Origin of the sequence: Lysobacter soli (assembly GCF_003382285.1) — a bacterium.
Taxonomy (GTDB): Bacteria; Pseudomonadota; Gammaproteobacteria; order Xanthomonadales; family Xanthomonadaceae; genus Lysobacter_J; species Lysobacter_J soli.
Map to the genome: position 1 here is coordinate 691,325 of NZ_QTJR01000001.1, position 56,867 is coordinate 748,191.

Consider the following 56,867-nt stretch of genomic DNA (forward strand, 5'->3'; position numbering starts at 1 on the left):
GTGGCGGCGAGCCGTCACGTCTACCCGGCTTTTCTGTTGCTGTTGCTGTTGCTGTTGCTGTTGCTGTAGCTGTAGCTGTAGCTGTAGCTGTAGCTGTAGCTGTAGCTGTAGCTGTAGCTGTTGCTGTTGCTGTTGCTGTTGCTGTTGCTGTTGCTGTTGCTGTCGATCTTGACCTCCCAGCGACTTAAAGCGAGCCGAGCACCGGAGCCGGAAAAGGGCGAAGAGTCGCCCGCTGTCTGAGCGGAGCGCAGCGTAGCGAGTTCGGGCGACGTCCCTTTTCCGGCGAGGAGCGCAGGGCACCGCCGCGCAGCGGCGGCTCGCGTCAGGAGCGAACGGTTTTGGTTACTTTTGCCAAGACAAAAGTGACCCGCTCGCTTGCGAGCGGAAGCTCTTGATCTTGCTTCCCATGAGGAAGCGATCTCCCAGATGCCGCATCGGTTGCACGCGGCGTCACACCCGCGTGCGCAACATCGTCAGCTATCACTCCGCCGCTTCTGCGGCGCCGCCTTCGACACGCTCTGCGCGCCGTCCTCGCCCTTCGGCGGCTCCAGCGTCGCGGTGTCGCGATCGAACTCGGACAGCGGGCTCTCGGAGGGACAGGTCTGGTCGGGGAAGCCGAAATCCGTGCGCAGCTTCAGGCCGCACGCGTTGAGCGCGTCCAGGTCGGTGTCCGGCGATTTGCAGCGTTTGTCGAATGCGCGCACGAACGAGTCGCGGCGACTCACGAAGTCCTCGCCGCACTTGCGCATCAGGCGCAGACGGTCGAGGTCGTCCTGCGCCGGGTTCACGCCGTCCAGGCCGTACAACTCGAGTTCTTCGGTCGTGAGCAGGCGCAGGCTGCGGTTGGGCACGGCCATCATCAGGTCGGCCACGGCGGTGGCCGCGCCGTTGCGCTCCAGGTAATCGCGCACGCGTTCGTACACAACGCGCAGCTCGGCGTTGAGCTGCGCGCGCGTGGTGGCGGTCGAACTCATGCGGATGATGCGGTGGATGCCGACCTGCCCGGCGATCATCCGCGTGTCGCCCGCGCTCAGGATGAAGACGCACGCGCTGTGGCAGATCGCGCCTTCGCGCACCCAGATCGTCCAGCGCGATTCGGCGATGTAGTCGCCGGCCTGGATCGCATCCTCGACCTGGCCGCCGGCCGAGTCGATGTCGAGCACGCGCTTGCCGATGTCCATCGAATCGGCGACTTCGGTGACGCGCTCGACCAGCGTGCCGAATTCCGCGGTGACCTTGCCCTTGTAACGCAGCCGCGCCACGCCGCCGGCTTCGCACGGTGCGAGCGCGGCCTTGAGGCCGTCGCGGTCGAACGTCGTCAGCACCTCGCCGTCGCCCTTCTCCACGTAATCGAGGTCGCAACTGATCGACGCCGCACCCGCCGTGAGTTCCAGCGGCGCCGCCCACGGCTTGTGCGGTTCGGGAGCGGGTTCGGGGCGCGCGATCTCGCGGATCGACGTGCGCGCCTGGCGCGTGCCTTCCGGTTTGACCGGAGCGACCTTTACCGGCGCGGTGCTGATCGCGCCGCCGTCCTGCGGCGCGGCGACCTCCTCGATCACCAGGCCCTGCGTCGTCTCCGCTTCGGGACGCTGGCAGGCGGCGATGACAAGGCAGGACAACAGCAGGGCGACGGCACGGATCGGCATGCGGCAACGGACTCGGGAGCGGACGCGCCCCTGAACGGGGCGCGCGGAAAACGTGAAGCCACAGCTTACGGCGTGGGGCCTGACTCTGCGCACAGCGCGCGGCACCGCGCCCGGTTCACGTTTCTTTCGCCGCTCCCGGCGCGATCAGCGTGCGGCCACGGCCGCCTGTTCCTCCGCGATCCACGCCTGCACGCGCTCGCGCAGGAACGCCAGCGGCACCACGCCGTCGCCCAGCACGCGCTGGTGGAACTGCTTCAGGTCGAAGCGATCGCCCAACGCAGCTTCGGCTTCGCGACGCAGCGCGACGATCTCCAGACCGCCGGAGTCGTACGCGGTGAGCTGGCCCGGCATCGCGGCGATGCGATCGACCATCTCGGCCGAGGTCTCCGGCGAGAACCGCCCGCTTTCGGCCATGAACTGCGCCGCCTGCTCGCGCGTCCAGCCGAACATGTGGATGCCCGGATCCACCACCATGCCGCGCGCCGGCCACAGCCGGCGGCTGATCTGCGCGTACGGCGTGGTGTAGATGCCCGCTTCCTCGCTCAGCGCTTCGGAATAGCGCGCCCAGCCTTCGACATAGGCCGAATTGAACGCCAGCGCCGACAGCGGATGGCGCTTGCCGACGCCGCGCGCGAGCGCGAGTTGCAGGTGATGGCCGGGCCAGGTTTCGTGCACGAGCGTGATTTCCGCCGCGCCGCGACGATCGGCCTCGGGATGGTCGAGGTTGATGCGATACACGCCCGGCTTGCGGTCGTCCGGATCGGGTTCGTAATGCGAACTCACGCCGGTGTTGCGCTGCTCCGGCTTCAGCGGTTCGACCACCGCCGGCTGCACAGGCATCGTGGCGAAATACGCCGAACTCTTCTCACGTGCCGACTCCAGCAGGCCGCGCGAGAACTGCAGCTGCTCGTCCGCTGACGCGAAGCGGTTGTCCTTGGCTTCGTCGACGCGCTTGACGATCGTCGCCAGATCCGTCGAGTCGAACATCGTCTTGCCGAGCGCCTGCACGGTTGCCAGGTTCGTCGCGACGGTGCGCTGGCCGAGGTCGTACACCGCCTTCGGCGTGCGGTCGAGCGTGGTGTAGGAGCGCAGCATCGCCTGGTAGCACTGCGCGCCATCGGGTAGCGCGGACAACGCGATCGTCTCGCGAGCCGCGCCCTGGTATTCGCTAACTAGGAAATCGCGATAACGGCGCAGCGCCGGCTGGACCTGCTGCGACACGACGCTTTCAAACTCCTTCGCGAACGCCGCGTCCTTCGACTTCTCGCCCGGCGCGAAGTACGGCGATTTGCGCGCTTCCAGATCGACCATGCCGTCGAGCTGCTTGATCACGCGCACCACCACCGGCTTCGGCGCGGTATAGCCGGCCTTGATACCCGCGCGCAGGTTTGCGATTTCGTTGTCGACGTACGCCGGCAGCGTGCGCCAGCGCGTGAGCGCCTGCATGCGCTCGTCCGCGGTGGCGACGGGCTGACGATCGGCAAGATCGGTGAACGCGGTGTGCCAGCCGAACATGTGGTTCACGTTCCACTGCTCGGCGTGGCACACGCGTAGCGCGCGATTGGTTTCGAGCATCTCGCGCAGCTGCGCATAGGCGAGCCGTGCGGCGGGATCCTTGTCGATCTTCGCGCGATCGAGCTTCTGCAGGCGCGACCACAACGCATCCTCGCGTGCGTCGAATCGCGCGTTGTCGGCGGCCGAATTGCGCGGCAGGTAATCGTGGCGCTTGAGCGGCAGGACTTCGTAGTACGCAGGCGTCGGATCGTATTCGAGCGAAAGCGCGACCATCTCGTCGGCGATCGCCATCACCTGCTTCGGTTCGCTTCCGCTGCCCGCCGCGGATGCCGGCGATGTCGTTATCGCCACGCCCAACACGATCGCACCACTCCAACCCACTGCACTTCGCATGACCCGGCTCCTGCCTTGTGTGGTCGTGCGATGGTAGTGGCTGGCGGCGGCACGCGGATGTGCCGCCGGTTCGGCTCCGCCCCTATCGATGGCCCATCAGGCTCTCGCGGATGAACTGGCGCACCAGTCGCGCCGATTCCTCCTTCGAGGTCGCGTCCTGCGGCAGCGGCTGCGGCGCAGCCAGCGCCGATGCGGAGAACGCGCCGCCCGTGCCCGGCACGGGTTCGATCACGAAGATCTCGCCGTCGAAATCGACGATGTAGACGTTGTTGGCGGTGTCGGTACCGAAAGCGACGATGTTGTTGATCGTGCCCGCCGTCGGCGTGAAGTCGGCATTGCGCAGCCGGAATCGCGAGGACGGGATCGTCGTGCCCTGCAGGATCACGCCCGTCTGGATCGACCACAGGTTCGGCTGCACGAAATCGCCGAACAGGTATTCGCCGCGCAGCGATTCCAGCGGCCCGCGATACACCACGCCGCCGGTCACGGAACTGCCTTCGCGCGCACCGCTGCCGTGGCTGTATTCGGCGATGGGCGGCGTCAGGCCGGGGGTGTTCGCCGGACCACGAAACACCTGTGTGCCTTCCATGATCGGCCAGCCGAAATTCAGCCCGGCTTCGTTGGGACGCGCGAGGTCGATCTCTTCCACCGCGCCCTGCCCCACATCGCCGATGTAGAGATTGCCGGTGAGCGGATCGAAGCTGTTGCGGAAAGGATTGCGCAGGCCATACGCCCACACTTCCGGCGCGTTGGGCGAGGTGAACGGATTGCCGGCGGGGATCGCGTAATCGCGGTCCGGATCGCTGGGGAAACCGTCGCTCGACGGATCGATGCGCAGGATCTTGCCCAGCAGCGTCGCGCGGTTCTGCCCGTTGTTGTCCGGGTCGCCGGTGCCGCCGCCATCGCCGACGGCAACGTACAGCATGCCGTCCGGACCGAAGCCGATCCAGCCGCCGTTGTGGTTGTTGCGCGGATGCGCGATGCGCAGGATCGCGTCGCCGCTGGCCGGGTCGGCCTGATCGCGGTTGTTCGCCAGCGTCTGGTAACGACGCAATTCGATCGTGCCGTCGGGCACGGTCAAAAAGACGTAGAAGCGGCCGCTGGTCGCGAAATCCGGCGCGGTCGCGAAACCGAGCAGGCCGCGCTCGCCATCGGTGGACACCTGCCCGCTCACGTCGAGGAATGCGGACGCCGCGATCGCACCGTTGGACGGTGAAAGCAGCCGGATGCGTCCAGCACGCTCGACCACGAACACACGACCGGTCGCATCGGGCACCGGCGCGAGGAAGATCGGGAAATTCATTCCGCTCACGACGCGCCGCACGCGCAGTGGCGCACCGGTGACGTCGGTGACGGTGACCGACAGCGGCAGCGTCGCGGTCTGCGTGCCGTCGCTGGCGGTGATCGACACCAGGTACACGTTGTCGGCGTTGGCGTCGGTCGGCGCCTCGAAATCCGGCGGCGTGATGAACTGCAGCGCGCCCGCGGCGCTGATCAGGAAGCGCGCCTGATCGGCGCCGCCCGACAGCGTGAAGGACACGGGCTTGCCTTCCGGATCGGTGGCGGTGGCGGTGTAGAACACGCCTGCAGTGCCTTCGGGCACGGTGGCGGCCGCGGCCGAGGTGAACGTCGGCGGCCGGTCGACCGGCGCGCCGGGAATCTGGGTGTTGTTGTCGCCGCCCCCACCGCCGCCGCAGGCCGCCAGCATCGCGGCCACCATGACGATCACTGCCAGTCGTGCCTGCTGCATGCGCTCGCTCCCGGGCCTTGAGCAGCGCGCCGGTGCGGCGCGCCTGCGGGCGGCCGCCAGCGTGTCAGAGGTCGCCGTGGCGATCCGTGAAGGCCGGCTCGCTTCACGTCGCGCGCATCGGCGCGGCGGCCCCGTCCGTCGGCGCCCGCTCACACGTTCCAGAGGCGACGCGCTTCCTCGGCAATCAGGTCGGGGAATTCCTCCGGGAAGAACAGCTTCGCGCCCTCGACCCGCCGCACGCCGCGCGAGTCGCCGAACGCACCGTCCAGATGGGCCGCGCCCGCTTCGGTGAAGATCGGATCGGCCGTGCCCCACACGATGCGCGTCGGCGCGCGCGCAGCCTTCAGCGCGGGGCCGATGCCGCCGAGCCAGTTGCGATCGAGCGCCACGGCGAACGCGTTCGTCCGCGACGCATCGCGCACCAGCGGGCCGAGGTAGACGTCGATGGCCTCGTCACTCGGGTTCGATGCATGGGTGAACGTCTGCCCGCCCAGTCCTTGCGGCGAGCGCGCCAGCGCCTTGTCGGCCAGCCACGGCGCGAGCCACTGCTGCGCGAACTGGTCCTGCTTCGCCAGCGCGATCACCGGCTGCAACGCCGGCGGCGGGCATTCGATTTCGGAGTCGCAATTGGTCAGCAGCAGCGTGCGGACGCGATGCGGGTACGTCGCCAGGAACAGCTGCGCGGCCTGCCCGCCGCTGTCGTTGGCGACGACGTCCACGCGATCCACGCCGAGCTTGTCGAGCAGTTCGGCGAGCATGCGCACCTGCGCATCGGGCGCCAGGCTCTGGCCCTTCGCGACGCGCGTGTAGCCCAATCCGAGAAAGTCCGGCGCGATGCAGCGCCGGTACGGCGACAACCGCGCGAGCGCGCCACGCCACTGGTAACCGTTGAGCGGGAAGCCGTGCAGGAACAACGCCGCCGCGCCACGCCCGCGTTCGACGTAGGCGATCTCCCCGGCGGACGTGGACACGAAGCGGCGCGCCTTGAGGAAAGCGGCGGCATCCTCGGCGTCGGTGGTACTCGCGACCGGGGATGCGGCGAATGCACTGCGGTCGAACATCGCGCCGGTCAGCGTGGCGGTAGCCAGCGTGCCGGCGGCGATTCCAAGGAAGTCCCTGCGCTGCATGATCGAGCTCCATGGCCGGAACGCTCCGGCGTCGACGGAATGATTCGCGTCGGAGGTCAACGGTTCAACGAAGCCGCAGGTCATGCCGCCATGACCTGGCAGGTCATGGTGCGGCCGCGCACCGCCCCGTATGCTCGCCGCGTGAACCGAGCCGCCACGCCACTCCGCGATGTCCGACTGGGCGCCCTGCTGCGCGAATGGCGCGCGGCCCGTCGCCTGAGCCAGATGGACCTCGCGCTGGACGCGGGCGTGTCGCCGCGCCACCTGAGCTGCGTGGAAACCGGCAAGGCGCAGCCCAGCCGCGAGATGGTCGCGCGCCTGGCCGACGCCCTCGACATGCCGCTACGCGAGCGCAATGCGCTGCTGGTCGCGGCCGGCTTCGCGCCGCGCTATCCCGAGACCGCGCTGGCGACGCCGGAACTGTCGCAGGTGCGGCGCGCGATCGAATTCATCCTCGCGCAGCAGGAACCGTATCCCGCGTTCGTGCTCAACCGCCACTGGGACGTGCTGATGGCCAACGACGCGGCGCTACGCGTCAACGCGTTCGTGATGAACGGGCGCGCGAGCGCGCACACGAACATGATCCGGCAGATCTTCGACCCGGCCGACCTGCGCGGCGCCGTGGACAACTGGGAGGAAGTGGCGGGCGACCTGATCCGCCACCTGCACGGCGAAGTCGCGGCCGCACCTTCCGACACCGCGGCGCGCGAACTGCTCGACGAAGTGCTGGCATACCCCGGCGTGCCGGCACGCTGGCGACTGCGCGACGTCGAATCGGCACCGACACCGCTGCTCACCACGGTGCTGCGCCGCGACGAACACCGCCTGCGGTTCTTCTCGACCATCACCACCTTCGGCACGCCGCACGACGTGACGCTGGAGGAATTGCGCATCGAATGCTGTTTCCCCGTGGACGACGCGACAGCGGCGCTATGCCGGCAGCTGGCGAGTCGCGCGAAGGGCGAAGGCTGACCATCAGGCAGCCGTCATCCCGGCGAAGGCCGGGACCCAGGCCGGTAACGCTCAGGCCTCTGCCGCAGCCGCCCGAAACGCGTATTCATCCCCGGCGCGCCTGCGCCGTGTCCTCCCCCGCCCGCACTTCCCGTATCCGGTTTTCACATCACCGGAGTGAAGGGCAATGCGGCGTCTATTGAAGTGGCTGGGCTGGAGCGTGGTCGTGGTGGCGGTGCTGGTGGCGGGCGTGCTCGGTGCCGCTTGGGCGATGAGCGAACGCGCGTTGTCGCGGACCTGGACGGTGGCCGATCCCCCGCTGGCCGATGCGATGGCCTCCGCGTCCCTGGACCACGGAAAGCACCTGTTCGCCACGCGCGGCTGCGCCGACTGCCATGGCGCCGACGGCGCAGGAAAACTGCTGGTCGATGCGCCGAATGTCATCCGCATCGTGCCGAGCAACCTCACCCGCACCGTGCGCGATGCGGCGTGGACCGACGACCGCCTCGCCGCGGCGATCCGCCACGGCGTGCGCCCCGACGGCACGGGGCTGGTGATCATGCCCACCGGCGACTACACCGACATGGACGATCACGACGTCGCGTCGATCGTGGCGTACCTGCGCACGCTGCCGATGGTCGATACCGACCCGGGCCGCACGCAGGTGCGCCCGCTCGCGCGCGTGCTGTACCTGTTCGGCAAGTTCCCGCTGGTGCCAGCCGAACGCGTCGACCACACGCCGCGCGAACGCGTCGCGCCGCCGGCGACGGTGAGCGTGGCGTACGGCAAGTACGTCGCGCAGGTGTGCACCGGCTGCCACGGTTCGAACTTCGCCGGCGGCTTCGTGCTCGAACCCGGCACGCCGCCGTCGGCCAACCTCACGCCGCACGCAAGCGGATTGCAGGCATGGAAGGAAAGCGACTTCCTGCACCTCATGCGCACTGGCCAGCGCCCCGACGGCCGCCAGCTGCATCGGATGATGCCGTGGAAGTCCTACAGTGCGATGCAGGACGTCGAACTGCGTGCTGTGTGGACGTACCTGCGTTCGCTGCCGCCGGTGGACGGAAAGACGCGGTCGTAGCCGCTCAATCGATGCGGTAGACGCGCGCCTTCGGCATGCCTTCGACGACCTGCAGGAACCAGCGGCCGGCCACGCCGGGAACGACGACGATTTCCGGCGCGTCGAGCTTCTTCGGCAGCTTCAGCGCGCCTTTGAGCACCTTCCACTGCTGGCCGTTCTCCAGCTCGAACACGGTGCCGGGTTCCCAGCCGCTGACCGGGCCCTTCAGGCGGCTCTGGATGGGCTTGTCGTTGAAACCGATCAGCGAACCTTCGTCGCGTCCGCGTTCGTCACGGTTCGCCGCAGGCGCATTGTTCGACACCGGCGGCGCGGCAGGCGCGGCCACCGCCACGTCGTGCCCGTCCTGCGCTTCACGCAGCATGCGATTGAGCGTGTCGAGTTGCTCGCGGCTCAAGCCCACCGACCGCAGCTGCTCCGGCGTGAGGCGCTGCTCGATGCTGACGTAAGGCGTCTGCGCGCCCGCATGCGAGGACAGCGTGGCCAGCGACAGCATCAGCGCGAGGGACAGGAACGAACATTTCATCGGCACGGCCTCGGACTTCGACCGTGCCACGATGCTGCAATTTAGTGACAGCCCGGTGACAGCGCCGCCTTCAACCCGTCCGGTGCAGCGAGAAGAACGGAATGTCGCGACGCACCGTGTAGCCGCTGCGCAGGTACAGGTCCTTCGCCCGCGCGTTCTCGTTCGCCACGTGCAGGTACGGCGTGCGGCCTTGCGCGAGCACGTCGTTGCTCAGCATCCCCAGCAGGTGGCGGGCGTAGCCGCGTCCGAGGAAATCCGGATGCGTGCACACCGCGCTGATTTCCTGCCACTCGTCCATGCCCATGCGCTCGCCGATGATCGCGGCCAGGCGCCCGTCCTGATAGATGCCGAAATAACGGCCCAGCTGCATTGTGTGCGGCCGGAAGTAATGCGGATACACCAGCGCGGTGAGCGCGAGCACGTCCTCGCGGTGCGCTTCGTCGAGCTGGATGATCTCCGGCCCGTCCGTTTCTTCCACCGGCTGCGTGCACACCATCTGCGCGAGCATCGCGAGCTTCCTGCCTTCGAAACCCGGCGGCACCTGCGGCATGCGATCGAGCAGCAGCGTCGTCTCGCCGGGCTCGATCAGCGCGGCCAATCCGTCGGCGACGTCCACGCCTTCGGACGGCACGCCGAGGAACGGCGCGATCTGCGCCGGATACCGCGCCACGTCGCCGCGTGCGAGCGCGATGTCGCGATGCCGGCTTTGCAGCGCTTCCCAGATGGGGTTGTCGAGTACGTGTCCAGTCATCTCACACCTTCATCGTCTTCCACTTGCCGCGCGAGAACAGCCACAGCGTGAACAGGCCCACCGACGTTTCGGAGACGAACACCGCCCAGAACACGCCCAGTTCCTGCCACCCCATCGATACCGCCAGCACGTACGCCAGCGGGATCTGGATCAGCCAGAAGAACACCACGTTGATCTTCGTCGGCGTCATCGTGTCGCCCGCGCCATTGAACGCCTGCACCGACACCATCCACCAGCCGTAGACGAAGTACGAATACGACAGGATCTGCAGCCATTGGCCGCCGACGTCGATCACCTTCGCGTCATTGGTGAACAGCGCGATCAGATCGTGGTGGAAGAAGAAGAACACCACCGAGATGGCCATCGTGAAGGCCATGTTGTACCAGCCGATGTGCCACACCGCCGCCTCGGCGCGTTCGGGTTGCTGCGCGCCGAGGTTCTGCCCGACCAGCGTCGCCGCCGCGTTCGACATGCCCCACGCCGGCATCAGCGTGAACATCATGATGCGGATGGCGATCGTCGCGCCGGCCACGGCTTCGCTGCCGATGCTGGACAGGATGCGCATCAGGAAGATCCACGAGGTCATCGACACGATCATCTGCCCGATGCCGCCGAGCGAGGTGCGCACGATGTTCCACAACACTGCGCCGTGCACGGCCAGCTGCGACCACGCCACTCGGATGTGCTTTCCGCCATGGAACAGCACGTACAGCTGCAGCGCGACGCCCGCGCCGCGGCCGATGTTGGTCGCGATCGCCGCGCCTTCGATGCCCAACGCCGGCACCGGCCCGAAGCCGAAGATCAGCAACGGGCAGAGCACGATGTTCAATCCATTGGCCAGCCACAGCACGCGCATCGCGATGGCCGCATCGCCGGCGCCGCGAAAGATCGCGTTGATCACGAACAGCAGCATGATGATCGCGTTTCCGCCGAGCATCCATTGCGTGTAGCGGTAACCGTGCTCGATGCTCCACGCATCGGCGCCCATCAGGCGCAGCAGGTCCTTCGCCCACACGATGCCGATGACCGCGAAAGGCACCGACACCAGCAGCGCGATGAAGATCGCCTGCACCGCGCTGATGGCCGCGTCCTCGCGCCGGTTCTCGCCGATGCGCCGCGCGACGACGGCCGTGACCGACATCGCCAGGCCCATCGCGATGGAATAGATCAGGAACAGATAGGTTTCCGTCAGTCCGACGGTGGCCACGGCCGACGGCCCGAGCTTGGCGACGAACCAGATGTCGACCACGGCGAAGGTCGATTCGAGCACCAGTTCCAGCACCATCGGCACCGCGAGCAGGAACACCGCCCGGCGCAAGGGGATCTTCGTGTAGTCGGCGTTGGTGCCGCGAATGGCGTCGCGGAGTTCGGACCAGAGGGAATGCGATGCGTCGGCGCCGGCCTGCGCCACGGGGGATTGCGGTTCGGTGCTCATCAGGGCGTCCGTTCGCTGTTTGCGGAAGATACTAAACGACGAACGGGGGCTTCCCGGATCGACATCCACTCGCGTGACGCGAAGCTCGTTTCGGCACATCCGTTGGGTCGCGGCCAAAAGCGAAACGGCCCGGTTTCCCGGGCCGTCTGGAGCTTCGAGCGAAGAGCCGTCGATCACACCATCGGCAGCTTCAGCCCCTGCTCCTTCGCGCACTGCTTCGCGATGTCGTAGCCCGCGTCGGCATGGCGCATGACGCCGGTGCCGGGGTCGTTCCACAACACGCGCGCGATGCGCCTGTCGGCTTCCTCGCTGCCGTCGCACACGATCACCACGCCCGAGTGCTGCGAGTAGCCCATGCCGACGCCGCCGCCGTGATGCAGCGACACCCACGTCGCGCCGCCGGCGACGTTGAGCATCGCGTTGAGCAGCGGCCAGTCGGAAACCGCGTCGGAACCGTCGCGCATCGCTTCGGTTTCGCGATTCGGCGAGGCGACGCTGCCGCTGTCGAGGTGATCGCGGCCGATCACGACCGGCGCCTTCAGTTCGCCATTGCGCACCATCTCGTTGAACGCCAGGCCCAGTTTGTGGCGCAGGCCCAGCCCGACCCAGCAGATGCGCGCGGGCAGTCCCTGGAAGCTGATGCGCTCGCGCGCCATGTCGAGCCAGCGGTGCAGGTGCGCGTCGTCCGGGATGAGTTCCTTCACCTTCGCGTCGGTCTTGTAGATGTCCTCCGGATCGCCGCTCAGCGCGACCCAGCGGAACGGGCCGACGCCGCGGCAGAACAGCGGGCGCACGTAGGCCGGCACGAAGCCCGGGAAGTCGAACGCGTTCTGGCAACCTTCGTCCTTCGCCATCTGGCGGATGTTGTTGCCGTAGTCGAACACGGGGATGCCCATGTCCTCGAAGGCGAGCATCGCCTCCACGTGCACGCGCATCGACTTCTTCGCCGCGTCGCGCACGCGCGCCGGGTCTTCGGACTGCATGCGCTGCCACTGCTCCACGTTCCAGCCGATCGGCAGGTAACCGTGCACCGGATCGTGCGCGGAGGTCTGGTCGGTCACCGCATCCGGGCGCACGCCGCGACGCACCAGTTCGGGCAGGATTTCCGCGGCGTTGCCGAGCAGCGCGATCGACTTCGCCTCGCCGGCCTGCGTGTACTTCTCGATGCGCGCGAGGGCGTCGTCGAGGTCTTTCGCCTGTTCGTCGACGTAGCGCGTGCGCAGGCGCATGTCGATGCGGCTCTGCTGGCATTCGATGTTGAGCGAGCACGCGCCCGCGAGCGACGCAGCCAGCGGCTGCGCGCCGCCCATGCCGCCCAGGCCCGCGGTGAGGATCCACTTGCCGGTGAGGCTGCCGCCGTAGTGCTGCCGGCCCATCTCGACGAAGGTCTCGTACGTGCCCTGCACGATGCCCTGCGAGCCGATGTAGATCCACGAACCGGCCGTCATCTGGCCGTACATCATCAGGCCCTTTTTATCGAGCTCGTTGAAGTGCTCCCACGTCGCCCAGTGCGGCACGAGGTTGGAGTTGGCCAGCAGCACGCGCGGCGCATCGGCGTGCGTGGGGAAGATGCCGACGGGCTTGCCGGACTGCACCAGCAGCGTTTCGTTGTCGTCCAGTTCGCGCAGCGACTTCAGGATCGCGTCGAAGCTTTCCCAATCGCGCGCGGCGCGGCCGATGCCGCCGTAGACGACCAGTTCGGTCGGGCTTTCGGCCACTTCGGCGTCGAGGTTGTTCTGGATCATCCGGTACGCGGCTTCGGTGAGCCACGACTTGCAGCTTTTCTCGGCGCCGCGCGGGGCACGGATGACGCGGGAAGGATCTTTGCGGGTCGACATCGGAAAGACTCCGTCGGCTGGGCGCCGCGATTGCGACGCGCGAAACAGGCATCGGGAATTATCGCGCTGCCCCGCGCGGGCGGACGCGTCGCCGACGCCGTCGCGGCGCCGGTTGGTGCGATTTCGCGCCCGCGGCGCGTCATTTGTATACGCTGTACACATGAGCCGCACCGAACCCCGCACGAACCGCACCGCCGACCGCATCCTGCGCGCGGCGCGGACGCTGTTCGAACGCGAGGGCGCGGCCGGCGTGAGCATGCGGCGCGTCGCGGCGGCGGTCGGCCTCACGCCGATGGCGATCTACCGGCATTTCCCCAATCGCGAGGCGTTGCTCAAGCGCATCGGCGACGACAGCTTCGATGCCATCGCCCGCCACTGGGACGCGCGCGGTCGCGGCGGCGACGTGCTCGAACGCCTGATCGCGGTGCAGCGCATCTACCTCGATTACGCCCTCGCTCATCCGCATCTGTTCGACCACGCGTTCTCGACCGCGCGTACCGATGCACGCCGATTTCCCGAGGATTTCCGCGCGCGCCGTTCGCCCACGCTCAACGTCGTGGCCGACGCGGTGGAGGATGCGATGCGCGCCGGCGTGCTGCGCGAGGACGACGTGTGGGACGTGGCGGTGACGCTGTGGGCGCACACGCACGGCCTGATCGCGCTGTATCGCGCGGGCCGGTTCAATTTCGACGAAGCCGCGTTCCGGCGCTACTACGACGCGTCGCTGCAGCGGTTGTTGCGGGGGTTGCTGGCCTAGCGGCGCGGCTGACCTAGCGGCGTGGCTCGATCGCCGGCTTCACTTCGTTCACTGGCGGAGGTGGCGGAAGGTCGATCGTTTCCAGGCGATGCACCTGCGCTTCCTTGCCGGCGCGCCAGGCTTCATGCGTCGCGCGGCGCGCTTCGAAATCCTGGCGAAGGCGTTCGGATTCGGCAGGCGTGGTGGCCGCGGCACGGCGTGCGTCGGTACGCGCGCGGTCGGCGTCCATCAGCCGGTCCTGCTGGTCGACCTGGCTGCGCAGCGTGTCGGCGGAAACGCGACGACTCGACGCGTCGAGCTGGCGATTGAGCGTCTGCAGCGAGTTGTCGCGCGAGGTGTCCACCCCGCGCGGCAACGACGGCTGCGACGCAGGCGAGATCGGCGCCACGCGCGGCGGCGGCGCCAGCGTGTTGGGCTGCTGCGCGAACGCCAGCGCCGGCTGCAAGGCCAGCGCCAGCGCGACGGGCCACATGCGCGTCACGACCTTCACCCGATCAGCGCACCGACGGGTCGAGTCGACGCAGCGCGTCGGCGAGGTCGGTCTGGCCGGTACGGTCGATCTGCTCGCGGCTGTAGCTGCGGCCCGGGCCGATGCACAGCGCCTTGCCGGTCTTCGGATCGCGCGGGCGGATGTTGGTGCCGGTGTCCTTGACGCATCCGACGTTCGAGGTGCGCTTCGCGTTTGCGGCATCGGTATTGGCCGCGACCTGCGCATCGGCGGCCACCGCCGCGTCCGCCTGCGTGGAAGCGACCTGCACCTGCACCTGCGCCTGCGCATCGGTCGTCGCCGTCTGCGCAAACGCGCCGAAGGACATGCCGAACACGACAACTGCGAACGCGGTAGCGAGACTGCGATTGCGATTGCGGGAATCCATGGCGTCACCTGGCGTGGGACGGCAACGTTGCCGTACCGCCACCATACGCCCCGGCGCTTTACCCGGCCGTGAGCGCAGCCGCCGCCTTCAGGCGGTCGTCAGGCTTGTGGACACGTGGCCTGCCGACCCTCTCGGAAGGCCGTGGCTTCGGCCTCCGTGGCCGGCCGCGGGTCGACGCCGTCGTCGAACAGCACCCGCCAGGTGCCGTCCGCCCCGCGGTGCCAGACCGAGTGAAACGCGCCGATCCGGTAACGCTGGGTCGATTTCGGGTCCAGGTCCTCGAACAGCGACGGCCCACTCGACCAGGCCACGTCCTTCGCGCTGCCCGGGCCGATCGTCGTCCGCGTCGGGTACCAGCTGAGCTTCAACCGCTTGCCCTCGACGATGCCGGCCCAGCGCCGGGCGATCTCCTCGCGACCGCGCGTCGGTTGCGGCTGGCTGGCGCCGAAGGCCGCGTCCGTATCGATGTGCGAGGCGAAGGCCTTCGCGTCGTGGTCGGCCACCGACTGCGCGAAGCTGAGCTCCCGTGCCCAGACCTCGCATTCGGCCGACGTCATGCGCGCCGGCTCCGGTTTCGGTGTCGCTTTCGGCGGGCTCTGCGCGTCCGCGACGGCGGAGATCCCCAGCAGGACAACGGCAGACAGACTCACGGCGATACGCATCACGGCGGCTCCGATGCCGGCGGGCGCCGCCGGGTGTGTGGCCACTATTGGCAAGGCTCCGCGATGCCGCCAGCGACTAAAGTCATGCCGCAACACACGCTCGTTATGATCGGCCGATGCCCCACTTTCGCCTCGCGGCACTTGCCGCCTGCCTCGTCCTGTCCGCCTGCAGCGCCCGCGCGCCCCGCCCCGCCGAACCGGCGGCCCGGACCGTGGTGCTGGTGTCCATCGATGCGTTCCGCGCCGATTACCTGTCCAACGACGCGACGCCCCATCTCGCCCGCATCGCCCGCGAAGGCACGCATGCGGCGTGGATGAACCCGTCGTACCCCTCGCTCACGTTCCCGAACCACTACACGCTCGCGACGGGGCTTCGTCCCGACCACCACGGCGTGATCCACAACCGCATGAGCGATTCCGGCATCGGCGACTTCGCCGTCGCCGACCGCAAGGCCGTGGACGATACGCGCTGGTGGGGCGGCGAACCGATCTGGGTCACCGCCGAAAAGCAGGGCGTGCGCAGCGCGAGCTGGGCATGGCCCGGCAGTAGCGCCGCGATCGGCGGCGTGCGTCCCAGCCGCTGGGTCGCCTACGACGAATCCGTGCCGCCCGCGCGCCGCATCGACGATGTGCTGTCCTGGCTGGACGCGCCGCAGGCGCAACGCCCGCGTCTGGTGGCGGTGTATTTCGAACAGCTCGACAAGGCGGGCCACGACCACGGCCCGGAATCGCCGCAGGTGCGCAGCACGCTGCGCGAACTCGACGCGGTGATCGGCCGCCTGCACGACGGGCTTGCCGCGCGCGGCATGCTGGATTCGACCGACCTGATCGTCGTATCGGACCACGGCATGGCGACGGTTCCGCCGAACCACACCATCAGCGTGGAGCAGATGATCGCGCCGTCGATCGCGACCGTGGTCTCCGACGGCCAGTCCATCGGCGTGCAACCGTTGCCCGGCTTCGAGCGCGAAGCCGAAACCCGCCTGCTCGGCCCGCATGCGCAGTACGACTGCTATCGGCGCGAGGATCTCCCGGCGCGCTGGCACTACGGCACCAACCCGCGCGTGCCGCCGATCGTGTGCCAGATGCACGAAGGCTGGGACGCGCTGTATCCGAAGAAACTGGCGACCAAGCCGAACGTCACGCGCGGCTCGCACGGGTTCGATCCCGCGCTGCCGTCGATGCGGGCGCTCTTCGTCGCGCGCGGCCCGTCGTTCGTGCCGGGCGCGACGCTGCCGGCGTTCGACAACGTCGACGTGTACCCGCTGCTGGCGCGGCTGCTCGGCATCGACGCCGCGCCGAACGACGGCGACATCGCGCCCCTGCTGCCGGCGCTGCGCGAGCCTGCTTCGATCGGGAACGCTGCGCCGGAGCACTGATCGCGCTCGTTCGTGCGGCCGGAGCGGCTCTCGGAAGCGCTCCACGTTCATGTCCGAATCCGGCCAGTCCTCGCGATCGCGCGGTGCTAGCCTGCGGCCATGTCCGAGCCCGCCCACGTCCACGCCGACACCCTGCCCGCCTTCCACGTGTGCGAACAGGCCCGTCGCACGCGCGATCCGCGCTTCGACGGCCTGTTCTTCACGGCGGTGCTCAGCACGCGCATCTATTGCCGCCCGGTGTGCCCGGCGGTGACGGCCAGGCGCGTGGTGTATTTCCGCCACGCCGCGGCGGCCGAAGCGGCGGGTTACCGGCCGTGCCTGCGCTGCCGGCCGGAGCTGTCGCCGGACGACGGCAGCTGGCGGCGCGGCGACGCGGCCATCGCGCGCGCGTTGAAGCTGATCGACGACGGCGCGCTGGCCGAGCAACCGCTGGCTGCGCTGGCCGAGCGCGTCGGCATCGGCGAACGCCAGCTGCGCCGCCTCTTCGTCGAACGCGTGGGCGTCGCGCCGATGGGCGTGCACGGCACGCGCCGGTTGCTGTTCGCCAAGCAGCTGCTGACCGAAACCGACCTGCCGATCACGCAGATCGCGCTCGCCTCGGGCTTCACCAGTCTTCGCCGTTTCAACGATGCATTCCGCACGGCGTATCGCATGGCGCCGCGCGATCTTCGCAAGGGTCGAAGCGAGGCGCGCGAGGCCGGCGACGTGCTCACGCTGCGACTGGGCTATCGCCCGCCGTACGACTTCGCGGCGATGCTCGATTTCCTGCGCGGCCGCGCCCTGCCCGGCGTCGAGTTCGTCGACGATGAAAGCTACGCGCGCGTGATCGGCCCCGTCGATCGCCCCGGCTGGTTGCGCGTCAGCGCATGGCCTAACGGCGGGAACGCAGGCGCGCATGCGCTTAAGCTCGAACTGCACGGCGCCGCCTCGTCGAACCTGCTGGACATCGTGCAGCGCCTGCGCCGCATGTTCGACCTGGACGCCGATCCGCAGGCGATTGCCGACACGTTGTCGAAAGACGCGCGCTTCAAGCCCCTGCTCGCGCAACGCCCGGGCCTGCGCCTGCCCAGCGGATGGGACGGCTTCGAGATCGCGGTGCGCGCGATCATCGGCCAGCAGGTCAGCGTCGCCGCTGCACGCACCCTCGCCTCGCGCCTCGCGCAGAAGTACGGACAGCCGCTGCCGCAGCCGTTCGCGGACGCGCGGGTCGCGGACGCGCTCGCGCATCTGTTTCCGACGCCTGAAAAACTCGTCGATGCGGACCTGGAATCCATCGGTCTGATCCGCTCGCGTGCGCAGACCGTACGTGGGGTCGCGCAGGCGCTGCTCGACGGCCGCGTCGATTTTCGGCCGGAACGCACGCTGGACGACTTCGTGTCGCGCTGGGTCGCGTTGCCCGGCATCGGGCCGTGGACGGCGCAGTACATCGCGCTGCGCGCGCTCGGGCATCCCGATGCGTTTCCCGTCGAAGATCTCGTGCTGCAGAAAGCGCTTCCCGCCGACGGCACGCGCATGGCGCCGAAAGCGCTCGCCGCGCGTGCCGAAGCATGGCGGCCGTGGCGCGGCTACGCGGTGATCCACCTGTGGCGCGATTCGGTGCCGGCGCCCGTCGCAAAGGCCGCGAAGCCGACGCGCTCCAGGCGCGGAATCGCGCGCACAACCGGCGCGGACGCCACCGCATGATCCGTTACGCCACCGTGCCCAGCCCCGTCGGGCCGCTGCTCATCGCCGCGAGCGACGACGGGCTGCACCTGATCGAATTCCAGAACCCGCGCCACCCCATGTCGCGGTGCGATGCGTGGGAAGCGCGCGAGTGCGAGTTCATCCGCATGACGGCGGCGCAGCTGGGCGAGTATTTCGACGGCGGACGACGCGACTTCGATCTTCCGCTCGCACCGCGCGGTACGGAGTTCCAGCTCGGTGTGTGGCACACGCTGGCGTCGATTCCGTACGGCGAGACGATCAGCTACGCGCAACTGGCGCAACGTGTCGGCAAGCCATCGGCGATGCGTGCGGTCGGCGCGGCGAACGGCCGCAATCCGCTACCCATCGTGTTGCCCTGCCATCGCGTGATCGGCAGCGACGGCAGCCTGACCGGCTTCGGCGGCGGCCTGCCGACGAAGGAATTCCTGCTGCGGATGGAAGGCGCGTTGCCGGCCGCGGTGGATCTGTTCGGCTGAGAATGACTGTGCGCTATTCGCGCATCAGCGCGACCATCGCCTCGCGATAACGCTGCGAGATCGCGGTGCGTTGCAGATGGTGGCCGTTCTCCACCACGCGCCGCCCGCCGACGTACACGTCGCGCACCAGCGGCCGGTTCCCGCTGAAGATCCAGCGATCGATCGCATCGTCTTGCGTCAGGCCGAACAGCGCCGGCGCATCCGTGTCGAGCACCACGGCATCGGCGTATTCGCCTGTCGCGAACGTGCCGATCGCGTGCCCGCTGGAGAAACGCGCGCTCTGCGAAACGTCGTGCAGCAGCGTTTCGCCGACGCTCGGCGAGTGCGGCCGCACGGCGATGTTGCGATGGCGCGTGAACAACCGCTGGCCGTATTCGAGCCAGCGCAGTTCCTCCACCGGCGACACGGAGATGTGCGAATCCGAACCGATGCCCCATCGACCGCCGGCATCGAGGTATTCGCGCAGCGGGAACAGGCCGTCGCCGAGGTTGGCTTCGGTCGTCGGACAGATCGCCACCGTCGCGCCGCTGCGCGCGATGCCCTGCGATTCAGCCGGCGTGAGGTGCGTGGCGTGCACCAGCGTCCAGCGCGCGTCGACATTCGCGTTGTCGAGCAGCCATTCCACCGGGCGCGCGTTGCGCAGCGCGAGGCTGTCCTGCACTTCGCCGACCTGCTCGGCGATGTGGATGTGCACCGGCATCGACGGCGGCAGCGCATCGAGCACGGCCCGCATCGCGTCCGGCGGCACGGCGCGCAGGCTGTGCAGCGCGCAGCCGACGTGCAGCATCGGATCGGCGTCCTCGCAGAGCGTGTCGATCAGGCGCAGGTAGGCATCGACGTCGTGGCCGAAGCGGCGCTGGCGTTCGCCCAGCGCGCGTCCGTCGAAACCGCCGGTCATGTACAGCACCGGTAGCAGCGTGAGGCGGATGCCGGCATCGCGCGCGGCGGCTATCAGCGCGCGCGACATCGCCGCCGGATCGTCGTACGGGCGGCCATCGGGCGCGTGGTGCAGGTAATGGAACTCGCACACCGTCGTGAAGCCGGCTTCGAGCATCTCCGCGTAGAGCTGCGTTGCCACCGCCCGCAGCAGGTCGGGCGTGAAGCGCGCGGCGAAGCGGTACATGGTTTCGCGCCAGGTCCAGAAGGAGTCCGACGGGTTGGTCTGGCGTTCCGCCAGCCCGGCCATGGCGCGCTGGAACGCATGCGAATGCAGGTTCGCCACGCCGGGCACGATCCAGCTGGCGCTGGCGGTCGGCTCGGCAACCGCCCGCGCGCGGATGCGCCCATGGTCGTCGATGTCGAAGCCGGCGTCGGAATGCCAGCCGTCGGGAGTCCAGAGCATCTCGGCGTCGAGGGTCTTCATGCCGGCATTGTCGCCCGCATGGACGGTCGTGGCGATGGCCCCGCAGGGACCGGACAGGCCGCTAGAATCGACCCCCATGACCTCCAACGCGCATACGGCCTGGGACGGACTGATCCTCGGCGCTTCGCTCGCCACGCTCGATGCGCCCGCCGGTTACGCGGACATCCTCGACGGCGCGCTGGCGTGGAAGGACGGAGCGCTGGCCTACGTCGGTCCACGCTCGGGCCTGCCCGACGCGCCCCAGCGCCTGGCGCGCGAAGTGATCGAGGCCAAGGGCTGGATCACGCCCGGCCTGGTCGACTGCCACACGCACCTGGTCTTCGCCGGCGATCGCGCGCGCGAGTTCGAGCTGCGCCTGCTCGGCGCGAGCTACGAGGACATCGCGCGTTCCGGCGGCGGCATCCTGTCGACCGTGCGCGCCACGCGCGCCGCGGACGAAGGCGAACTGCTGCGCCAGTCGCTGCCGCGCGCGCATGCGCTGATCAGCGACGGTGCGACCACGGTGGAGATCAAGTCCGGCTACGGGCTGGACTTCGACAACGAACGCAAGATGCTGCGCGTCGCGCGCCGGCTGGAACAGCTCGGCATCGGCGTGCGCACGACCTACCTCGCCGCGCACGCGCTGCCGCCGGAATACGCCGGCCGCGCCGACGACTACATCGACGCGGCGATCGAATGGTTGCCGAAGCTGCACGCCGAGGGGCTCGTCGATGCGGTCGACGCGTTCTGCGAAGGCATCGGCTTCACGCCGGAGCAGACGCGACGGATGTTCGAAGCCGCGCGTGCGCTCGGCCTTCCGGTGAAGCTGCACGCCGACCAGCTCAGCGACCTGGGTGGCGGCGCGCTCGCGGCGGCGTTCGACGGACTCTCAGCCGACCATGTCGAACACACCAGCGAGGACAGCGTGCGCGCGATGGCGCAGGCCGGCACCGTCGCGGTGCTGTTGCCGGGCGCTTTCCACGTGCTGCGCGAAACCGCGTTGCCGCCGCTGGAGGCGTTCCGCGCGCACGGCGTGCCGATGGCCGTGGCGACCGACTGCAATCCCGGCACGTCGCCGCTGCAATCGCTGCGCCATGCGATGCAGCTGGCGTGCACGCATTTCCGGCTCTCGCCCGAAGAGGCGCTGCGCGGCGCGACGGTGAACGCCGCACGCGCACTGGGCCTGCACGATCGCGGCGTGCTGCGCGTGGGCGCCCGCGCCGACTTCGTGCTGTGGAACATCCAGCATCCGGCCGAACTGTGTTACTGGCTGGGCGGTCGCCTCGCGCAGTCCGTGCACGCCGGCGGCCATCGCGTTACCTGATCCGATTCGACGAATACAACCGGGGAGAAAACATGCGCTTGCGTTACGCCGTTCTGGGCCTGTCGCTGTCGATGGCCGCCACCTCCGCATCCGCCGCGACCGACGCGGCGCGCAAACTCGCGCAGGACGCGATCGTCGTAGACACGCATATCGACGCGCCCAGCGAACTGCTGTCGCACTGGGACGACCTGGGTGTGTCCGCGCCGACGAAGGAGTTCGACTACCCGCGCGCGCGCGAAGGCGGCCTGGGCGTGGCGTTCATGTCGATCTACACCTCGCCCGAAGAGGACGCCGCCGGCACCGCGTGGCAGACGGCGAACACGCAGATCGACGCGGTCGAAGCGATGGTCGGCCGCCATCCGGACAAGTTCGCGATCCTGCGTTCGCCCGGCGACGTCGAGAAGCTGCGCAAGGGCGGCCGCGTGCTGCTGACGCCGGGCATGGAAAACGGCGCGCCGATCGGCGACGACCTGTCGAAGCTCGCGGGTTTCCACGCGCGCGGCGTGCGCTACATCACCCTCGCCCACAGCGCGAACAACCGCATCGCCGATTCGTCCTACGCGCAGAAGAAGAAGTGGGGCGGCCTGAGCCCGTTCGGCGAGCAGGTCGTCGCCGAAATGAACCGTCTGGGCATCATGGTCGACGTGTCGCATATTTCCGACGACGCCATCCGCGACGTGCTGCGCATCACCGACGTGCCGGTGATCGCCAGCCATTCGGGCATGCGCCATTTCACGCCGGGCTTCGAACGCAACATCAGCGACGAGCTGGCGCTGGCGGTGGCGAAGGAAGGCGGCGTGGTGCAGCTGGTGTTCGGCACGGGCTTCGTCAGCGCGAAGGCCGCGTCCGACATGCAGGCCTACTTCGCCGCGGAGGCCGCGCTCGAGGAGGAGAACGCGAAGCTCGCCGCCGCCGGCAAGCCGCAGAAGTCCAAGGACGAATTCGAGAAGGCGTGGAAGGACGCGCATCCGGTGCCGGTGGTGCACATCGACGCGGTGCTGGACCAGATCGACTACGCGGTAAAGCTGCTCGGCGTGGACCACGTCGGCATCGGGTCGGACTTCGATGGCGTGAGCGGCAACCTCCCGGTGGGGCTGCGCTCGGTCGCCGACTATCCGAACCTGGTCGAAGGCCTGCAGAAGCGGGGCCATTCGGACGCGGACATCCGCAAGATCCTGGGCGGCAACCTGCTGCGCGTCTGGGGCGAAGTGGAGAAGGCGGCCAGGCGCTGATCGCCCTTCTCATTTCGCAGAAAAACAAAAGCCCCGCCAAGGCGGGGCTTTCTGCTTTCGGACCCGAGGTCCGGAGCGGGCGCCGGGGCGCTTACTCCTTGGAAGCGGCCTTCTTCACCGCGACCTTCTTGGCGGCCGGGGCCTTGGCCACGGTCTTGGTCGCCTTCTTCGCGACCGGGGCAGCGGCAGTGCCGGCGGCCTTGGTCGTGGCCTTGCTGCGGGCGTTGCCGTAGCTGGAGTTGTAACGCTTGCCCTTGGCAGTCTTGCGGTCGCCCTTGCCCATGATGTGCTCCTGAAACTGTTCAGATCCGCACCGGGGTGCGGGGTTACGTAGATCGCGTTCGCGCGAGGTCGCGAAGTCTAGCACGGGCGCCGGGCCCTCTAGCCTTCTGGGCTCAAGCCCCCTTGGTAAGGGGGCGCCCGGCAGGGCGGAGATCGGAAGAGCGGATCGCCTCTGGCCCGCGAACTTGCGCAGCAAGTTTCGGGATCGATCGGATGCGCAGCATCCGATCGACGCGCTAATGCGCGCAGGAGGCGTCGTGCACGTGCAGATGGTTCAGCCGCAGGTTCGCCAGGTGCGCCAGGCCGACGAGCGTGCCGCCGAAGGTCATCGCGAGCGCATGCGGGATCACGCTCTGGTGCAGCGGCTGGTACAGCACGCCGAACCACAGGATGGCCAGGCCCGGAACCATCAGCGAAAGCGCCTGCACGGCGTGGTGGCGCCGGTAGCCCCGGGCCACGCTGAACAACCCGAGCGCGGTGGCGAACAACACGAAGCCCTCTTCGAAGCCCGAGCCCAGCCACGCGGCGACGCCCAGCGACGGCAGCACGGCGATCACCAGCGGAAGCAGCGCGCAGTGGATCGCGCACAGCAACGAGCCGGTGGCACCGATGCGATCGAGCAGGCTGCGGGGACGAATGGGGGGCATGACTTTCGGGAGGGTGGTCGATGCGACTTCGTTATAATATAACATTACGCAACTTCAGCCACCTACTTTACCCCCACCGATGTCAAAGCGCCTGCTGAATCGCCGCCTCCCGCTCGTCCTCGCCCTCGCCGCGGCCCTCCCCCTGGCCGCGCAGGCCGACGACCAGGGCCATGACCACCAGCCCAAGGACTTGAGCGGCGTCGAAGTGAAGGCGACCCCGCTGGTCGGCACCGCCGAGGACCTTGTCCGTCCGGTCGACGTCCTCGCCGGCGAGAAGCTCGATCGGGTCAAGTCGAACTCCCTGGGCGAGACCGTTGGGAAACTTCCCGGCGTGCAGTCGTCCTACTTCGGTCCCGGCGTCGGTCGGCCGATCGTCCGTGGTTTCGACGGCGCGCGCGTGCAGGTCCTGAGCGACGGCTTGGGTTCGGGCGACGTCTCCACCGTCAGCGTCGACCATGCGGTCAGCATCGAGCCGTTCCTGGCCGACCAGATCGAGGTGCTCAAGGGCCCGGCCACCCTGCTCTACGGCAGCGGCGCGATCGGCGGCGCGGTGAACGTCATCGACGGCCGCATCCCCGAAGCGGTCACCGACGAACCCCTGCAGGGCCGCGCCGAACTGCGCGGCAACACCGTCAACGACGAGCGCACCGGCATGTTCCGCATGGACGGCACGTCCGCGTCGGGCAACTTCGTCTTCCACGCCGACGCGCTGCATCGCGAGACCGGCGACTACGACATCCCCGGCTATTCCGAAAGCCGTCGCCTGATGGAAGAGGAAGGCGAAACGCCGGATCCGGCCACCAAAGGCACGCTGCCCAACAGCTTCGTTCGCACCGACAGCGGCGCACTGGGCGTGAGCTGGATCGGCGATCGCGGCTTCCTCGGCGTGGGCGCGAGCCTGTTCGACACGCGCTACGGCGTGCCCGCCGGCGCCCACGAGCACGGCGACGACCACGCGCATGAAGGCGAAGAGGAAGAAGCGCACGAAGAAGAAGGCCCCGTCACCATCGGCATGACGCAGCATCGCTACGAGGTGCGCGGCGGGCTCGACGATTTCGGCGCGTTCAAGTCGCTGCGTGCGAAGGTCGCGCGCACCGAATACACGCACACCGAATACGAGGGTGAGGAAACCGGCACCGTCTTCGACAACACCAGCACCGAGGCGCGCGTGGAACTCGTGCACAAGCCGCTGTTCGGCTGGGATGGCGCGGTCGGCGTGCAGTGGGGCAAGCGCGATTTCGAGGCGATCGGCGAGGAGGCCTTCGTGCCGGCGTCGAAGGGCAATGACGCCGGCCTGTTCTGGCTGGGGCAGCGCGACTTCGGCCCGGTGAAGACCGAAGTCGGCGCGCGCGTGGATCGCAACAAGATCGACGTCAACGAAGCCGAAGCGATTGGTCCCGATCGCGATTTCCACACCACCAGCCTGTCGGCGGCGTTCAAGTGGGACATCAACGAGGCCTACCACCTCTCCTTCGGCCTGGACCGCGCGCAGCGCGCGCCGACGGCGGAAGAGCTGTATTCCAACGGCGTGCACGTGGCGACCAGCAGCGTCGAACTCGGCTCGCCGCTGATGGACGAGGAAACCGCCAATCGTGCGGAAATCGGCCTGCACTGGCACGGCGGTCCGTTCAAGGCGAGCGCATCGATCTACCACGTGAAATACGACGACTTCATCTACCTGGCCGACACCGGCGTGGTCGAGGACGGAAATCCCGTGCGCCTGTGGACGCAGGACGACGCGCGCTTCAACGGCGCCGAGGCGGAAGTGAACTGGAACTTTGCCGACAACGACAGCGGCCTGTGGAACCTGCGCGTGTTCGGCGACATGGTGCGCGCCGAACTCACCGGCAGCGGTACGCGCGAAGTCGCCTTCGCGGTGCCGCATGGCGATCACTCGCACGACTACACGGCAGAACTCGCGCGCGGCGGCAACCTGCCGCGCATCGCGCCGCACCGCGTCGGTGGCGAAGTGAGCTGGGAACTCGGCAACTGGCGCGCCTCGCTCGGTGCGACGCGGTACGCGAAGCAGGACGATGTCGCCACGTACGAAACCCCGACTCCGGGCTACACGCTCGTCGACGGGCACGTCGCATGGCACCAGGACACGGCCCACGGCAACGCGTGGGAAGTGTTCCTCGACGGCAGCAACCTGCTGGACGAAGAAGCCCGGGTGCACACGTCCTTCCTAAAGGACGTCGCACCGCTGCCGGGCCGCGGCGTGGCCTTCGGGGTGCGCGCGTTCTTCTGACACGCTGAATCGGGCTCCGGCCAACCGGAAAGCGCCGCCTCACCCGCGGCGCTTTTCTTTTCCTGAAATAGGTGTATATACACGCTTATGCCCGACACCGCCCTCCCCGCCAGCCTTTGCACCTGCTTCCGGTTGCGCAAGCTTTCGCGCCTGGTCACGCAGCGCTACGACCGCGAACTCGCCGCGTCCGGCCTTAATCTCAACCAGTATTCGATCCTGCGTCGCGCCGCGCGCACGCCGCAGACGGTGGGGGCCCTGGCGCGCGAAATAGGCATGGACCGCACGACGCTCAGCCGCGACCTCAAGCCCCTCGCCGCCGCGGGCTGGATCGAACTGGCCAGCAGCGAAGACGACGCGCGCGCGAAGCTCGTGCGCGTCAAACCCGCGGGCAGGCGCGTGCTCGCACGCGCGCAGCCGCTGTGGCGCAAGGCGCAGGACGAGATCGACGCGCGTCTGGGCGCCGCCGGCGTGAATGCGCTGCACACCCACCTCGATCGCGCAATGGCGCGGATGGAACTGGAATGACCACCCCGCTTTCCGCCGACGCGCCCCATCCCGCGACGCGCTACTGGCCGCTGGTGCTCGCCGCCACGGCGATGCTGATGATCACCATGGGCGTCCGGCAGTCGATGGGCCTGTTCGTCGCGCCGATCGGCCAGAGCACCGGCCTCACCGTCGCGCAGATCAGCTTCGCGCTGGCGATCGGGCAGTTCGTCTGGGGCGCCGTGCAGCCGGTGTTCGGCGCGATTGCCGACCAGCGCGGGCCCGGACGCGTGCTCGTCTTCGGCGGACTGCTGCTCGCGGCCGGCATGGCGCTGGCGCCGGCGCTCGCGTCCGAATGGGGCGTGCTGCTGACGCTCGGCGTGCTGAGCGCGGCGGGCGCCGGCGCGGGCAGTTTCTCGATCCTCATCGGCGCCACCGCGCAGCACATGCCGGCCGAAAAGCGCTCGATGGCCGCGGGCGTGATCAACGCGGGCGGATCGTTCGGCCAGTTCCTGTTCGCTCCGCTGGTGCAGGCGGTGATCAGCGTCGCCGGATGGGGCGTGGCGATGTTCACCCTCGCCGCCTCTGCGCTGGCGACACTGCCGCTCGCCTGGCCGCTGCGTCGACGCGCGGCGGCCACCCCGCAGACGGCTACGAATGCGACGCCGACAAGCACGGCACCCGGTATCGGCCTGCGCGAGCAACTGAGCATCGCCGTGCGCGATCGCAGCTACTGGATGCTGCACCTGGGCTTTTTCACCTGCGGGGTGCACATCGCGTTCCTCGTGACGCACCTGCCGGGCGAGATCGCGCTGTGCGGCTTGCCTGCGAGCGTGTCGGCCGTGTCGCTGGCGCTGATCGGCCTGTTCAACGTCGCCGGCAGCCTGGGCGCCGGCTGGCTCGGGCAGCGCTTCCGCATGAAGTACCTGCTTGCGGCGATGTACGCGAGCCGCGCGGTGCTGATCGCGATCTACCTCATCTCGCCGCCCACGCCGCTGACGTTCTTCCTGTTCTCCGCAGCGCTGGGCCTGACCTGGCTCGCGACGGTGCCGCCGACGGCTGGTCTTGTCGGCAAACTCTTCGGGCCGCGCTATCTCGGCACGCTGTTCGGCCTCACCCTGCTCTCGCACCAGCTCGGCGGCTTCTTTGGCGCGTGGGTCGGCGGCCTGGTGCTGGAGCGCTTCGGCGACTACAGCTGGATGTGGTACGCCGACATGGCGCTGGCGCTCATCGCCGCCGCCGCCAACCTTCCCATCCGCGAATCCGCGCCGACGCCGGTTCGCGCACGACCGCAGGCGCAGCCGACATGACGACGCACGTTCCGATCAACCTGGCCGCGAAACTCGCCACGTTCGACGAGCACTGGCAGCCGCGCACGGTGGCCACCTTCAACGGCCACGACATCATGGTGGTGAAGGTGAAGGGCGAATTCGTGTGGCATTCGCACGCCGACAGCGACGACCTGTTCCTCGTGCTGCACGGGCGCATCCGCATCGAACTGCGCGACGGCGCGGTCGAACTCGGCCCGGGCGAGCTGTTCGTCGTTCCGCGCGGCGTGGAGCATCGCCCGGTGGCGATCGACGAGGCGCACCTGATGCTGATCGAGCCCACCGGAACGCCGAACACCGGCGATGAAGCGACGGCGGCCCAGCGTCGGGTGATCTGAGCGGCGCGCCGCTTATCACTCGCGAATATCTGAAGCAATGCGATTTTTTCTCAGTCTTTCCGCGTTCTATCGACTGAGACTTTTTCGCAGAATGCGGCTGCGGCACTGTGCCGCGCTTCAGGGGATTCGAAGATGAGAGCCGTCATTTCGCTTTCCATCGCCGCGGCGTTGCTGGCCGCGGGCCAGTCCGCGCATGCGCAATCGACGACAGGTTTGCTGCGCTTCAAGGGCGCACTCGTTGGATCCACGGGCAGTCCGCGGCCGGGCTCCCGGGTCGCAGCAGGAGATGAAGCACCGCGCACCTCGACCGAGCAGACGCTCGACATTCCTGCATCCACGCGTGCGGAGCTGCTGGACTATTTCGTCGCCACGCGACGCGAAGCCGGAATCGAGGCGCGTGAACTGAAACTGTTCACGCGCACGTATCTCTAGGTTCGAAGCGCCGCGGCCAGGCCGTCGCGGCGCAGAGCATCAGGCCGCGTCGGCCCTGGCGCAGGCCGCGCAGACGCCGTGCACTTCCAGCGTCTGCGCCTGCGGGGTGAATCCGAGCTCGCGCGCGCGACGGTCGAGCGTGTCGACGATGCGCTCGTCCTCCAGCTCCGTCGCGGACTGGCAGCGGTCGCAGATGAGGAACGGCACGGCGTGCTGCGCGGAACCCGGATGATGGCAGCCGACGAAGGCGTTGATCGACGCGAGCTTGTGGATGAAGCCGTGTTCGAGCAGGAAATCCAGCGCGCGATACACCGTCGGCGGCGCCGCGGCGTCGTGCGTGGCCTTCATCTGGTCGAGCAGTTCGTACGCCTTTACCGGGCGGCCGGCGTCGGCGATCAGGCGCAGCGCGTGGGCGCGGATCGGCGTCAGGCGCAGGCCGCGCGCTTCGCACGCACGCTCGACCTCGAGCACGAAGGCGTCGCCATCGTGCACGTGGTGCGTCGGGTCGGTGCAGGCGTGGTCGTGGCTCATGGCGCGGCCCGTGTCGGGATACTCAGGATTTAGGCGCCGGCCGGCACTTTTGCAAGGGCCGCGTCGATGCGCGCCAGCGCCTCGGCCTGCCCCGCCAGGTACACGGTGTGCGAGATGTCCGGCGATACCTGCGTGCCGGTGATCGCCACGCGCATCGGCTGCGCCACCTTGCCCATGCCGATGCCCAGCGCCTCGGCGGTGGCGTGCAGCGCCTGCGAGACCGCATCGGCGCTCCACTGCGGCAGCGCGGCAAGGCGCTCGCGCGCATCGGCCAGCGGCGCACGGGCGGCGGCGGTCAGGTGCTTGGCGACCGCCGCGTCGTCGTACTGCGTGAGCGGGCCAAACCAGACGGCCGCGCGCTCGGCCATTTCCTTGAGCGTCTGCACGCGGTCGCGAAGCGCGATCACGATGTCGGCCGGCGCCGGGCCCTTCGCCGTGTCGAGGCCCTGCGCGTGCAGGTGCCATTCCAAGTGCTTGGCGACGTCGTTCGGATCGTCGTTCTTCAGGTATTGCTGGTTGAGCCAGCCGAGCTTCGCCGGATCCATGCGCGAGGCCTTGGCGTTCACGTCCTTCAGGTCGAACAGCTCGGTCATCTGCGCGATGGAGAAGATCTCCTGGTCGCCATGCGACCAGCCCAGGCGCACGAGGTAGTTCAGCAGCGCGTGCGGCAGGTAACCCATCTCGCGGTACTGCATGACGTCGGCCGCGCCGGTACGCTTGGAAAGCTTGGCGCCTTCCGGGTCCAGGATCATCGGCAGGTGCGCGAAATGCGGCACGGTGGCACCGAGCGCGCGGTAGATGTTGATCTGCCGCGGCGTGTTGTTGACGTGGTCGTCGCCGCGCACGACGTCGGTGATGCCCATGTCCAGGTCGTCGACGACCACGGCGAAGTTGTAGGTCGGGTAACCGTCGGAGCGGAAGATCACCAGGTCGTCCAGCTCGCTGTTGGCGAACTCGATCGTGCCCTTGACCTTGTCGTCCCAGCTCACCACGCCGTCGACGGGGTTCTTGAAACGGATCACGCGGTTGGGATCGTCGCGATAGCCTTCGTTGCGATCGCGGTACGCGCCGTTGTAGCGCGGCTTGTCGCCGGCGGCCATGGCCTTCTCGCGCATGGCTTCCAGCTCTTCCTTCGTCTCGTAGGCGTAGTACGCGGTGCCGGCGGCGACCATCTGCTCGGCGACCGCGCGGTAACGCTCCAGGCGCTGCGTCTGGTAAATCGGGCCTTCGTCGTAGGACAGCCCGAGCCACTCCATCGCCTGCAGGATCGCGTCGATGGCCGCCTGCGTGCTGCGTTCGCGATCGGTGTCCTCGATGCGCAGGACGAACTCGCCGTCGCGACGGCGCGCCTCCAGCCAGCAGTACAGCGCCGTGCGGGCGCCGCCGATGTGCAGGTAGCCGGTGGGACTGGGGGCGAAACGGGTGCGGCAGCTCATGCGGGCGACTCGGAACGGCGGAAACCGGCGATTTTACCGGAGCGGGCGCGATGCGGCCGGATCCGGCGCGCAAGGCCCTAGAATCCCCCCATGGCGACCCTTTTCATCTCCGACCTCCATCTCGACGCCGAGCGTCCCCGGATCACCGAACTGTTCGGCCAGTTCATCCGCGCCGAGGCGCGCCACGCGGACGCGCTGTACATCCTGGGCGACCTGTTCGAAGCGTGGGTGGGCGATGACGATCCGTCCGAAACGGGCGCGTTCGTGGCGAGCGAGCTGCACGCGCTGCACGCTTCGGGCGTGCCGGTGTACTTCATCCGCGGCAACCGCGATTTCCTGGTCGGCGAGGACTTCGCCCGTCGCGCCGGCATGCGCATCCTGCCCGATCCGTCGGTGGTGATGCTCTACGGCGAACCCACGTTGATCATGCACGGCGACACGCTGTGCACCGACGATGTGGCCTACCAGCAGTTCCGCGCGCAGACGCGCGATCCGAAGTGGCAGGCGCAGTTCCTCGCCCAGCCGCTGCCGGCGCGCATCGCGTTCGCACAGCAGGCCCGCGCGGCGAGCCGTGCGCACCAGAGCGGCCTGAAGCAGCAGGGCACGATGGAAACGATCACCGATGTGTCGCCGCAGACGGTGGACAGCACGTTCGGCCGCTACGGTATCGAGCGCATCGTGCACGGCCACACGCACCGCCCGGCCGTGCATGAACTCATGGTCGAAGGCCGCCCGTGCGAGCGCATCGTGCTTGGCGACTGGTACGACCACGGCTCGGTGCTGCGCGTGACGCGCAAGGGGTTCGAGTTGTGTGGGTTGTCGATGCCGTGAAGCCCCTCTCCCTGCGGGAGAGGGGTTGGGGTGAGGGGCAACGAAGCAGGAGCATCGAGCTTGCATTGCCGCACAGCACTGCGATGTTCGTGCAACAAGATCCGGACCAATGGATTCCAGCTTTCGCTCTGGAATGACGCGCGTCTGAACGTTTGACGGCCTAGGTCCCGGCTTTCGCCGGCATGACGGGTTGGTCAGCGGCTGCTTAACCCGCCAGCTTTTCCAGCGCCTCCAGCTCCTCCGGCCCGAATCCCGCCGCGCTGCGCGCCTCGTGGTTGAACGGGCCGTACAGCACGGCGCGTGCGTACTCGGCCAGCAGTTCGCGGAAGCGTGGCACGGGATCCACGCCGGCGCGCTCGCAATACCAGCGGTACCAGCGCGAACCGGCGGCCACGTGCGCCACTTCCTCGCGCAGGATGGTCTCCAGGATCGCGACCGTCGCTTCGTCGCCCATCGCGCGCAGCTTCACGATCATCCCAGGCGTGACATCGAGCCCGCGCGCTTCCAGCACGCGCGGCACCAGCGCCATGCGCGCGAGGCCGTCGTGCGCGGTCTTCTCGGCCATTTCCCACAGGCCGTTGTGCGCGTCGAAATCGCCGTAGTCATGGCCGAACTCGCGCAGGCGCGCGCGCAGCAGGTTGAAGTGCCGCGCCTCATCGTTCGCGACGCTTACCCAGTCGGCGTAGAACTCGCGCGGCATCCCGCGAAACCGGTACGCGGCGTCCCACGCCAGATCGATCGCGTTGAATTCGATGTGCGCGATCGCGTGGATGAACGCGGCGCGTCCCTCGTTGCTGCCGAAGCCGCGTCGCGGCAGGTCGCGTGGATGCACGAGCAGCGGACGTTCCGGACGTCCCGGCATGCGGATCGCTTCCGGCGCTGGCGCGTCGTCGGGAATCGTCAGTTCGCCGCGCGAAAACGCCTCGGCGGCAGCGAAGGTAGCCGCGATCTTCGCCTCCGGCGTGACTGCGTCGAGGCAGGCACGCGCGGCGTCGAACAGCGAAGCGGACACGTCAGTGCGCGGTCGTGGCCGGATCGCAGCCCCAGCCGTCCGGATAGCCGCGATATTGCGCCGCCAGTTCGGTCAGTTCGGCTTCCAGCGCGGTGATCGCCTTGTGCTCCGGCGCCATCACGCGCGTCGCCGTGACTTCCCAGATGCCGTCGTCGTCGTCGAAATCCGGACCTTCGACCGCGAGCTCCGGCCGCGCCGCTGCGGCGGCGAAGAAGTCCTGCGCGTCCGACTCTTCCGCGAAAACGTGGAAGAAGTCGATCGGCCGCGCGAGCGTCAGGTCGTCGCCGTCGTCGAGCATGCGACGCAGCACGTCGCCGTTCTCGTCGTCGGGAATCAGCGCCTTCTGCAGTTCGCGCACGTCACGCCCTCCGCGTCTTCTTCGCTTCGTCCGAACGCAGCTGCTGGATGCGCTCGAAATAACCCGGCTCGATGCCGGTGACGTATTCGCCGTTGAAGCACGACGAATCGAAGTCGTTGATGCGCTGCTTCGGGCCCGACACGGCTTCCTCCAGGTCCGACAGGTCCTGGTAGATCAGCCAGTCGGCGCCGAGGAGCTTCTCGACTTCCTCGTCCGTGCGGCCGTGCGCGACGAGCTCCTCGGCCGACGGCATGTCGATGCCGTACACGTTCGGATAGCGCACGGCGGGCGCGGCGGAGGCGAGATACACCTTGCGCGCACCGGCATCGCGCGCCATCTGCACGATCTGCTTCGACGTCGTGCCGCGCACGATGGAGTCGTCGACCAGCAGCACGACGCGGTTGCGGAATTCCAGCGGGATCGGATTGAGCTTGCGGCGCACGGACTTCGCGCGCTCGCCCTGCCCCGGCATGATGAAGGTGCGGCCGACGTAGCGGTTCTTGATGAACCCCTCGCGATACTTCACGCCGATGACGTTCGCGATTTCCAGCGCCGCATCGCGCGAGGTGTCGGGAATCGGAATGACAGTGTCGATGTCGTGGTCCGGACGCAGGCGCAGGATCTTCTCGCCGAGCTTCTGGCCCATGCGCATGCGCGCCTTGTGCACCGAGACCTCGTCCATCATCGAGTCCGGGCGCGCGAAGTACACGTATTCGAAGATGCACGGCGTGTGCTGGCGCGGTTCGGCGCACTGGCGCGTGAACAGCTCGCCGCGCGGCGTGACGACGATGCCTTCGCCCGGGCGCACGTCGCGCACGCGCTCGAAGCCGAGCAGATCCAGCGCGACGGATTCGGACGCGACGGCGTATTCGTCCTGCCCACCGCTGTTGCGCTTGCCCAGCACCAGCGGGCGGATGCCGTTGGGATCGCGGAACGCCACCAGCCCCAGGCCCAGCACGGTCGCCACCACCGCGAATCCGCCGACGCAGCGGCGGTTCACGCCCTCGATCGCGCGGAACGCGGCGTCGGGGGTCAGTGCCTTCTGCGTGTCGAGCTCATGCGCGAAGACGTTGAGCAGCACTTCCGAATCGGATTCGGTGTTGACGTTGCGGCGGTCCTGTTCGAACACCTCGTTGCGAAGCGCGTCGGTGTTGATCAGGTTGCCGTTGTGCGCGAGCGCGATGCCGAACGGCGAGTTCACGTAGAACGGCTGCGCTTCGTCGGAGCCTTCGCTGCCCGCGGTGGGATAGCGGCAATGCGCGATGCCGACGCGGCCTTCCAGCAGCGACATCGCGCCTTCGTCGAACACGTCGCTGACCAGGCCGTTGCCCTTGTGCACGCGCAGCTTGCTGCCGTTCGCCGTCGCGATACCGGCCGCGTCCTGGCCGCGATGCTGCAGCACCGTCAGGCCGTCGTAGAGCTGCGCCGCGACGTCGTTGTGGCCGACGATACCGAGAATGCCGCACATGGTGATGAGTCCTGCTGTGAAGTTGTGTGTTGCCGCGGGCGCAAGGCCCGCCTGATCGCGATGGCCGTCAGGCCTCGCTCACCGGTGCCGGCAGCGCCGGCGTGGCGTCCGGCGACGCCGGCGGAAGTTCCGGATGTTCCGTCGGCACGCGACCGTCGAGGTCGACGTGCTCGGCGGCCCACTCGGGCAACCACGCGCGCATCCACTGTGCGCCCGGCACGAACACCGGCACCACCTGCGAGCGCTGCCATTCCGGCTCGCGCGGCATTGCCGTCAATCCGGCCAGCAGCACCAGCACGCAGGCGACGAACGCACCGCGCGCCACGCCGAGCACCAGGCCGAGCATGCGATCGAGCCCGGACAGGCCGACCGACTGCACCAGCTTGCGCACCAGCCAGCCGACCAGGCCGACCACCACCAGCACGCCGATGAAGCACAGCGCGTAGCCGCCGAAGAGCTCGCCGGCGCCGATCTCACCATCGCCGGAGAGCATCAGGCCGACGTCGCCGCCGAAGTGGAACGCCGCCCACCCGGCCAGCAGCCAGGCGATCAGCGAAGCCAGCACGCCGACGAAGCCGCGCATCAGCCCGAACAGCGCCGATACCACGACCACCGCCAGCAGGACCCAGTCGATCGCGCCCATGCGCTAATCCAAGGCCCAGATGGGGTCAGGGATGCGGGCGGACAATGCCGCTCACGCCCAGTTTCGCTGCGACCTGCGCCTTCAGCTGGTCGGCTTGGTCGCGGCTGGCGACCGGACCGACGCGAACGCGGTTCAGGACGCCCTTGTCGGTGCGGACCTGTTCGACGAAGGCGCTGAAGCCGGCGCCGCGCGCGCGATCGCGCAGCTTGTCGGCCTCGGCCGCGCTGCCAAAGGCGCCCAGCTGCACCGCGAAGCCCGTGCCGGACGCGGCCGGGGCGCTGGTGCGGGTCGCAGGCTGCGGTGCGGGGGTCGCGGGCTTCTCGACGGGCTTTTCGACCTTGGCGACCGGCTTCTCGACCGGGGCGGCGGGTTTCGCCGCGGCCGGCTTGGCCGGTTCCGGCGAGAGCGGCGCGGCGGTGGCCGGAGCGGGGCGCGATTCGGCCAGCGGCACCGGGGCCGAGACGGACGAGCCCGGCGTCGGGGCCGGCTGCGAGGCACTGGCGACGGGCTCGGCCGATTCGGCGTCGAGCACGACGACCTTGGCGCCGACGTCGCTGCGCACGCGTGCGGACTGGAGGCGTGCGGCCTCGGCCTCGGCCTGCGTGGCGAACGGGCCGATGCGCACGCGGTGCAGCGTGCGGCCGTTGCCCGGCACGGGTTCCTGGTAGGCGATCAGCTGCGCGCCCTGCAGCGCCTTCACGACGCGATCGGCGTCGGCGGTGCTCGCGTAGCTGCCAAAGCTGACGGCGAAGTTGCCGCCGCCGGTCGCGGCCGGCATCGGGCCCTGTACGGACGCCGTCGGCGTGGTCGCGGTGGTGTCGACGGTCGGGAGCGTGTCGGCGTCGCCGCCGGACGCGGGGCCGGCGTTCATGCCGACCGCGCCGCCGCTGGGCGCCTGGCCAGGGCTCACGAGGGGAAGTTCGCGGGTTTCGAAGTCGCCTTCCGGCGCCTTGGGGAGTTCGAGCGGGACATTGGACGCCCCGCTTTCGGGGGCCGGCCCCTTGATCAGCATCGGCAGGAAGATCACCGCCAGTGCGATCAACACGACCGCACCGATGACGCGCTGTTTCAGGGCAGGTTCCATCGGTTCTCGTTTACCGCAGGCGGATCGCCGTGCGAATTATACCCTCGCGATCCGTCATGGCCGGTTCGATGCCGGTCACGTTCAGTCGCGGGCGAGCGACTCCAGCGCGCTCGCCGCGGTGTGGAACGAGCCGAACACCAGCACGCGGTCGCCCGCCTTCGCTTCCGCAAGGGCGGCCTGCAGCGCCTGTGCGACGTCCGCGTGCCGCGTGCCGTCCGCCGCTGCGGTGCCGGACAGACGCGCCGCGAGCGCGTCCACGTCCCCGCCGCGCGGGCCGGCCTCGAGCAGCCCGGCCAGGTGCCAGCGGTCGACCACCGCCGCCATCGCCTCGACCACGCCGACGGCGTCCTTGTCGGACAGCGCGGCGTAGACGGCGATCACGCGCCCACGCGCGGGCGAGGCGCGAATCCAGTCGGCGAGCGCGCGGGCCGCCTGTGGGTTGTGGCCGACGTCGACGACGATCTCCACGCCATCGCGTTCGAACCGCTGCAACCGGCCGCCGACACGCGCGTTCGCGATGCCTTCCGAATACGCCTGTCGCGGCAGCGGTCTGGGCAGTTCCTTCAGCGCACGCAGCGCGGCGATGGCGACTGCCGCGTTGCGCAGCTGCACCGGCGCGGCCAGCTGCGGCGCGGGCAGTTCCAGGCGCTTGCCGATCTCGCGCCATTGCCAGCGCGCGGGCAACGCGTTGCCGTCGGCGTCCAGCGACGACGGGAGAGCCTTGAAGAAGAAATCGTTCGAGATGCGCCACGTCGGCGCGCCGATGCGGTAGGCGTGACCGAGCACGCTCGAGGGCGGATCGTCGTCGCCCAGCACCAGCGGCTTCCATGCGCGCGCGATGCCGACCTTTTCCGCGCCGATCTGCTCGCGGTCGTCGCCGAGGTACTCCTGGTGGTCCAGGTCCACCGTGGTGATGATCGCGACGTCGGCATCGATCAGGTTCGTTGCGTCGAGGCGCCCGCCCAGGCCGACTTCCAGGATCGCCAGGTCGAGCCCCGCGCGCTCGAACAACCACAGCGCGGCGAGCGTGCCGTACTCGAAGTACGTCAGTTGCGTGTCGCCGCGCGCGGCTTCGATCGCCTCGAAAGCCTCGATCAGCGCGTCGTCGGACGCGTCGGCGCCGTCGATGCGAACGCGCTCGTTGTAGGACAGCAGGTGCGGCGATGTGTACGCGCCGACCTTCCAGCCGGCCGCGCGCGCGATCGACTCGATGAAGGCGACCGTCGAACCCTTGCCGTTCGTGCCGCCGACCGTGATCACCGCCCTGCCCGGCTTGCCCAGCCCCAGCGACTGCGCGACCACGCGGATGCGGTCGAGCCCCATGTCGATGGAGCGGGGGTGGATGCGTTCGATGTACTGGAGCCAGTCGGGGAGCGTGCGGGTCATCCGCGCATTATCGCGGTTGCCGCGCGGGCCGGGGTCTTTTCGAGCCCGCCGCTGAGGCGTCAGGCGTCCCGTTCGTACAACAGTGCGTCCGCGTGGTCGACGAAATGAGCGGCGAGGTATTCCAGGCGGTCCAGATCCACGCTGCAGGGATGCGCGAGCTCGCGATAGGCCGCGCTCGTTGCGTCGTGATCGCCCCCGGAGTCGCGCCACACGGTGAGAGCTCGACCCAGCGCCGCCGCCTCGCCGTCGAGCCCGACAGCTTCGTAGGCCTGGATGATGCGGCCCACTTCCGCTTCCCGATTTGAAAACGCGTGCCAGCCGCTGTATTGGCACTGCGCTTCCCAGTCGAACAGATGCGCGATCAGTCCATAGCCGCGCGGCAACTCATCCTCGGCCAGATCCGACTGCTGCAACTGCGCGGCAAGTTCCATGAAGGCGTCGATCCAGGTGCGATGGTCGTCATGTCGCCAGAATTCCAGCGGCAAACCGCGTGCGGTGCCGGGCGACCGCCCGACCGCTTCGAGCACCGGAACAATCGACGCTGGAAGACGCATCACAGCGCCCGGTGCACCGCTTCGCCGAAGAACGCCGTGTGGTGGCTGCAATCATTCAGGCGCACCACGTCGAGGTGGTCTACGTCGGGGCCTTCCAGCAGGTTGATGGTCGTGGGCGCCTGGCGGAACGTCCACAGCTTCGCGAACGGAATGCCAAGGACGTGGCACAGCAGCACGCGGTTCACCGCGTCGTGCGCGACGACCAGCAGCGTGTCGCTCGGGCCAAGGCCCTCGGCGGCGCGCGCGAAGGCGGGCCAGGCGCGGTCGAACACGTGCTGGAGCGATTCGCCTTCGGGCATCAGCACTTCGTGCGGCGTGTCGCGCCAGGCCTGCAGGCGCTCGGGATCGCGTTCGCGGATCTCGGTGGCGAGCAGGCCTTCCCACGTGCCGTGCGCGATTTCCATCAGGCCCGGATCGAGCGTGAGCGGGAGATCGCGATCGCCCAACGCGAATTCCGCCGTCTGCCGCGCACGACCCAGCGGCGAGGCCACGGCACGCGTGATCTGCACGTCGCGCAAGCGCTCGCCCAGCGCGCGCGCCTGCCCGATGCCGACGTCAGACAGCGGAATGTCTTCCTGCCCCTGGTAGCGGCCTTCGGCGTTCCAGGGCGTTTCGCCGTGACGTGCAAGCAGAATGCGCATGAGTTCGGATCCGTGAGGGCGGCCGACGGAGGCGTCGCGCCGAATGCGGCAGCCTAGCAAATGCGCCGTGGCGCACAACGGTTGCACTGGCAACCGCCGCGCGCCTGCGGGACGATGCGCGTTCTACTCATGGAGCGACGGCGATGGCACAGGTCAAGGGCGAGTTCGACGTGAAGCGCAACCCGGAAGGCGGGTTCGATCTGGGCGGCGGCGCGGTGGCCGGCCACTTCCGCTTCGACAAGCAGTTCCATGGTGCGCTGGATGCGACCGGCATCGTGCACATGCTCGCGGTCGGCACGCAGGTCGATGGCTCGGCGGCCTACGTGGCGGTGGAGCGCATCGACGGCACGCTCGACGGCCTGCGCGGCGCGTTCCTCACCCAACACAACGGCACGCTCGATCGCGGCGCACCGACCCTGTCGCTGACGGTGGTGCCGGACTCGGCCACGGGCGAGCTGGAAGGCCTGCGCGGACGGATGCAGATCGACATCGTCGAAGGCAAGCACTACTACACGTTCGATTACGAGATCGCCGAAGGGTGATTACGCTTTAGCGACAGACCGGCCGTCCCACTACACCGTCATCCCGGCGAAGGCCGGGACCCAGGCTCACGTAACCAGAGCAGAGCCAGACGGATTCAGCTTTCGCTGAAATGACGCCTTTTCCTCCTGAAGACAAGACAGCCTGGGTCCCGGCCTTCGCCGGGATGACTGCTTCTCATCGAACATTCGACTGGCTTGCGCCGTGTGCGAAGCCTACTTCCCCGCCTTCTCCGGCACGCCCATCTCGGCCAGCAGCTGCGGCGCCGGGAAGACCTCCTGCATGATCCAGCGCATGTAACGCTGATCGACCGCGATCATGCGCGTCATCGCCGGATCGAAGACCCAGTTGCTGCTCACGGACTCCCAGTTGCCGTCGAACGCGAGGCCGACGAGCTTGCCCTGCGCATCGAGCACGGGCGAGCCCGAGTTGCCACCGGTGATGTCCAGGTCCGAGAGGAAATTCACCGGAACCGTCTTGAGCTTGCGATCGGCCAGGCCGCCGTAGTTCTTCGCGGAGATCGCATCGAGCAGCACCTGTGGCGCATCGAACGGTTCCTTGCCTGTGGCCTTGGCCGCCACTTCCTCCAGACGCGTGAACGGCACCTGCTTCGTGCCATCGGTCTTCGTGTAGCCAGTCACATTGCCGAAGGTGATGCGCAGCGACGAATTGGCATCCGGATACACCGACTGGCCCTTGCTCTTCTTGTAGTCGGCGACAGCCTGCATATACACCGGTCGCGCGACGAGCGCATCGCCGGCGCGCGCCTTGCCTTCCTGCTCCAGCTGCAGGACGGTCGGCATGATCGCGACAGCGAACTGCACCGCCGGATCCTTGCTCTTCTCGAACGACGCCTTGTCGGTGTCCATCAGCGTGATGCGCTGCTGCGTGCTGCCGAGCCTGGTCTTGGCGAGCTTGTCGAGCGCGGCCTGGATGGCCTTCTCGTCGCTACCGCCGAGCCATTTGTCGAGTGCGGGCACGCGCTGCGAATCGGGAAGCTTGAGGTATTCGCGCAGCCAGTACGCCTGCAGTTCGCGATCCATCGCCGGCACGTAGCGACGTTCCATCTGGCGCATCGCGCCTTCGATGGTGGGGCGGTCGCGTTCCTGGTAACCCTGCTCGCGCTCGGCGTCGGGCTTGGCGCGCTCCAGCGCGAACCGGTACAGCTGCGTCGCCGCACCCAGCGTGCCGGTGCTGCGCAGCTGGCCGAAGACGAGGTCGCGTTCGCGATGCGTGCGCGCGGCCTCATCCAGCGCGACGAGTTTCCCGTGCGCCGCGATGGCCGCTTCGCCCTGCGGCCCCTGCTTGCGCAGCCATTCGAGCACCGCCGTTTCCTCGGCCTGCTTCTTCTCGGCCGCGCCGATGCGCTTGAAGCCTTCCAGCTGGCCGTCGTAGTTCTTCATCACGTTCTGCCAGCCACGGATCGTGCTGGCGTAACGCACGGCGATGTCGGGATTCTTGCCGCCTTCGCGCTGCACGAGCGCGACCAGCCGCTTGTAATGCTCGCCGATCGTGGGGTACGTCCAGGTCGCCGTCTCGTCGAATTCCTCGGCAAGCGCATACCGCGCGGTGCGGCCGGGGTAACCCGCGACCATCACGAAATCGCGTTCGCCCAGCGGCTTGTCGGCGATTTTCAGGTGATGCTTCGGCTGGTACGGCACGTTGTCGGGCGAGAACGCCGCGGGCTTTCCGTCCTTGCCGACGTACGCGCGATAGAACGCGAAGTCGCCGGTGTGGCGCGGCCACGTCCAGTTGTCCACTTCGCCGCCGTAATTGCCGATGCTGCCCGGCGGCGCGTAAACCAGGCGCACATCCTTGATTTCGAGATTGCGGAACAGACGGTAGCTGTTGCCGCCGGAGAAACTGTAAAGCCGGCAGCGGAAACCCGGCTCGCGTTCGCACGAGGCGACCAGTTGCTTCTCGATCTTCTCCAGCGCCTGCGTGCGGCCCAGTGCATCGGGCGCGAGATCGATCGCCGCGCGCACCTGTTTGGTCACGTCCTGGATCGTGTCCAGCGCATAGATGCGCGCGTTCGGACCGGCGGAGACTTCCTGCGCGGGCGTGGCGGCGTTGAAGCCGTCCCGCATCAGGTTCTTTTCAGGCGTGGAATTGAGCTGGATCGCGCCGTACGCACAGTGGTGGTTCGTGACGACCAGGCCCTGCGGCGACACGAAGCTCGCCGTGCAGCCACCGAGCGAGACCACGGCCGCCATCGGATCGCCGGTCAGGTTGGCCAACTGCGAGGGATTGAGCTTCAGCCCGGCCTTCTTCAGCGGGCCGGCGATCTCCGGCAGCTGCTGCGGCACCCACATGCCTTCGACGGCCTGCGCGACATTCGCCGCGAGCATCGCGCCCAACCCACTTCCGATCGCAACCGCCAGCCCCGCAAGACGCATGCGCCACTCCTTCGATGATCGAAGGCCGAGTCTAGCCCGCGCATGCGAAGCCGCACCATGCTGCGGTGCGGCGCGAATTGGCGGCCCGTGCATGAAGCCCATTCATGCCGGATCGGGCCGCCCGCATCGGCAAACTCCGTGCGTCACTCCGCCGGCAGGTTCATTTCCTTCAGCAGGTGCGGCGCCGGATACACCTTGGCCATCAGCCAACGCATGTAGCGCATGTCGACGTGGATCGCGCGCTTGAAGCGCGGATCGAACATCCAGCTGGCGCTCACCGCTTCCCAGTTGCTGTCGAAGTTCAGGGCGATGAGCTTGCCCTGCGCATCCAGCACCGGCGAGCCGGAATTGCCGCCGGTCGTGTCGAGGTTGGTGAGGATGTCGACCGTCTGCGTATCCAGGCTCGGTTCGGCGGTGGTGCCGAAATCGCCCTTCGCGATCGCGTCAAGCAGCGGCTTCGGTGCATCGAACGGCTCCTCGCCGGTGTGCTTCTCGACGATGCCCTGCACGGTGGTGAGCGGCCGGTAATGCACGCCGTCGCGCGGATCCATCGCGCTGATGCGGCCGTAGCTCACGCGCAGCGTCGAGTTCGCATCCGGATACACCGCGCGCCCCTGCGACTGGCGATACGCAATGAGCGCACGCATGTACGCCGGGCGCAGGCGCAGCAGTTCGCCGGCGCTGGCCTTGGCTTCGTCGTCGAGGCGCAACAACGCCGGCATGAGCGACGCAGCGGCCTGCAGCAGCGTGTCGTTCGATGCGGCGAGCGCGGAGCGATCGGCCTGCATCGCGGCAAGGCGATTGGCTTCCGTACCCAGCTGCGTGCCGGCGTACATCGCGTCGAGCTTCTGCTTCAGCTGCGCCGGCGTGGTGCCGAACACGGCGTCGAATTCCGGCACGTGCTGCGCGGCAGGCAACGCCTGGTATTGCGTCAGCAGTTCGGTGAGCAGCGCCTTCTCGACCTGCGGCGCGTAGCGACGCTGCGCCTGCTTCAACTGGCCGGTGATCAGCACTTCATCGCGCTGCTGGTACCCGGTTTCGCGCTGCGCATCGGGCTTGGTGCGCTCGTTCGCCAGGCGCTGCACGGTGATCGCGGCGCGCAGCAGCTGCGTCTGGGACTGGATCACGCCGATCAGCTGGTCACGTTCGCGCGTGGCGACGCCCGCGTCGAGCACCGCCTGCGCGGCGGCGATGTCGGCGCGCGTCGCGGCGGCATCGGGCTGCCTGTCGAGCCACGCGAACATCGACGTTTCATCCTCGCGGCGCACGCGCGTGGCGTTGCTGCGGCGCAAGCCGTCGAGTTCGCCCTGCGCGCGCTTGAGGTTGTTCTTCAGGCTGCGCACCTGCGAGGCGTAGGCGACCCGCGCGGTTTCGTCCTTCTCCGCAGTGCCTTCGATCACGTCGATCATCTTCTGGAACAGTGCCACGCGCGAAGGCAGCTGCCAGTCGATCTGGTTCGCGAATTCCGACGCCATGCGATGGCGGAACGTCACGCCGGGGTAGCCGGCGAGCATCGCGAAATCGCCTTCCTTCACGTTGCGCGTGGACACCTGCAGATGCGCCGGCGGCACGTACGGCACGTTGTCGGGCGAATAATCGGCCGGCTTGCCGTCCTTGCCGACGTAGGCGCGCAGCAGCGTGAAATCGCCGGCGTGGCGCGGCCAGACGAAGTTGTCGACCTCGCCACCGTAATTGCCGATGGCGTTGGGCGGCGCGTAGACGAGGCGCACGTCGCGCAGCTCGAGCTGGCGCACGAGGTAGAAGTCGGTGCCGTAGTACATGTTGGCGACGCTGCAGCGCGTGCCGGGCTCGCGTTCGCATTCGGCGACGGCGGCCTTCGTCGCGGCATCCACCGCGTCGAAATACGCACGGCCCTGCTTGCCCGCCGCGCCGGCGAGGATGCGATCGGTGATGCGGTCGAAGCCGGTCGTCACCAGCACGCGGTAGTCGGGATTCGCCGGAAGCTCCGCCGCGCGATCGGCGGCGATGTAGCCGTCCTGGATCAGGTCGCGGTCCGGCTTGGAGTTGTACTGGATCACGCCGAACGCGACGTGGTGGTTCGTCAGCACCAGGCCGTCCTTCGAGACGAACGCGCCGCTCGCCCCGCCCACCTTCACCACCGCGTTCATCGGCGGTTTCGCCAGTTCCGCCAGGTCACGCGCGTTGCCGCGGAAGCCCGCGGCCTTGAGCTGGCCGGCGATGTCGGGCAGCTGCGAGGGCATCCACATGCCTTCGTCGGCCTGGGCGGCGCTGTTCAGGCCCAGGGCCAGCGGGATCGAAACGGACAGGCTCAACAGACGGCGGCGCATGGTGGGATCGGGTTCTTCGCGGCTCGGGGAGGCGGCGACGATAGGCGAAGCCGGCGGCCTGCGGCAAACCCGCGGGACCGGTCAAGGTCCGGCCGCCGCGTATAATTCGCCCCTCTTTACCGCCAGTCCGCGGACGAATCCCACATGACGCAAACGATGAAAGCGCTGGTGAAGCGCGAAGCCGGCAAGGGCATCTGGATGGAAGAAGTGCCCGTCCCCACGCCCGGTCCGAACGAGGTGCTGATCAAGCTGGAGAAGACCGCGATCTGCGGCACCGATCTGCACATCTACCTGTGGGACGAATGGAGCCAGCGCACGATCAAGCCGGGCCTGGTGATCGGCCATGAGTTCGTCGGCCGCGTGGTCGAAGTCGGCGCCGGCGTGACCGGTTACACCATCGGCCAGCGCGTCTCGGCCGAAGGCCACATCGTCTGCGGCCACTGCCGCAACTGCCGTGCCGGTCGCCAGCACCTGTGCCCCAACACCACCGGTATCGGCGTGAACCGCAACGGCGCGTTCGCCGAATACATCGTGATGCCGGCCAGCAACCTGTGGCCGATCCCGGACCAGATCCCGTCCGAACTCGCCGCGTTCTTCGATCCCTACGGCAACGCCGCGCACTGCGCGCTGGAATTCGACGTCGTCGGCGAGGACGTGCTCATCACCGGCGCCGGCCCCATCGGCATCATCGCCGCGGGCATCTGCAAGCACATCGGTGCGCGCAACGTGGTGGTCACCGACGTCAACGACTTCCGCCTGAAGCTCGCCGCCGACATGGGCGCCACGCGCGTGGTCAATGTCGCCAACACGTCGCTGAAGGACGTGATGGCCGACCTGCACATGGAAGGTTTCGACGTGGGCCTTGAAATGAGCGGCAATCCGCGCGCGTTCAACGACATGCTCGACTGCATGTACCACGGCGGCAAGATCGCGATGCTCGGCATCATGCCCAAGGGCGCGGGCGCCGACTGGGACAAGATCATCTTCAAGGGCCTCACCATCCACGGCATCTACGGCCGGAAGATGTACGAGACCTGGTACAAGATGACGCAGCTGGTGCTCAGCGGTTTCCCGCTCGGCAAGGTGCTCACCCACCAGCTTCCCGTCGAGGATTTCCAGAAGGGCTTCGACCTGATGGAAGCGGGCAAGGCCGGCAAGGTCGTGCTGAGCTGGAACTGACCGGAGCGCACATGAGCCTGACCGAACGCTACGAGCGCACGCTCGAGGAAATCCGCGGCGCCGGCCTGTTCAAGTCCGAGCGCATCATCACCTCGCCGCAGTCGGCGGAGATCACGCTCGCCGACGGCCGCACGGTGCTGAACTTCTGCGCCAACAACTATCTGGGCCTGGCCGATCATCCGGACGTCATCGCCGCCGCGAAGGATGCGCTGGACACACACGGCTTCGGCATGGCGTCGGTGCGCTTCATCTGCGGCACGCAGGACCTGCACAAGCAGCTGGAGAAGACGATCGCCGACTTCTTCGGCACGGAGGACACCATCCTCTACGCCGCGTGTTTCGACGCCAACGGCGGCCTGTTCGAGCCGCTGCTGGACGAGAAGGACGCGATCATCTCCGACGCCCTCAACCACGCTTCGATCATCGACGGCGTGCGCCTGTGCAAGGCCAAGCGCTACCGCTACGCCAACTGCGACATGGCCGATCTGGAAAAGCAGCTCCAGCAGGCCAAGGCCGACGGCGCGCGCACGATCATGATCACGACCGATGGCGTGTTCTCGATGGACGGCTTCATCGCGCCGCTCGACGAAATCACGCGTCTGGCGGAGCAGTACGGCGCGCTGGTGCACATAGACGAATGCCACGCGACCGGTTTCCTCGGCGCGAACGGCCGCGGCTCGGCCGAAGTGAAGGGCGTGATGGAGAAGATCGACATCTTCACCGGCACGCTCGGCAAGGCGATGGGCGGCGCGCTCGGCGGTTTCACGACGGCGAAGCGCGAAGTGATCGAACTGCTGCGCCAGCGTTCGCGTCCGTACCTGTTCTCGAACTCGTTGCCGCCGCACGTCGTGGCCGCGGGCATCAAGGCGTTCGAGATGCTGTCGTCCGCGGGTGACCTGCGCGAGCGATTGGCGGAGAACACCGCGTATTTCCGCGAGCAGATGACGAAGGCCGGATTCGACATCAAGCCGGGCGTGCATCCGATCGCGCCGGTGATGCTGTACGACGCGCCGCTGGCGCAGAAGTTCGCTGCACGGCTGCTCGAAGAAGGCATCTACGCGATCGGTTTCTTCTTCCCGGTCGTGCCGCAGGGACAGGCGCGCATCCGCACGCAGATGTCGGCGGCGCACACGCGCGAGCATCTGGATCGCGCGATCGCGGCGTTCGTGAAGATCGGTCGCGAGCTGGGCGTGCTCGAGGGCTGAGTTCGCGAAATTGCTGACAACAAAAAAGGCCGGTCGACGACCGGCCTTTTCTTTGCGCGTGATGGTGAAACCGGGCGGCTTACTTCGCCTTGGCTTCCGCAGCGACTTCCTTGCCCGCCGGAGCGGCACCGGCCGCCGGCGCAGCGCCGCCGCCGTTGCCCTTCGCGACGCGGAAACCGCGCGACTTCATCCAGGCGTCGAATTCGTCGGCCGTCATCTTCTTGCCGTTCTGGTGCATGTTGAAGCGGTAGGGCGTGTTGTCGAACTGGGTCTTCGGCTTGTAGGTGTTCGGATCGAGGTTGGCGGTCTCTTCCTTGGCCGGCTCCGCAGCCTTGGGTTCTTCGGCCTTCGCGGCCGGCTTCTTCTTGCCCGCGAACGCGACGTTCTGCGCCGCATCGAAACGCACCAGCGAATGCTCCGAAACCGGCGAGCGCGCGCCTTCCACCTTCACCTGCGTACCGCTGTTCGCCGACGCCGCGGCGGACACGAGAAGCAACGACACCGCCATCATCATCTTGTTCATTTCTGGTTATCCCCCACGACGAAGTTCGCGGAAGTGTAGGCTCCGACATGGGGGTGAGCGCAAGCAGAATCGTCCGGAAAACAGTGATTTCCCCCACATTCCTGCATTGATCCCGTACGGCGCTTCACGAATCGTGCACGTGCACATTGCTGAATAGCGCCTGCGCTTCGGCGAGCTCAAGCAATCGCCACTGTCCTTTCGGCAATTCGCCCAGCACGAGCTCGCCGATCGCCACGCGCACAAGCCGCAGCACCGCGATGTCGACAGCGGCGAGCAAGCGGCGGATCTGACGGTTGCGGCCTTCGTCGAGCACGATCTCCAGCCACGCGTTGCGCTCACCGCTGCGCAGCATTCGCACGGATGCGGCACGAAGACGTTCGCCTTCGGCGTCCACGCCGTCGACCAGCGCCGTGAGCACGCGCTCGTCGGGCACGGTGTCGATCTGGACGTGGTACGTCTTCAGCGGCCCCGTGTCCGGATCGGTGATGCCGGCGGCCCACGCGGGATCGTTGCTGAACAACAGCAGGCCTTCGCTCGCCTTGTCCAGTCGCCCCACCGGTGCGAGCCACGGCAATCCCGCGCCATCGAAGCATCGGTAAACGGTGTCGCGACCGCGCTCGTCCTGCGTGCTGGTAACCAGTCCGCGCGGCTTGTTGAGCATCAGATACAGACGCGGTGCGGCGTCGATCGCGTGTCCATCGACGAGGATTCGCTGCGCGCCGTCGCTGCGGATCGGGAATTCGGGATCGCGAACGATGCGGCCGGCCACTTCGACGCGACCGTCCTGGATCCAGCGCGCCGCTTCAGTGCGCGAACAGAGGCCCTGCTTCGACAGCACGCGCGCGAGCCCGTGGCGCGGCGCGCTCGATGCGTTGGCCGGTTTGTTTCGAAGTCCGCCTTTCGCCGGCGCGCGAGGCGCGCGCGGCTTCACTTCTTTTCGGGTTCGGTCTTCGGCGCCTCGGCGGCGGGCGGCGGCGTCGCGACCGTCTTGCCCTTCACCACGCGCACGCCCTTGGCCCTCATCCATGCATCGAATTCCTCGGCCGTCATGCGCTTGCCGTTCTGGTTCATGTTGAAGCGCCATGGCGTGTTGTCGAACTGCGTCTTGGGCTTGTAGGCGGCCGGATCGTCGGGATTCGGGATCGCCCCACCCTTCGCAGGCAGCGCATTGGCCACCTGGCAACCCTCGGCACGCAGCCGGAACAGCACCTGGTCGACTGCGAGCGATTCATCGAACGCCTGCGACAGCACACCGGTGGGCGCGCCGAGCTGATGGCTCGGGACGACGAGTTCGGGCGCGATCGGCGCGACGACCGTCGGCCGGATCGGCAGCGCCTTCGGCGCCGCCATCGACCCGCATTGCGCGCTCTGCGCCTGGGCAACGCCGGCAAGCAGCAGGCAGGACAGACCGATCAGTGCGCGCATGGCCGTTTCCTCGATTCGCGGGGCCTGCGCAGTGTACGCCGGGGCACGTTCGAGCGGCCGTGAATGCGCGGTCCGACGGACGCGCCGCGTGCGCCGGAGACAACGAAGCCCGGCGCGAGGCCGGGCTTCGAAGGGTCAAGCGAGATGGATCGTATGCCGATCGGTTCTGCCCGATCAGCTCTGCCCGATCAGTTCTGCACGTTCAGTTCGGTACGGCGGTTGGTTTCGCTCTTGCACGCCGGGAACTTCTGGCCGCGGTCTTCCAGCGGACGGCTCTCGCCGTAGCCGACCGGACCGGCCAGACGCGAAGCGGCGACGCCGTTCTTGATCAGGTAGTCGTACACGGTGCGCGCGCGGCGCTCCGACAGCTTCTGGTTGTAGCCGTCATTGCCGCACTGGTCGGTGTGGCCGGCGACTTCGACGCGCAACTCCGGATGACGCTTCAGGATCTCGGCGGCTTCGGCGAGGATCGAGACCGCGTCGGAGCGCAGCGTCGCCTTGTCGAAATCGAAGTTCACGCCACGCAGGTCGATCGACACCGCTACGGCGCAGCCATCCGGGCCGATGGTCTGGCCCGCCTGCGAGTTCGGGCACTTGTCTTCGCAGTTGTTGACGCCGTCGCCGTCGTCATCGAGGTCCGCGCAGGTCTTGCCGGCCGGCGGCGGCGCAATCACCGCAGCGGCAGCCGGGGCCCCCAGTGGGATGACGACGCCGACCGAAGCGAGCACGTCACCGAACCAGTCTTCGCGCGGTGCGTGGACGCTGCCGTCGTCGAAGTCGGCGCGATAGGCCAGCTCGGTGCGGATGGCGGCGCGCTTGCCGGCCAGGGCGCTCTGGATGCCCACGCCGATTTTGGCGGCGAGGTTGCCTTGTTCGCGCTGGGCCGGCGAGTTCACGCTCGGGGACGCATCGAGCTCTTCTTCCGAACGCTGGTAGCCCAGGCCCATCAACACGTACGGCGCCCAGTCGCGGCCTTCGGCGTTGAAATAACGGCGCGCATCGATCGAGGCGCCGTACTGCGACCAGTTGAGGTTCTGGTTGTCGTCGTTGTTCGGGTTCTGGTAGTTCAGTTCACCGTCCAGCGACCAGTTGTCGTTGAGGAACTTGCCGACGCCAAGCGTGCCGAACGGCGCATTGCGCGTGCCGCGATCGTTGTCCTGGATGTTCATGCCAGCCGAGCCGGTGAGGTACCAGCGATCGTCGGAAACGTGGGCATTCGCCACCTGGGCGAACGCCAGGCCGGCCAGGACGGCCGTGCCGAGTAGATGCATCTTCAAGGGTCACTCCTTGCGCAGAAAATGAAAAGCAACGGATCTTCTGAAAGCGCGAGGGCGCATTCACAAAGCGCAGGAATGATAAGAAGTCGTTAGCCGCACGTATCCGCGAAAGGTTCTCGCTCAAGATTCGAAAACAGCATCGACACGTCGCGCAAAAACGAAGCCCGGCGCAAGGCCGGGCTTCGTGGTACCGCGGAGATCCGCGTAACCGTGCGTGGTCCTTAGTTCTGGACGTTCAGCTCGGTACGGCGGTTGATCTCGCTCTTGCAGCCCGGGAACGCCTGGCCCTTGTCTTCCAGCGGACGGCTCTCGCCGTAGCCGATCGGACCCTGCAGACGCGAGGCATCCACGCCGTTGCTGGTCAGGTAGTCGTACACGGCCGTCGCACGGCGCTCGGACAGCTTCTGGTTGTACGCATCCTTGCCGCACTGGTCGGTATGACCGGCGACTTCGACGCGCAGCTCCGGATAGCGCTTCAGGATCTCGGTCGCCTCCGACAGGATCGAGATCGCGTCAGGACGCAGCGTCGCCTTGTCGAAGTCGAAGTTCACGCCCTTGAGGTCGATCGAGACCGGCACCGGGCAGCCGTCCGGACCGATGGTCTGGCCCGCCTGCGAATCCGGGCACTTGTCGTCGCAGTTGTTGACGCCGTCGCCGTCGTCGTCCAGATCAGCGCAGCTCGGCGCGGCCGGAGCCGGCGGAGCGGCAACGACCGGAGCGCCCAGCGGGATCACGACACCGACCGAGGCCAGCACGTCGCCGAACCAGTCTTCGCTCGGAGCCGACACGGAGCCGTCGTCGAAATCGGCGCGATAGGCGAGCTCGGTACGGATGGCGGCGCGCTTGCCGGCCAGGGCGCTCTGGATGCCCACGCCGATCTTGGCGGCAAGGTTGCCTTCCTCACGCTGGCCCGGCGAGTTCACGCTCGGGAATGCGTCGAACTCTTCTTCCGAGCGCTGGTAGCCCAGGCCCATCAGCAGGTACGGCGCCCAGTTGCGGCCTTCGGCGGTGAAGTGGCGACGCAGGTCGAGCGACGCGCCGTACTGGGACCAGTTGAGGTTCTGGTTGTCGTCGTTGTTCGGGTTCTGGTAGTTCAGCTCACCATCGAGCGACCAGTTCTGGTTCAGGAACTTGCCGACGCCCAGCGTGCCAAACGGCGCGTTGCGGGTGCCACGATCGTTGTCCTGGATGTTCATGCCGGCCGAGCCGGTCAGGTACCAACGGTCATCGAATTCCTGTGCACCGGCAACCTGGGCGAACGCCAGGCCTGCCAGCAGTGCGGTGCTCAACAAACGGATCTTCATCTGTCACTCCTTGGATCAGTAAGGAAACGGTTTGGGGGGGAACACGTCATTTACTGCAGGCGGCACACACCCTCGCAGGACCTGAACGGGGACCAGAGAGGGTCAGGCCGCGGGTCACTGACTCGGAAATGATACACCTGTCAAAATGATTGTTAATACTAGTTAACGTTATTTGCTAAGAATGACCGGTAAATAAACGAAGCCCGGCGACTGCCGGGCTTCGTCTTGGTACCGCGGGAGCCTCCCGCGTACCGGCCGGTCCTTAGTTCTGGACGTTCAGCTCGGTACGGCGGTTGATCTCGCTCTTGCAGCCCGGGAACGCCTGGCCCTTGTCTTCCAGCGGACGGCTCTCGCCGTAGCCGATCGGACCCTGCAGACGCGAGGCATCCACGCCGTTGCTGGTCAGGTAGTCGTACACGGCCGTCGCGCGGCGCTCGGACAGCTTCTGGTTGTAGTCGTCCTTGCCGCACTGGTCGGTGTGGCCGGCGACTTCCACGCGCAGTTCCGGATAGCGCTTCAGGATCTCGGTGGCTTCCGACAGGATCGAGATTGCGTCAGGACGCAGGTTCGACTTGTCGAAGTCGAAGTTCACGCCCTTCAGGTCGATCGACACCGGCACCGGGCAGCCGTCCGGACCGATGGTCTGGCCAGCCTGCGAATCCGGGCACTTGTCGTCGCAGTTGTTGACGCCGTCGCCGTCGTCGTCGAGGTCCGCGCAGCTCGGCGCGGCCGGGGCCGGCGGAGCGGCGACGACCGGAGCACCCAGCGGGATCACGACGCCGACCGAAGCCAGCAGGTCGCCGTACCAGCTTTCATCGCGCAACGAGCCCGGGCCTGCGTCCGGGGTGCCGTCGTCGAAGTCGGCACGATAGGCGAGCTCGGTGCGGATGGCGGCGCGCTTGCCGGCCAGGGCGCTCTGGATGCCCACGCCGACCTTCGCGGCGACGTTGCCTTCCTTGCGCTCGCCCGGCGAGTTCGGATCCGGGAAGCGGTCGAACTCCTCTTCCGACTCCTGGTAGCCCAGGCCCATCAGGATGTACGGCGCCCAGTTGCGGCCTTCGGCATTGAAATAACGACGCGCATCGAACGAGATGCCGTACTGCGACCAGTTGAGATCCTGGTTGTCGTCGAAGTTCGGGTTCTGATAGTTCAGTTCGCCGTCGAGCGACCAGTTGTCGTTGAGGAACTTGCCGACGCCGAGCGCACCGAACGGCGCGTTGCGGGTGCCGCGATCGTTGTCCTGGATATTCATGCCGGCCGAGCCGGTGAGGTACCAGCGATCATCGGCGACCTGGGCGTTGGCGACCTGGGCCAGGCTCAGACCACCCATCAGGGCGGCGCAGAGGAGTTTCTTATTCATGTATCCAGCTCCTTGATCTGAGAAATCGGGAACAGCGTCTGCGTGGTCCCCCTGCATTCCATGGAGGACGGCCGCCCTAACGACGCCATCGACGCGGAGGTTAAGTTTGCCTATGTGAAAGCGGTGTTAACGGTGAACTAACAAACGCACAAGTTCCCGCACGCATTTTTTGCGCTACGCAATGGTTCACTTCTTGAACAACGACATGAACTGCGTGATCGGCATCGCGTCGAATCCGCCCGGCGAGGACGCCAGCGTCATCAACGTTCGCACTTGTATTTCAGGGAGTTTCGACGCGATCGCGCTTTCAAACTTCTTCATCAGGACAGCCATCCCCTCGTCGCGTCGACGACGATGGCCGATCGGATAGTCGATCGAAACCTTCGGTGTCGATGCGCCGTCCTTGAAATGCACCTGGACGCTATTGCCGATATACCGTTTGTCGGGATCGAAGTACTCCTGGGTAAACCGGGGGTTTTCCATCACCACGGTGCGCCCGCGCAGCAGGTCGATGCGCGGATCGGCGGCCACGGCGTCGGTGTAGTCCTGCGCGGTCAAACGGCCAAACAGCAGCGGCACGGCCACCATGTACTGGATGCAGTGGTCGCGGTCGGCGTAGTTCGCCAGCGGCCCGGTCTTGTCGATGATGCGCAGCGCGGCCTGCTGGGTTTCGATGACGATCCGCTCGACCGATTCGCCCCCGTCCCGCCCGATCCTCGGGGCTACCAGCGGATGCAGCTGCATCGCGCACTCCACCGCGGTCTGCGCATGGAATTCGGCGGGATAGCTGATCTTGAACAGCACGTTCTCCATGACGTAGCTGCCGAAGTCGCGTTCGAACTCGAAGGGCTTTCCGTCGAAGGCGACGTCGTAGAACCCCCACGTGGGCGCGGTGAGCGCACTCGGATATCCGAGGACGCCCTTCATCGCGTTGAGCGCATGGATCACCGCGCGCCGGCACGCGTCGCCGGCGGCCCAGCTCTTGCGCGGCCCGGTGTTGGGCGCGTGCCGGTACGTGCGCAGCGCGCCGTTGTCGATCCAGCTGTGCGAGATCGCGGTGACGACCTGATCGCGACTGCCGCCCAACATCGCCGTCGCCACGGCGGTGGACGCCAGCCGCACGAGGATCACGTGGTCGAGCCCGACGCGGTTGAATGCATTCTTCAGGGCGTAGCAGCCCTGGATCTCGTGCGCCTTGATCGCCCAGCCGAGCACGTCGCGCACGGTCATCGGCGCCCGGCCCTGCGCGATCGCCTGCTGGCCGAGGTAATCGGCGACGGCGAGGATCGCGCCGAGGTTGTCGGACGGATGGCCCCATTCGGCGGCGAGCCAGGTGTCGTTGAAATCGAGCCAGCGGATCTGCGTGCCGATGTTGTAGGCGGCCTGCGCGGGATCCAGTTCGAACGCGGTGTACGGCACGCGCGCGCCGCCGCGAAGTTCCGCACCGGGCACGAGCGGCCCGAGGTGGTTGACGCATTGCTCGTGATCCATCGCCAGCGCAGCGCACGCCAGCGAATCCAGCAGCATGAAGCGCGCGGTCTCGTAGGCTTCGCGCGAACCCACGTCGGATCGCACGACGTAATCGGCCACCCGCGTCATCGCCTCGTCGGGTGGCGGACGGACGGCGGATCGGACCTGGGCGAGGCTCATGCGCGGCTCCATGCGACGACCACGACGAAGGCGCCCATCGTCGTCCACACCGCGCGCGCCCGCCGTGAACAGTCCATGCGCGAAACGGACCGGGCCGCCGCGCGTGCTTGGAAATCGGGCGAATCGGGCTCAATTTGTGAACATGGACGCTCCCATTCGCCTGCCCAGCCTCTTCCTCTCCCACGGTTCGCCGATGCTCGCCGTGCAGGATTCGCCCGCCGGCCGCTTCCTCGACGGCCTCGGCACATCGTTGCCATGGCCGAAGGCGATCGTCGTCGCCTCCGCGCATTTCACGACCGCCCAGCCGATGGTCGGCGCGGCCGTCGCACCCGACACCGTGCACGACTTCGGCGGTTTCCCGCCCGAACTGTACGAACTGCGGTATCCCGCGCCGGGTGCGCCCGACCTTGCGGCGTCGATCGCCCAGCGCCTGTCGGATGCCGGACTTCCCGCGCGTGTTCGCGAGGGCCACGGACTCGACCATGGCGTGTGGGTGCCGCTGCGACGCATGTACCCGCAGGCCGATATTCCGGTGGTGCCGCTGTCGGTGATGCCGCATGGCGACGCCGCGCAACACGTCGCGCTTGGACGCGCGCTCGCACCGCTGCGCGACGAAGGCGTGCTCGTGATCGGTTCCGGTGGTTTCGTGCACAACCTGGGCGAACTGGACTGGCGCCACGCCGATGCGCCGCTCACGCCGTGGGCGGACGAATTCGCGCAGTGGATGCGCGCGAAGCTCGAGGCGCGCGATATCGACGCGTTGATCGACTGGCAGTCGCAGGCGCCGCACGCACGACGCGCGCATCCGACGGTGGAGCACCTGATGCCGCTGTTCGTTGCGCTCGGCGCGGGTGGCGAGGATGCGGGCGTGCGGACGCTGCATCGTTCGCATGAGTTCGGATCGCTCGCGCTGGATGCGTTTGCGTTTGAGTGAGCGACTTCCCGCGCTGGCCTTGAATCCCTTCTCCCGCGTGCGGGAGAAGGTGCCCGCAGGGCGGATGAGGGAAAACGGAGCGTCACCTGCAAACGCGCTATGAATCACTGCACTCCGATGTTCGATCGTGACGCTCCGTTCGCCCTCACCCCAACCCCTCTCCCGCGCGCGGGAGAGGGGCTAAGACCTCCGCTTCGCGAATTGCCTGGGCAGCCTGGTTCCAAGGCGGCACCGCAAACTTCCCCGCCAGGAAATCCACGAATGCCCTTACACGCGGCGGCACGAGTCGCCGCTGCGGCATGACCGCGTAGATGCCGCTGTCCACGATCGGATAGTCCGCCAGCACCTGCACCAGACGGCCTTCGCGCAGATCGCGTACGACGTGCCAGCTCGAGTGGATCGCGATGCCCATGCCCGCGACGACGGCATCGCGCACGATCTCGCCGTAGTTGGTTTCCATGCGTCCGCGCACGCGCACGACGATCTCGCCGCCCGCGCCATCGCCGAAACGCCACACGTCCTGCCGTCCCTGGCTGCCGACGAGCAGCACGCATTCGTGATCGGCCAGCTCCTGCGGCGTGCGCGGCGTGCCGTGCCTGCGCAGGTACTCTGGCGACGCGCACAGCACGCGATGGTTCACCGCGAGCTTTCGCGCGACGAGCGTGGAGTCGTCGAGTGCGCCGATGCGGATCGCCAGGTCGAATCCGGAACTCACCAGGTCGACCATCTGGTCGGTGAGGTGGATGCTGAGCTTCACGCGCGGATGCAGCGCGAGGAACTCGGGCAGCAGCGGCGACAGGTACTGCCGCCCGAACGACGCCGATGCGGTGACGCGCAAGGTGCCGCTGACGTCCACGCCGGCCTGGCGCAGGCCGCCGGTGAGCGCCTCCAGGTCCTCGACCAGCGGGCGGCCCTGCTCGGCCAGCGCGGCGCCCTCCGGCGTGGCATGCAAGCGTCGCGTGGTGCGGTGCAGCAGGCGCACGCCGAGGTCGCGCTCCAGCCGTTTCAGGCGCTGGCTGGCGACGGCGACCGACAGGTCCAGGCTGCGCGCGGCGGCGCTGATCGAGCCCAGATCGAGCACGCGCAGGAACAGGGCGATGTCGCCGATGCGGTCCACGGCGGGCTCCTTCGTCGATTATCAACGATCGGTTGAAACTGATTAGCCATCCTGCCGGTTCTCGCAGAAGATGCAAGCGCCTAGGCTGCCGTCCTTTCCTCCCGGACCTGCCGCCTTGGCCGCTACTCCCCTCCCCGCTTCCTCCGCCGCGCCGGCCGGCCGCCTGCCGCTGGCGCTGTACGCGCTGACGGCCGGCTCGTTCGGCATCGGCTGCGCCGAGTTCGTGATCATGGGCCTGCTGCTGCAGGTCGCCGCGGACCTCCATGTGTCGATCGCCGCCGCCGGCATGCTCGTGTCGGGCTACGCGCTGGGCGTGTTCGCCGGCGCGCCGATCCTGACGCTGCTGACGCGCCGCATGCCGCGCAAGGCCGTGCTCCTCGCGCTGATGGGCATCTACACCGTCGGCAACCTCGCCTGCGCGCTCGCGCCGGACTACACGACGCTGATGATCGCCCGCGTGGTCACCTCGCTCACGCACGGCACGTTCTTCGGCGTCGGTGCGGTCGTCGCGACGGGCCTGGTGCCGGCCGAACGCAAGGCCTCCGCCATTTCGATCATGTTCTCCGGCCTGACGCTCGCGACGCTGCTCGGCATGCCCGCCGGTGCGTGGCTCGGGTTGCATTTCGGCTGGCGTTCCACGTTCTGGGCGATGAGCCTCGTCGGCCTGGTCTCGCTCGCGGTGATCGCGCTGCTGGTGCCGCGCAGCCGCGACACGAGCGAACCCGCACCGCTGCGTGCGGAACTGGCGACGATCGCGCGTCCGCAGGTGTTGCTCGGCCTGCTCATGACGATGCTCGGGTTCGCCGGGGTGTTCGTCGTGATCACCTACGTGCAGCCGCTGCTGACGAAGCTCACCGGGTTTTCCGATGCGGCCGTGTCGCCGATCCTGCTGGTGTTCGGCGGCGGCATGGTCGTGGGCAACCTGCTCGGCGGGCGCCTCGCCGATCGCCGGGCGACGCCCGCGCTGCTCGGCACGCTGTTCGCGCTCGCCGTCGTGCTCGCGCTGATGAGCTTCGTGCTGCATAGCCCGGTGCTGATGGTCGCCTTCGTCGGCCTGCTCGGCGTCGCCGCGTTCGCCACCGTGTCGCCGTTGCAATTGCGTGTGCTCGGCTTCGCCGAAGGCGCGGGCCAGAACCTCGCGTCGAGCTTCAACATCGCCGCGTTCAATCTCGGCAATGCGATCGG

At 68.0% G+C, this 56,867-nt stretch carries 53 protein-coding genes (1 of these 53 cut by a window edge); 19 read left to right on the forward strand and 34 right to left on the reverse strand.

Annotated features, from left to right (window positions below; all coding sequences use genetic code 11):
- Positions 1-473: 473 nt before the first annotated feature.
- From DX912_RS02980 to DX912_RS02995, 4 genes are all read right to left on the reverse strand, one after another.
- Entirely contained in the window at positions 474-1,646 is a 1,173-nt protein-coding gene (locus tag DX912_RS02980; RefSeq protein WP_115840937.1) for a COG3904 family protein, read from the reverse strand.
- Positions 1,647-1,790: 144 nt separating this feature from the next.
- Entirely contained in the window at positions 1,791-3,554 is a 1,764-nt protein-coding gene (locus tag DX912_RS02985) for a DUF885 domain-containing protein (RefSeq protein WP_115840938.1), read from the reverse strand.
- 82 nt (positions 3,555-3,636) lie between these two features.
- Entirely contained in the window at positions 3,637-5,304 is a 1,668-nt protein-coding gene (locus DX912_RS02990; RefSeq protein ID WP_115840939.1) for a PQQ-dependent sugar dehydrogenase, read from the reverse strand.
- 149 nt (positions 5,305-5,453) lie between these two features.
- Positions 5,454-6,431, reverse strand: a complete 978-nt coding sequence (locus DX912_RS02995; RefSeq protein ID WP_115841050.1) for an alpha/beta fold hydrolase — start codon at positions 6,429-6,431, stop codon at positions 5,454-5,456.
- A 141-nt stretch (positions 6,432-6,572) separates the two neighbouring features.
- On the opposite strand from DX912_RS02995, the gene DX912_RS03000 reads away from it, so the two are divergent.
- Both DX912_RS03000 and DX912_RS03005 read left to right on the forward strand, forming a co-directional pair.
- The gene (locus DX912_RS03000) at positions 6,573-7,403 is read left to right on the forward strand and encodes a helix-turn-helix domain-containing protein (protein ID WP_233433442.1); all 831 of its coding nucleotides are present in this window, start codon (positions 6,573-6,575) and stop codon (positions 7,401-7,403) included.
- A 166-nt stretch (positions 7,404-7,569) separates the two neighbouring features.
- Complete coding sequence (locus tag DX912_RS03005; protein ID WP_115840940.1) at positions 7,570-8,463, forward strand: c-type cytochrome; 894 nt, start codon at positions 7,570-7,572, stop codon at positions 8,461-8,463.
- Between the two features lie 4 nt (positions 8,464-8,467).
- Here DX912_RS03005 and DX912_RS03010 read toward each other — a convergent pair whose 3' ends face one another.
- The 4 genes from DX912_RS03010 to hutU all read right to left on the reverse strand — a co-directional run bounded on the left by DX912_RS03010 (position 8,468) and on the right by hutU (position 13,010).
- Positions 8,468-8,986, reverse strand: a complete 519-nt coding sequence (locus tag DX912_RS03010; protein WP_115840941.1) for a hypothetical protein — start codon at positions 8,984-8,986, stop codon at positions 8,468-8,470.
- A gap of 70 nt (positions 8,987-9,056) precedes the next feature.
- Positions 9,057-9,737 carry a GNAT family N-acetyltransferase gene (locus tag DX912_RS03015; RefSeq protein ID WP_115840942.1) on the reverse strand — a complete coding sequence of 227 codons (681 nt, stop codon included), beginning with the start codon at positions 9,735-9,737 and terminating at the stop codon, positions 9,057-9,059.
- 1 nt (position 9,738) lies between these two features.
- Positions 9,739-11,172 carry an MATE family efflux transporter gene (locus tag DX912_RS03020; protein ID WP_115840943.1) on the reverse strand — a complete coding sequence of 478 codons (1,434 nt, stop codon included), beginning with the start codon at positions 11,170-11,172 and terminating at the stop codon, positions 9,739-9,741.
- Positions 11,173-11,345: 173 nt separating this feature from the next.
- A complete protein-coding gene (gene hutU, locus DX912_RS03025) occupies positions 11,346-13,010 on the reverse strand; it encodes a urocanate hydratase (RefSeq protein WP_115840944.1) in 1,665 nt (554 codons plus the stop codon).
- Positions 13,011-13,170: 160 nt separating this feature from the next.
- Between hutU and DX912_RS03030 the strand changes: the two genes are divergently transcribed.
- A complete protein-coding gene (locus DX912_RS03030; RefSeq protein ID WP_115840945.1) occupies positions 13,171-13,767 on the forward strand; it encodes a TetR/AcrR family transcriptional regulator in 597 nt (198 codons plus the stop codon).
- Positions 13,768-13,780: 13 nt separating this feature from the next.
- Here the strand turns inward: DX912_RS03030 and DX912_RS03035 are convergent, their stop codons facing one another.
- The 3 genes from DX912_RS03035 to DX912_RS03045 form a co-directional block, all read right to left on the reverse strand.
- On the reverse strand, positions 13,781-14,248 hold the full coding sequence (locus DX912_RS03035) for a hypothetical protein (RefSeq protein WP_147298546.1): 468 nt from the start codon (positions 14,246-14,248) through the stop codon (positions 13,781-13,783).
- Positions 14,249-14,261: 13 nt separating this feature from the next.
- Positions 14,262-14,642 carry a hypothetical protein gene (locus DX912_RS03040; RefSeq protein WP_147298547.1) on the reverse strand — a complete coding sequence of 127 codons (381 nt, stop codon included), beginning with the start codon at positions 14,640-14,642 and terminating at the stop codon, positions 14,262-14,264.
- 98 nt (positions 14,643-14,740) lie between these two features.
- Positions 14,741-15,304: a YybH family protein gene (locus DX912_RS03045; protein WP_233433443.1), complete on the reverse strand. Its 564-nt coding sequence runs from the start codon at positions 15,302-15,304 to the stop codon at positions 14,741-14,743.
- Positions 15,305-15,420: 116 nt separating this feature from the next.
- On the opposite strand from DX912_RS03045, the gene DX912_RS03050 reads away from it, so the two are divergent.
- From DX912_RS03050 to DX912_RS03060, 3 genes are all read left to right on the forward strand, one after another.
- Positions 15,421-16,683 carry an alkaline phosphatase family protein gene (locus tag DX912_RS03050; protein ID WP_115840948.1) on the forward strand — a complete coding sequence of 421 codons (1,263 nt, stop codon included), beginning with the start codon at positions 15,421-15,423 and terminating at the stop codon, positions 16,681-16,683.
- 99 nt (positions 16,684-16,782) lie between these two features.
- On the forward strand, positions 16,783-18,366 hold the full coding sequence (locus DX912_RS03055; RefSeq protein WP_115840949.1) for a DNA-3-methyladenine glycosylase 2 family protein: 1,584 nt from the start codon (positions 16,783-16,785) through the stop codon (positions 18,364-18,366).
- Positions 18,363-18,863, forward strand: a complete 501-nt coding sequence (locus tag DX912_RS03060) for a methylated-DNA--[protein]-cysteine S-methyltransferase (RefSeq protein WP_115841053.1) — start codon at positions 18,363-18,365, stop codon at positions 18,861-18,863. Before DX912_RS03055 ends, DX912_RS03060 begins: the two co-directional genes overlap by 4 nt.
- A 13-nt stretch (positions 18,864-18,876) precedes the next feature.
- On the opposite strand, the gene DX912_RS03065 is transcribed toward DX912_RS03060, so the two are convergent.
- Positions 18,877-20,226 (reverse strand): formimidoylglutamate deiminase, encoded by a 1,350-nt coding sequence (locus DX912_RS03065; protein WP_115840950.1) that lies wholly within the window; start codon positions 20,224-20,226, stop codon positions 18,877-18,879.
- A 76-nt stretch (positions 20,227-20,302) separates the two neighbouring features.
- On the opposite strand from DX912_RS03065, the gene hutI reads away from it, so the two are divergent.
- Together hutI and DX912_RS03075 are read left to right on the forward strand one after the other, a co-directional pair.
- Entirely contained in the window at positions 20,303-21,529 is a 1,227-nt protein-coding gene (gene hutI / locus DX912_RS03070) for an imidazolonepropionase (protein WP_115840951.1), read from the forward strand.
- 32 nt (positions 21,530-21,561) lie between these two features.
- The gene (locus tag DX912_RS03075) at positions 21,562-22,761 is read left to right on the forward strand and encodes a dipeptidase (protein WP_115840952.1); all 1,200 of its coding nucleotides are present in this window, start codon (positions 21,562-21,564) and stop codon (positions 22,759-22,761) included.
- Positions 22,762-22,852: 91 nt separating this feature from the next.
- On the opposite strand, the gene DX912_RS03080 is transcribed toward DX912_RS03075, so the two are convergent.
- The gene (locus DX912_RS03080; RefSeq protein WP_115840953.1) at positions 22,853-23,044 is read right to left on the reverse strand and encodes a 30S ribosomal protein THX; all 192 of its coding nucleotides are present in this window, start codon (positions 23,042-23,044) and stop codon (positions 22,853-22,855) included.
- Positions 23,045-23,279: 235 nt separating this feature from the next.
- Positions 23,280-23,690 (reverse strand): MerC domain-containing protein, encoded by a 411-nt coding sequence (locus DX912_RS03085; protein WP_115840954.1) that lies wholly within the window; start codon positions 23,688-23,690, stop codon positions 23,280-23,282.
- 79 nt (positions 23,691-23,769) lie between these two features.
- Here DX912_RS03085 and DX912_RS03090 point away from each other — a divergent pair, with 79 nt between their 5' ends.
- From DX912_RS03090 to DX912_RS03110, 5 genes are all read left to right on the forward strand, one after another.
- A complete protein-coding gene (locus DX912_RS03090) occupies positions 23,770-25,938 on the forward strand; it encodes a TonB-dependent receptor (protein ID WP_115840955.1) in 2,169 nt (722 codons plus the stop codon).
- Between the two features lie 87 nt (positions 25,939-26,025).
- Positions 26,026-26,463 (forward strand): MarR family winged helix-turn-helix transcriptional regulator, encoded by a 438-nt coding sequence (locus DX912_RS03095; protein ID WP_115840956.1) that lies wholly within the window; start codon positions 26,026-26,028, stop codon positions 26,461-26,463.
- Positions 26,460-27,731 carry an MFS transporter gene (locus tag DX912_RS03100; RefSeq protein WP_115840957.1) on the forward strand — a complete coding sequence of 424 codons (1,272 nt, stop codon included), beginning with the start codon at positions 26,460-26,462 and terminating at the stop codon, positions 27,729-27,731. Before DX912_RS03095 ends, DX912_RS03100 begins: the two co-directional genes overlap by 4 nt.
- Entirely contained in the window at positions 27,728-28,087 is a 360-nt protein-coding gene (locus DX912_RS03105; protein ID WP_115840958.1) for a cupin domain-containing protein, read from the forward strand. The genes DX912_RS03100 and DX912_RS03105 overlap by 4 nt, the downstream gene beginning before the upstream one ends.
- A gap of 132 nt (positions 28,088-28,219) precedes the next feature.
- Entirely contained in the window at positions 28,220-28,519 is a 300-nt protein-coding gene (locus DX912_RS03110) for a hypothetical protein (protein ID WP_115840959.1), read from the forward strand.
- Between the two features lie 39 nt (positions 28,520-28,558).
- On the opposite strand, the gene DX912_RS03115 is transcribed toward DX912_RS03110, so the two are convergent.
- The gene (locus DX912_RS03115; RefSeq protein ID WP_115840960.1) at positions 28,559-29,050 is read right to left on the reverse strand and encodes a transcriptional repressor; all 492 of its coding nucleotides are present in this window, start codon (positions 29,048-29,050) and stop codon (positions 28,559-28,561) included.
- Positions 29,051-29,079: 29 nt separating this feature from the next.
- On the reverse strand, positions 29,080-30,486 hold the full coding sequence (gltX, locus tag DX912_RS03120) for a glutamate--tRNA ligase (protein ID WP_115840961.1): 1,407 nt from the start codon (positions 30,484-30,486) through the stop codon (positions 29,080-29,082).
- 90 nt (positions 30,487-30,576) lie between these two features.
- On the opposite strand from gltX, the gene lpxH reads away from it, so the two are divergent.
- A complete protein-coding gene (gene lpxH / locus DX912_RS03125; protein WP_115840962.1) occupies positions 30,577-31,317 on the forward strand; it encodes a UDP-2,3-diacylglucosamine diphosphatase in 741 nt (246 codons plus the stop codon).
- 205 nt (positions 31,318-31,522) lie between these two features.
- Here the strand turns inward: lpxH and DX912_RS03130 are convergent, their stop codons facing one another.
- The 8 genes from DX912_RS03130 to DX912_RS03165 all read right to left on the reverse strand — a co-directional run bounded on the left by DX912_RS03130 (position 31,523) and on the right by DX912_RS03165 (position 38,463).
- On the reverse strand, positions 31,523-32,353 hold the full coding sequence (locus tag DX912_RS03130; RefSeq protein ID WP_425477895.1) for a ferritin-like domain-containing protein: 831 nt from the start codon (positions 32,351-32,353) through the stop codon (positions 31,523-31,525).
- Positions 32,331-32,687 carry a ribonuclease E inhibitor RraB gene (locus DX912_RS03135; protein ID WP_115840964.1) on the reverse strand — a complete coding sequence of 119 codons (357 nt, stop codon included), beginning with the start codon at positions 32,685-32,687 and terminating at the stop codon, positions 32,331-32,333. The genes DX912_RS03130 and DX912_RS03135 overlap by 23 nt, the downstream gene beginning before the upstream one ends.
- A 1-nt stretch (position 32,688) precedes the next feature.
- A complete protein-coding gene (gene purF / locus DX912_RS03140) occupies positions 32,689-34,155 on the reverse strand; it encodes an amidophosphoribosyltransferase (protein WP_115840965.1) in 1,467 nt (488 codons plus the stop codon).
- A 67-nt stretch (positions 34,156-34,222) separates the two neighbouring features.
- A complete protein-coding gene (locus DX912_RS03145; protein WP_115840966.1) occupies positions 34,223-34,798 on the reverse strand; it encodes a CvpA family protein in 576 nt (191 codons plus the stop codon).
- A 25-nt stretch (positions 34,799-34,823) separates the two neighbouring features.
- Positions 34,824-35,882: an SPOR domain-containing protein gene (locus tag DX912_RS03150; protein WP_115840967.1), complete on the reverse strand. Its 1,059-nt coding sequence runs from the start codon at positions 35,880-35,882 to the stop codon at positions 34,824-34,826.
- A gap of 81 nt (positions 35,883-35,963) precedes the next feature.
- On the reverse strand, positions 35,964-37,268 hold the full coding sequence (folC, locus tag DX912_RS03155; RefSeq protein ID WP_115840968.1) for a bifunctional tetrahydrofolate synthase/dihydrofolate synthase: 1,305 nt from the start codon (positions 37,266-37,268) through the stop codon (positions 35,964-35,966).
- Positions 37,269-37,327: 59 nt separating this feature from the next.
- Complete coding sequence (locus tag DX912_RS03160; protein WP_115840969.1) at positions 37,328-37,795, reverse strand: hypothetical protein; 468 nt, start codon at positions 37,793-37,795, stop codon at positions 37,328-37,330.
- Positions 37,796-37,821: 26 nt separating this feature from the next.
- Positions 37,822-38,463 carry a histidine phosphatase family protein gene (locus DX912_RS03165; RefSeq protein WP_115840970.1) on the reverse strand — a complete coding sequence of 214 codons (642 nt, stop codon included), beginning with the start codon at positions 38,461-38,463 and terminating at the stop codon, positions 37,822-37,824.
- A 143-nt stretch (positions 38,464-38,606) separates the two neighbouring features.
- Between DX912_RS03165 and DX912_RS03170 the strand changes: the two genes are divergently transcribed.
- A complete protein-coding gene (locus tag DX912_RS03170; protein WP_115840971.1) occupies positions 38,607-39,005 on the forward strand; it encodes a DUF3224 domain-containing protein in 399 nt (132 codons plus the stop codon).
- 213 nt (positions 39,006-39,218) lie between these two features.
- Here DX912_RS03170 and DX912_RS03175 read toward each other — a convergent pair whose 3' ends face one another.
- Positions 39,219-41,315: a S46 family peptidase gene (locus DX912_RS03175; protein WP_181902686.1), complete on the reverse strand. Its 2,097-nt coding sequence runs from the start codon at positions 41,313-41,315 to the stop codon at positions 39,219-39,221.
- A gap of 227 nt (positions 41,316-41,542) precedes the next feature.
- The gene (locus tag DX912_RS03180; protein WP_425477883.1) at positions 41,543-43,708 is read right to left on the reverse strand and encodes a S46 family peptidase; all 2,166 of its coding nucleotides are present in this window, start codon (positions 43,706-43,708) and stop codon (positions 41,543-41,545) included.
- Between the two features lie 144 nt (positions 43,709-43,852).
- Between DX912_RS03180 and tdh the strand changes: the two genes are divergently transcribed.
- Positions 43,853-44,887, forward strand: coding sequence for an L-threonine 3-dehydrogenase (tdh, locus tag DX912_RS03185; RefSeq protein ID WP_181902679.1), 1,035 nt, complete (start codon positions 43,853-43,855; stop codon positions 44,885-44,887).
- 11 nt (positions 44,888-44,898) lie between these two features.
- A complete protein-coding gene (gene kbl / locus DX912_RS03190) occupies positions 44,899-46,092 on the forward strand; it encodes a glycine C-acetyltransferase (RefSeq protein WP_115840973.1) in 1,194 nt (397 codons plus the stop codon).
- 79 nt (positions 46,093-46,171) lie between these two features.
- Here the strand turns inward: kbl and DX912_RS18545 are convergent, their stop codons facing one another.
- From DX912_RS18545 to DX912_RS03225, 7 genes are all read right to left on the reverse strand, one after another.
- A complete protein-coding gene (locus DX912_RS18545; protein ID WP_232338533.1) occupies positions 46,172-46,615 on the reverse strand; it encodes a hypothetical protein in 444 nt (147 codons plus the stop codon).
- A 124-nt stretch (positions 46,616-46,739) separates the two neighbouring features.
- Positions 46,740-47,546: a pseudouridine synthase gene (locus tag DX912_RS03200; protein WP_233433444.1), complete on the reverse strand. Its 807-nt coding sequence runs from the start codon at positions 47,544-47,546 to the stop codon at positions 46,740-46,742.
- Positions 47,543-48,040, reverse strand: a complete 498-nt coding sequence (locus DX912_RS03205) for a hypothetical protein (protein ID WP_115840975.1) — start codon at positions 48,038-48,040, stop codon at positions 47,543-47,545. The genes DX912_RS03200 and DX912_RS03205 overlap by 4 nt, the downstream gene beginning before the upstream one ends.
- Positions 48,041-48,228: 188 nt before the next feature.
- Positions 48,229-49,317 carry an OmpA family protein gene (locus DX912_RS03210; RefSeq protein ID WP_115840976.1) on the reverse strand — a complete coding sequence of 363 codons (1,089 nt, stop codon included), beginning with the start codon at positions 49,315-49,317 and terminating at the stop codon, positions 48,229-48,231.
- 221 nt (positions 49,318-49,538) lie between these two features.
- A complete protein-coding gene (locus tag DX912_RS03215) occupies positions 49,539-50,621 on the reverse strand; it encodes an OmpA family protein (protein WP_115840977.1) in 1,083 nt (360 codons plus the stop codon).
- A 262-nt stretch (positions 50,622-50,883) separates the two neighbouring features.
- Positions 50,884-51,981 (reverse strand): OmpA family protein, encoded by a 1,098-nt coding sequence (locus DX912_RS03220; protein ID WP_115840978.1) that lies wholly within the window; start codon positions 51,979-51,981, stop codon positions 50,884-50,886.
- 186 nt (positions 51,982-52,167) lie between these two features.
- Positions 52,168-53,631: a bifunctional 2-methylcitrate dehydratase/aconitate hydratase gene (locus DX912_RS03225; RefSeq protein WP_115841056.1), complete on the reverse strand. Its 1,464-nt coding sequence runs from the start codon at positions 53,629-53,631 to the stop codon at positions 52,168-52,170.
- Between the two features lie 142 nt (positions 53,632-53,773).
- Here DX912_RS03225 and DX912_RS03230 point away from each other — a divergent pair, with 142 nt between their 5' ends.
- The gene (locus DX912_RS03230; protein WP_220340745.1) at positions 53,774-54,565 is read left to right on the forward strand and encodes a DODA-type extradiol aromatic ring-opening family dioxygenase; all 792 of its coding nucleotides are present in this window, start codon (positions 53,774-53,776) and stop codon (positions 54,563-54,565) included.
- Between the two features lie 145 nt (positions 54,566-54,710).
- Here DX912_RS03230 and DX912_RS03235 read toward each other — a convergent pair whose 3' ends face one another.
- Positions 54,711-55,682 (reverse strand): LysR family transcriptional regulator, encoded by a 972-nt coding sequence (locus tag DX912_RS03235; RefSeq protein WP_115840979.1) that lies wholly within the window; start codon positions 55,680-55,682, stop codon positions 54,711-54,713.
- Positions 55,683-55,797: 115 nt separating this feature from the next.
- Between DX912_RS03235 and DX912_RS03240 the strand changes: the two genes are divergently transcribed.
- A protein-coding gene (locus DX912_RS03240; RefSeq protein WP_233433445.1) for an MFS transporter crosses the window boundary here: on the forward strand, positions 55,798-56,867 show its 5' portion. 175 nt of this gene lie beyond the right edge of the window; 1,070 of the gene's 1,245 nt are visible here — the first part of the coding sequence; its start codon is at positions 55,798-55,800; the stop codon falls past the right edge of the window.

Coding starts and splice junctions, on each gene's coding strand:
- DX912_RS02980 (WP_115840937.1), bottom strand. CDS start 1,646: ATGCCGATCCGTGCCGTCGCCCTGCTGTTGTCCTGCCTTGTCATCGCC.
- DX912_RS02985 (WP_115840938.1), bottom strand. CDS start 3,554: ATGCGAAGTGCAGTGGGTTGGAGTGGTGCGATCGTGTTGGGCGTGGCG.
- DX912_RS02990 (WP_115840939.1), bottom strand. CDS start 5,304: ATGCAGCAGGCACGACTGGCAGTGATCGTCATGGTGGCCGCGATGCTG.
- DX912_RS02995 (WP_115841050.1), bottom strand. CDS start 6,431: ATGCAGCGCAGGGACTTCCTTGGAATCGCCGCCGGCACGCTGGCTACC.
- DX912_RS03005 (WP_115840940.1), top strand. CDS start 7,570: ATGCGGCGTCTATTGAAGTGGCTGGGCTGGAGCGTGGTCGTGGTGGCG.
- DX912_RS03010 (WP_115840941.1), bottom strand. CDS start 8,986: ATGAAATGTTCGTTCCTGTCCCTCGCGCTGATGCTGTCGCTGGCCACG.
- DX912_RS03015 (WP_115840942.1), bottom strand. CDS start 9,737: ATGACTGGACACGTACTCGACAACCCCATCTGGGAAGCGCTGCAAAGC.
- DX912_RS03020 (WP_115840943.1), bottom strand. CDS start 11,172: ATGAGCACCGAACCGCAATCCCCCGTGGCGCAGGCCGGCGCCGACGCA.
- hutU (WP_115840944.1), bottom strand. CDS start 13,010: ATGTCGACCCGCAAAGATCCTTCCCGCGTCATCCGTGCCCCGCGCGGC.
- DX912_RS03030 (WP_115840945.1), top strand. CDS start 13,171: ATGAGCCGCACCGAACCCCGCACGAACCGCACCGCCGACCGCATCCTG.
- DX912_RS03040 (WP_147298547.1), bottom strand. CDS start 14,642: ATGGATTCCCGCAATCGCAATCGCAGTCTCGCTACCGCGTTCGCAGTT.
- DX912_RS03045 (WP_233433443.1), bottom strand. CDS start 15,304: ATGCGTATCGCCGTGAGTCTGTCTGCCGTTGTCCTGCTGGGGATCTCC.
- DX912_RS03050 (WP_115840948.1), top strand. CDS start 15,421: ATGCCCCACTTTCGCCTCGCGGCACTTGCCGCCTGCCTCGTCCTGTCC.
- DX912_RS03055 (WP_115840949.1), top strand. CDS start 16,783: ATGTCCGAGCCCGCCCACGTCCACGCCGACACCCTGCCCGCCTTCCAC.
- DX912_RS03060 (WP_115841053.1), top strand. CDS start 18,363: ATGATCCGTTACGCCACCGTGCCCAGCCCCGTCGGGCCGCTGCTCATC.
- DX912_RS03065 (WP_115840950.1), bottom strand. CDS start 20,226: ATGAAGACCCTCGACGCCGAGATGCTCTGGACTCCCGACGGCTGGCAT.
- hutI (WP_115840951.1), top strand. CDS start 20,303: ATGACCTCCAACGCGCATACGGCCTGGGACGGACTGATCCTCGGCGCT.
- DX912_RS03075 (WP_115840952.1), top strand. CDS start 21,562: ATGCGCTTGCGTTACGCCGTTCTGGGCCTGTCGCTGTCGATGGCCGCC.
- DX912_RS03080 (WP_115840953.1), bottom strand. CDS start 23,044: ATGGGCAAGGGCGACCGCAAGACTGCCAAGGGCAAGCGTTACAACTCC.
- DX912_RS03085 (WP_115840954.1), bottom strand. CDS start 23,690: ATGCCCCCCATTCGTCCCCGCAGCCTGCTCGATCGCATCGGTGCCACC.
- DX912_RS03090 (WP_115840955.1), top strand. CDS start 23,770: ATGTCAAAGCGCCTGCTGAATCGCCGCCTCCCGCTCGTCCTCGCCCTC.
- DX912_RS03095 (WP_115840956.1), top strand. CDS start 26,026: ATGCCCGACACCGCCCTCCCCGCCAGCCTTTGCACCTGCTTCCGGTTG.
- DX912_RS03100 (WP_115840957.1), top strand. CDS start 26,460: ATGACCACCCCGCTTTCCGCCGACGCGCCCCATCCCGCGACGCGCTAC.
- DX912_RS03105 (WP_115840958.1), top strand. CDS start 27,728: ATGACGACGCACGTTCCGATCAACCTGGCCGCGAAACTCGCCACGTTC.
- DX912_RS03110 (WP_115840959.1), top strand. CDS start 28,220: ATGAGAGCCGTCATTTCGCTTTCCATCGCCGCGGCGTTGCTGGCCGCG.
- DX912_RS03115 (WP_115840960.1), bottom strand. CDS start 29,050: ATGAGCCACGACCACGCCTGCACCGACCCGACGCACCACGTGCACGAT.
- gltX (WP_115840961.1), bottom strand. CDS start 30,486: ATGAGCTGCCGCACCCGTTTCGCCCCCAGTCCCACCGGCTACCTGCAC.
- lpxH (WP_115840962.1), top strand. CDS start 30,577: ATGGCGACCCTTTTCATCTCCGACCTCCATCTCGACGCCGAGCGTCCC.
- purF (WP_115840965.1), bottom strand. CDS start 34,155: ATGTGCGGCATTCTCGGTATCGTCGGCCACAACGACGTCGCGGCGCAG.
- DX912_RS03145 (WP_115840966.1), bottom strand. CDS start 34,798: ATGGGCGCGATCGACTGGGTCCTGCTGGCGGTGGTCGTGGTATCGGCG.
- DX912_RS03150 (WP_115840967.1), bottom strand. CDS start 35,882: ATGGAACCTGCCCTGAAACAGCGCGTCATCGGTGCGGTCGTGTTGATC.
- folC (WP_115840968.1), bottom strand. CDS start 37,268: ATGACCCGCACGCTCCCCGACTGGCTCCAGTACATCGAACGCATCCAC.
- DX912_RS03165 (WP_115840970.1), bottom strand. CDS start 38,463: ATGCGCATTCTGCTTGCACGTCACGGCGAAACGCCCTGGAACGCCGAA.
- DX912_RS03170 (WP_115840971.1), top strand. CDS start 38,607: ATGGCACAGGTCAAGGGCGAGTTCGACGTGAAGCGCAACCCGGAAGGC.
- DX912_RS03175 (WP_181902686.1), bottom strand. CDS start 41,315: ATGTGGGTGCCGCAGCAGCTGCCGGAGATCGCCGGCCCGCTGAAGAAG.
- DX912_RS03180 (WP_425477883.1), bottom strand. CDS start 43,708: ATGCGCCGCCGTCTGTTGAGCCTGTCCGTTTCGATCCCGCTGGCCCTG.
- tdh (WP_181902679.1), top strand. CDS start 43,853: ATGACGCAAACGATGAAAGCGCTGGTGAAGCGCGAAGCCGGCAAGGGC.
- kbl (WP_115840973.1), top strand. CDS start 44,899: ATGAGCCTGACCGAACGCTACGAGCGCACGCTCGAGGAAATCCGCGGC.
- DX912_RS18545 (WP_232338533.1), bottom strand. CDS start 46,615: ATGAACAAGATGATGATGGCGGTGTCGTTGCTTCTCGTGTCCGCCGCG.
- DX912_RS03205 (WP_115840975.1), bottom strand. CDS start 48,040: ATGCGCGCACTGATCGGTCTGTCCTGCCTGCTGCTTGCCGGCGTTGCC.
- DX912_RS03215 (WP_115840977.1), bottom strand. CDS start 50,621: ATGAAGATCCGTTTGTTGAGCACCGCACTGCTGGCAGGCCTGGCGTTC.
- DX912_RS03220 (WP_115840978.1), bottom strand. CDS start 51,981: ATGAATAAGAAACTCCTCTGCGCCGCCCTGATGGGTGGTCTGAGCCTG.
- DX912_RS03225 (WP_115841056.1), bottom strand. CDS start 53,631: ATGAGCCTCGCCCAGGTCCGATCCGCCGTCCGTCCGCCACCCGACGAG.
- DX912_RS03230 (WP_220340745.1), top strand. CDS start 53,774: ATGGACGCTCCCATTCGCCTGCCCAGCCTCTTCCTCTCCCACGGTTCG.